Genomic DNA, 57,671 nt, shown 5'->3' with positions numbered 1-57,671 from the left:
CGTCCCTGCGGCCTGATGCTCCACGCCCACAGCGTGTCCTTCACGCATCCCGTAACCGGCGAGCACATCCACATCGAAGCCCCCTGCCCCTGGGAGCCCTAAAACCTGCCGAAAAGGGACAGGTTTATTTTGGCAGGTTTTATCTGGACAAACGTCAAAACCACCACAAAGGTTCCTGCCCCTTCGCGGTGGTTTTGGCCTTACTTCGCCCCGTTGCTAAACCGTGATGACGTTTTTCATCGTCTGGTACTTGGCGGGCACCTCGCCCGCGGTGATAACCGTTGCGTCACGGAAGTCCGCGAATTTTACGGGAGCCACCATGCCAAACTTACTGGCGTCCGAGATTACGAAGCGTTTGGCTGTATGGCGCATCGAGATACGCTTGACCTGCGCTTCCTCGATATCGGGCGTCGTAAAGCCCTGCTCGGCGGCAATGCCGTTAGAACCCCAAAAGCCGCAGTTAAAGTTGTAGCGGTCTAGGGTTGCCAGAGCATCGGGGCCAACGAGCGCCTCGGTCTCGGGTTTAAGCTCGCCGCCCAGCACCACGGTGCGCATGCCGCGCACAGCGAGATGCTGAGCATGGAGCACGGAATCAGTCACATAGGTGACCGATTCGAGATGCGGAAGATGCTCGATGAGTCTGAGCGTTGTCGAACCCGAATCGATGTACACAAAGCTCTCGGGCTCCACGAGCGCCGCCGCACGGGCGCATATACGCTCCTTGTCATCGTTATGGAGGTCGCTGCGCTCATTAAGCGTTAGGTCGCGCGTCACGTGCGCGCGCTCAAGACTCGTCGCCCCACCGTGGACCTTGGCGATACGGTGCGCTCGGTCGAGCGTCTGCAGGTCGCGCCGAATGGTAGATGCCGTCACGCCCAGGGCCTCAGCAAGCTCCAGCACGGTAACCGAGCCGGCTCGCTGCACCATCGACACAATCGCGTTGAGCCTATCTTCCGCAAGCATCGCTTACTCCTCCTCGGGGTACACGACTCCCCAGTCGGCGCGGAGCTTGGTCATAAGCTCCATAACATCAGAAGCATAATCCAGCAGCTCGCGCTTGGAGTCGTCGCCGGCAACGGCCTGCTCAAGATCGGCCATCTCATAGCAAAGGGCGTAAGCCTCGGTGCCGGCGTGGACCTCCTCGCGGTGACCGTCCGCAGTCCACACGATGGTCGCGTGATCGGCACGCGGATACTCGTTGACCTCGATATAGCACTTGTCAAAGCTGATGACCGAGCGCTTGGGCTGCTTGGAGTGGAGCGTAAGGCTCACAACACCCAGCTGCTGCTCGGCATTACGGCAGACGATGCCGCCCGCAACGTCCACGCCGGTCTCACAGGTGTTGCCCAGCGAAACGACCTCGGCGGGCTGGCTTGCCATAAAGAGGCGCATGACGGACAGGGCATACACGCCAATATCGAGCATGGCACCGCCAGCAAGGTTGCGATTGTAGAAACGATTGGTCAAATCGCCGTACTCCTTGTAGCTGCCAAAGTTGAGCTGAGCGAGGTTCATGCGGCCGAACTCGCCAGCATCCATGCGACGACGCAGCTCCTGATACAAGGGCATGTGAAGCACCGTGGTGGCGTCCATGAGGACCACGTTATGCTCGTCGGCAATGGCACAGGCCTCGTCGAGCTCGGCAGAATTTAGGGTAATGGCCTTTTCGCAGAGCACGTGCTTGCCAGCTGCCAGAGCGGCGCGCAGGTAAGTGATATGCGTGTTATGCGGGGTGGTGATATAGACGGCGTCGATATCCGGATCGGCATAGAGGTCCTCGACCGTGTCATAGACCTTCTCGATGCCATACTGCTCGGCAAAAGCCTGAGCCTTAGACAGCGTGCGGTTGGCGACGCCCGCAAGCTTGCGGCCGGCAAGAGCGAGAGACTGGGCCATCTGGTTGGCGATAACGCCACAACCGATCACGGCCCAGCGGAGCTCGGGAGCCGTAAAGATATCATCGGGGAATGGCTTGTCCTGAACCGAAGCGAACGCTGCCTTTGCGGCTGCCGCGGAATCGAGTGGAGCCTGCTTGGAATCTGCCATTATGTGCCTCCTGAGTCATCGGAAGTTCTTCATTTCCAACAGCCTTATATTCGCACAAATGAGCGCGCATTTGCTTGTATTTGCGTGTATATTTGCTTTTCGGTCATTATTTGGCCATGGTTGACAGATGTTTGCGCGGCCATGCGCATCATCGCGCAAGACTCTGCGCGTAAATGCGCATGCGACAATCCTTGTGAAACATATAGGAGCGGAGCACCAAAGCCCTAAAGACAGAGCCAGCTGTATTACTTCACCCCTCCGGGGGCACCAGACATCAAAGGACTGTCCCTAGGTGCCGACACATGGGGACTGTCCCCAACTGCCGGGACTACTCATTTAAGTCTGTCCCCAATGAGCACAATCACTCATGTAAGTCTGTCCCCAATGAGTATCCCCAATGAGTGGGGATAGAAAAAGGCCCGGGTGCCGTGGGGCATCCGGGCCTTTGCTAGCAACTTGATGTTGCGGGCAGCTTAGAACTTGTGGCCGCACTTCTTGCAGACGCGCAGCTTGTTCTTACCGTCCTTCTCGTGACCGACGCGGGTAACCTTACCGCACTCGGGGCAAACGAGATTGACGTTGGAGGCATCGATGGGAGCCTCCTGCGAAACGATGCCGCCCTGCTGGTTGGCAGCGTTGGGCTTGACGGCCTTCTTGACGACCGAAACGCCCTCGACAACGACCTTGTTCTCGGCGGGGAGAGCACGCAGGATAACGCCCTGCTTGCCGCGATCCTTGCCAGAGAGAACCTGGACCTTATCGCCCTTCTTGATATACATATATCTCCCCTAACTACAGGGTCTCGGGAGCGAGCGAGACGATCTTCATGTACTTCTTGTCACGAAGCTCGCGAGCGACGGGCCCGAAGATACGGGTGCCGACGGGCGAACCATCGTTGTTGATGACAACGCAAGCGTTCTCATCAAAGCGAATGTAGGAGCCATCCTTGCGGCGGATCTCCTTAACGGTGCGAACGACGACGCAACGGACAACGTCCTTCTTCTTGACGTTGGCGCCAGGGGTAGCCTCCTGGACAGCACCGATGAACACATCGCCGATGCCTGCATAACGACGCTTGGAACCGCCAAGCACCTTGATGCAGCGAATCTTGCGAGCGCCGGAGTTGTCGGCGACGTTCAGCATGGTTTGCATCTGAATCATGGTAGATGTTCCTCCGAACTAAGAACCGAAGAGAGGTGCGCAGCCTTTATACGGCCTGTGGTATGCAAGCCAGGCATACGCACATCTTCGGAAACGTACAAGTCGTAAGAGCGACTGCTTATTTAGCGCGCTCGACGACCTCGATGAGGCGCCAACGCTTCATCTTGGACATAGGACGGGTCTCCATAACGCGGACGGTATCGCCCACGCCAGCCGTGCACTCCTCGTCGTGAGCGTGCAGCTTCTTGGAGCTGGTCATCATCTTGCCGTACTTGGGGTGACGCTTGCGCTCGGTGATGGTGACAACAATGGTCTTGGCACCGGAGACAGAGGTAACGACACCCGTACGGACCTTACGCGAGTTACGCGAATCAGTCATGTTCTCTCCTTAGGTCCTACTCGGCGACAGCGGACTTCTCCGCTGCGATCTCGCGGGCGCGCTGCTCCGTGAGGACGCGAGCGATGTCCTTCTTCACGGTGTTGACGCGAGCGGTGTTGTCCAGCTGGCTGGTGGCCATCTGGAAACGAAGGTTAAAGAGCTCGGCGCGCATTTCCTTCAGCTTCTCAACGAGCTGAGCGTCCGAGAGCTCACGAATCTCTGCGGGCTTCATTAGTTCTCCTCCTTGGCGGCGGCGGCGTCCTCAGCAGCCCACTTGGCCTCGAGAGCGGCCTCCTCAGCCATCTCCTTCTCGATGCGCTGCTCAGCGTTCTTGGCAGCAACAATCTTGGTCTTGATGGGGAGCTTGTGCTGCGCAAGACGCAGAGCCTCGCGAGCGACCTCCTCGGGAACACCCTTGACCTCGAACATGATGCGGCCGGGCTTGACGACGGCCACCCACTCCTCGGGGTTACCCTTACCAGAACCCATGCGAGTCTCGGCAGGCTTCTTGGTGATGGGCTTATCGGGGAAGATCGTGATGTAGACACGACCGCCACGCTTCATGTAGCGGGTCATGGCAATACGAGCGGCCTCGATCTGACGGTTGGTGATCCAATGGGCCTCGAGAGCCTGGATACCAAACTCGCCGAAATGCAGCTCGGTATTACCCTTGGCCTGGCCCTTCATGGAGCCACGCTGCACCTTGCGGTGAAGAATACGCTTAGGGGCAAGCACTACTGACCCCTCCTCTCGGAGTTACGACGACGAGGACGGGAAGAGCCCTCGAGTGCAGGGTTGGGAACAGGCTGGCCCGGGAGCTTCTCGCCCAGGTAGATCCAGACCTTCACGCCGCAAGCGCCCATGGTGGTGCTGGCGACAGCCGTGCCGTAGTCGATCTTGGCACGGAGGGTGTGCAGAGGCACGCGACCCTCGCGGTACCACTCACGACGGCCCATCTCGGCACCGCCGAGACGACCGGAGCACTGGATACGGATGCCCTTAGCGCCAGCCTTGCGGGCGGACTGGACAGCCTTGCGCATAGCGCGACGGAAGGCAACGCGGCCCTCGAGCTGCTCAGCAATGGACTGAGCAACGAGGTTGGCGTCGAGCTCGGGGCGCTTGATCTCGACAACGTCGACGGAGAGCTGGCCCTTGGAGACGCCAGCAACCTTCTCGAGCTCGGTGCGGAGGGTATCGATCTCGGCACCCTTCTTACCGATGACAACGCCAGGGCGAGCGGTGAGGATGATGACCTTCACCTTGTCGCCAGCGCGCTCGATCTCGACGCGGGAGACAGCTGCGCGGGAAAGACGCTTCTCGAGGTACTTGCGGATCTCGAGATCGTTACCGAGGGTCTTAGCGTAATCCTTCTCTGCGAACCAGCGGGAGCGCCAGTTCTCGGTGATGCCAAGACGGAAGCCGGTGGGGTAGACTTTCTGACCCATACAGCTTTACGCCTCCTTTCGAGGAGCAACGACGACGGTGATGTGGGAAGTACGCTTCAGAATGCGAGAAGCGGAACCCTTGGCGCGGGGACGGATGCGCTTAAGCGTCGGACCCTCGTCAACATAGGCAGCGGCGACAACCAGGTTGTCGGCACGCAGACCGTTGTTGTTCTCGGCGTTCGCAACGGCGGAACGGAGAACCTTCTCGACATCCACGGCGACGGCGCGGTCGCAGAAGTGGAGGATGTCGAAGGCCTGAGCGACAGGCTTGCGGCGGATCAGATCGACCACCAGGCGGGCCTTGCTGGGGGAAACACGCACGTACTTAGCGACGGCGCGAACCTCGGTGGCCTCAGTTTCAATAGACTTAGTTGCCATTTACGGTTAACCCCCTATTTGGCCTTGTGGCCACGGAACGTACGAGTCGGCGCGAACTCGCCGAGCTTGTGACCAACCATGGACTCGGTAACATACACGGGCACATGCTTGCGGCCGTCGTGGACGGCGATGGTGTGACCAACCATCTCGGGGAAGATGGTGGACGCGCGGGACCAGGTCTTCACGACGTCCTTCTTGCCAGCCTCGTTCATCGCGGTGATACGCGAGAGAAGGCGAGTCTCCACGAACGGGCCCTTTTTGAGACTTCTGCTCATAAGTGCTTTCTCCTAAAACTCGGTATCCGAAATTACTTCTTACGGCGACGAATGATGTGCTGGTTCGAGACCTTCTTCTTCTTGCGCGTACGAAGGCCCTTCGTCGGCTTACCCCAGGGGGTAACAGAGGGACGACCAGAGGTGTGGTTCTTGCCCTCGCCACCGCCGTGCGGGTGGTCGACAGGGTTCATGACGGTACCGCGGACGGTCGGGCGCACGTTCATGTGACGCTTACGGCCGGCCTTGCCGATGACGATGTTGGAGTGATCGGCGTTGCCGACCTCACCGACGGTGGCGCGGCAGGTAACGAGGATGCGGCGCATCTCGGAGGAAGGCATACGGACGATAGCGTACTTGCCCTCCTTACCCATCAGCTGGCAGGAGTTACCGGCGGAACGGGCGATAGCAGCGCCCTTGCCCGGCTGGAACTCGACGGCGTGGATGAGCGTACCGACGGGGATGTCGGCGAGGGGCAGAGCGTTGCCCGGCTTGATGTCGGCGTCAGAACCGGACATGATGGTCTGACCGACCTCGAGGCCCTTGGGGGCCAGGATGTAGCGCTTCTCACCGTCAGCGTAGTGCAGCAGAGCAATGCGAGCAGAACGGTTCGGATCGTACTCGATCGTGGCAACCTTGGCGGGCACGCCGTCCTTGTTGCGCTTGAAGTCGATCACACGGTAACGACGCTTCACGCCGCCGCCCTGGTGGCGGGTGGTGATGCGGCCGTTGTTGTTACGACCGGCCTTCTTAGGCAGGGGCTCGAGAAGAGACTTCTCGGGCTTGGTGCAGGTGATCTCGGAGAAATCGGAGATCGTCTGCCAACGCCTACCAGCGGAGGTCGGCTTAAGGTGCTTTACAGCCATTACAATCCCTTTCAATAGGAATCCGTTAGCCATCGCAGACAGGGATTCGAGGTTCTGCCTCGGGTGCGATGACACCGGACGTATACACGGTTCCGGGCGTGTCCATTTTATACGCCCAAAACCTTGAGCTCTCGCCTCCCCTATTTGGGAGGCATGAGCTCACTCAACAGCAGCGAGTCTTAGGCCTGGTTGCCAAAGACCTCGATGGTGTCGCCCTCGGCCAGCGTGACGATGGCCTTCTTCCAAGAACGGGTCTTGCCGGCGACATAGCGCACGCGCTTGGTCTTGGGCTTGACCGTCAGGGTGTTCACGCGAACGACCTTGACGCCGAAGATCTCCTCGACAGCGTCCTTGATCTGATACTTGTTAGCATCCTTGGCGACCTCGAACGTGTACTTGTTCTGCTCCATGCCGGAGAAGGAACGCTCGGACACGATCGGACGGATGATGATCTCGTGGGCGGTCATTTATGCAAGCACCTCCCCGAAGTGAGCGGCGATGTCGGCGGGCATCAGCACGGCGTTGTTGTTGACGAGATCGTAGGTGTTGGCCTCGTCGGCAGTGATGATGAACGTCTTGGGAATGTTGCGGAACGACAGGTAGGCGTTGACGTCCTCATCGCGAACGATGATGGTCAGGCGCTTGCCCTCAAGGCCGAGAGCCTTGAGCATGGCGACGGCAGCCTTGGTGGAAGGCTTCTCGAAGCCGTAGTCGTCGACGAGCACGAGCTCGCCATCGGCCAGCTTGGCGGACAGCGCGGAGCGCATAGCCAGCTTGACCTCCTTGTTGTTCATACGCTTAGCGTAGGAACGGGGCTTGGGGGCGAAGACAACGCCACCGTGACGCCACTGGGCAGCACGGATGGAACCCTGGCGGGCACGGCCGGTGCCCTTCTGACGCCAAGGCTTCTTGCCGCCACCGGAAACCTCAGAGCGGCCCTTAGCGGACTGGGTGCCCTGACGCCAAGAGGCCATCTGGCACTTGACGATGTGGTGCATAACGTGGATGTTCGGCTCGATGCCGTACACCTCAGCGGCGAGCTCGGCCTCGGCGACCTTCTTGCCCTCGCTGTTCTTTACTTCAAACTTTGCCATTTAAGTGTTCTCCTTGGTATGACGCTGGGCTAAATGGGCTGGGCCCTTAGGCCATACGGATGGCGACGAGACCATTCTTGGCACCCGGGACAGCGCCCTTGACCAAGATGAGGTTCTGCTCGGCATCGATGCGGACAACGGAAAGGTTCTTGACGGTAACGCGCTCGTTACCCATGTGACCGGCCATCTTGACGCCCTTGAGGACGCGCGCAGGATAGGCGCACTGACCGATAGAACCGGGGTGACGCTGGAAGTGAGAACCATGCGTCATAGGACCGCGGCGCTGACCCCAGCGCTTGATGCGACCCTGGAAGCCCTTACCCTTGGAGGTACCGATGACGTCGACCTTCTCGACATCAGCGAAATCAGCGACGGTGACGACCTCGCCGACCTTGTGCTCCTCGCCGTTCTCGACGCGGACCTCACGAAGGAAGCGGACAGGCTCGACGCCAGCCTTGGCGAAGTGACCAGCCATGGGCTTGTTCACGTTCTTGGCCTTGATGTCGCCGAAACCGATCTGGACGGCGTCATAGCCGTCGGTTGCCTGAGTTTTAACCTGCGAGACAGCGCAGGGGCCAGCCTGGATGACCGTGACGGGAACGACGTTGTCGTCCTCGTCCCAAACCTGGGTCATGCCAATCTTGCGGCCGAGAATCATGCTGATCAAGATATGATCCCAACTCTCGCGTGGTCTTGGGACAATGCGTACACCACCGAGCGTACGCCCCTAGAGGACCACTACTTACACGACGTGCTCCCCAGCCTTGTATTTCGCCCGGACTACCTGACAACCCTATTAAGCAGGCATTTTGTCCAGCCAGAATACTCCCCTGGTTTCACACAGCTGTTTAGTATACACGGCTGCGGGCGTATCCATCGAGATTCATATTTCACTCACATTGTTTACGCAGGTAAAGCGCGTGGCACGTTCCCAGTGTGCGGCGGAGGGGGCGGCCCTGAGACATATTAAGGTTGCTGCTCTACAGTCCTGCTCACGACGGAGAGCACATTAAGTGCTCTCCTGTTCGTGCGGAACTCGCGACAACCTTAATATGTCTCAGGGCCGCCCCCTCCGCCGCACACTGGGAACGCCACGTTGATGTCTGCTAAACCTTGCTCGCTCAGGCTAATGACTTTGTTGGGGGTCCACTATTTGCTGGAGGGTGAACTTGCATTGCATTGGCTCGCCTTCTGCTTGTGGCTTTGCCTCTTCGAAATCGAAGATCATGATGGCGCAGTTGGGGAGTTTTGCTGGGAGCTCGAAGCCCTCTGGGACTGCAGCCTTGATGAATTGGCGGCTGGCGCTGCCGTGGCTTACTGCTAGGAGGGTTTCTATGCCCTCGGCGCCCATGAGATTGGTGAGGGTGTCTACCATGCGCTCTTGCAGCGCGCGGCTTCCTTCTCCTCCGAAGGGGACCAGATCCTCGCCCGGATCCCAGACGTCGGTGGGAAGGGCGTCGTGCGGGCCTTCTTCGAAGGAGCCGTAGCAGCGCTCGATGATGCCTTCGCAGGACTCGACTGCTGCGTCCGGGCCAAGGAGTTCGGTTGCGACAAGACTTGCCGTGTCCATGGCTCGGCCTAAGGGTGATGAGACCACTTTGTCGGGGACGACGCTGTGGGCTTTGAGCCATGCGGCCGCTGCCCGTGCCTGCTGACGGCCCAGATCGGTGAGCGGTGAATCACAGCGACCCTGGACGAGCTTTTTGACGTTGAATTCCGTCTGGCCGTGGCGGAGTAGGTATAGGCGCTTCATGCTCTCCTCTTCTGTATAACTTGCTTTGCCGGCACAGCCCTACTCGTGGGTATGCCCTACGTAGTCTTCGTCGATCGTAATCTTGGCAATCGACTTGGGATATTCCGATTCGACCCGTTGTGCCAGCGCGTGCTTTACGTCTTCGGCACTCATCTGCAGATCCGAGGGACGCACGCAGTCAAAGATCACGTTGGTGTGCGTGGGGCCCGGCACACAGCGCAAATCATGAATCGAAAGGCGGCTATCGATCTCTTGAGCCATAGCGTTGATGCGCAAGCGCATGCTCGCCACCTTTGGATCGTCGGTCACGATGGGGTCGTAGTGAAGTGTGACAATCATGCCGTCTTCGTTCCTAAACGACTGCTCGATGTTATCGAGCGTGTCGTGACTTTCCAGCGGGCTGGCCTCGGCTGCCATCTCGGCGTGAGCGCTTGCGAACTTCCTGCCCGGGCCGTAGTCGTGAACCATCAAATCGTGAACTCCCAAAACGCCGGGATAGCTCATGATCTTGTCTCGAATGTGCTTGACCAGCTTAGGATCGGGCGACTGACCCAAAAGCGGGCTCACCGTATCTTGAATAAGTTCAAAGCCGCTCCAGCCAATATAGGCGCCAACGGCAAGGCCAACCCATGCGTCAAGATTGATGTGCGTCACCTGCGAAACAATTGCACATGCCAGCACGGCGCCTGTGGCAAGAACATCGTTCTTGGAATCCTGGGCAGTCGCATGCAGTGTCTCGGACTCGATACGGTCGCCGAGCTTTTGGTTGAGCGCCGCCATCCACAGCTTAACAACCATCGAAAGCGCCAGGACTGCCACCAGGGCAAGCGAGAACTCGACAGGTTCGGGGTGGATGATACGCTCAAACGAGGACTTCACCAGTTCAAGGCCAATGAGAAGCACGAGCGCCGCCACGACAAGACCCGAGAGGTACTCGTAGCGACCATGGCCGTATGGATGCTCGGGGTCGGCGGGCTTGCTCGCCAGCTTAAAGCCCAGCACGCTCACGATATTCGAGCTGGCATCGGACAGGTTGTTCATGGCATCCGCCACAATCGAAACCGATCCCGAAACCACACCGATTGCGCCCTTCGCAGCACAAAGCGCCACATTGGCGACAATACACACCATGCCCGCTAACGTGCCCACACGCGCACGATCGCCCTGCGCGCGCTTAACTATCCACTCGACCATCTGCATCCGCCCCCACGGTACTACCTATATATCTATTGCTCAAACGGATTGTAGTGTAGCCACTTTGTCTCCCAGATACAAAGAGGCCGCAGCCCGCACGGGCCACGGCCTTGGAGCATGACAAAAGAATCGTCCTTTTGTCGCACAGGTTTACGCGCTTACTTCAGCAGCGCTCGCCACTGTTTCGGGTGAATCGGCCCCGTCTTCTGCCGCCTGTCCCTGCGCCGGCACCACGCCAAAGCAGTAGCTCAGCGCCGCAGACACCGCAAATGCCACACCGCCGGCAACGCAGCACCACAGCAGGTTCGAGATGCCGCCCGTGGCAAAGCCAATGACCATAAGGACATTCGTCATGCCGATGGTATAGGCCGTAACGTGGCCCACGGCCGCAACAAGGCCTCCGACGGCGCCGCCAATGGCCATGTACGTCAGGCACCTGCCATATTTAAAGCCGCAACCGTACAGCGCCGGCTCGCTTACGCCGCCAAGAATACCCGAGATTGAATAGCCCAGCATGAGTGCCTTCTCGTCCTTATCCGCAACGCGGAGCGACGCGCCAAAGGGCATGCCCCAAACGGCGAACGTCGCCATCGTCGCGGCGATCAGGATGCACGAATCCGTTCCCACACTCATAAACTGAGCATAGGCAAGCGATAGGACAACGTTGCTGACGCCTGCAATCTTAAGAAACTCCCAACCCGCGGCAAGCCCCATGAGCGTGAGCAGCGACACGATGCCACCGGAATTGCCAAGCATAAACATAAGCTGGCCCAACAGCATGCCCAGATAGCTGCCCGCCGGCGCCGTAATACACAGCGAAACCGGAACCATGACAAGCATGGTCGCAAACGGAACGAACGAAAACGCCACGGCCTTAGGGATAACGCGCTGAAAGAAACACTCCACTCGCCATAGCACGGGCACCGAGATGAGAACCGGAATAACAGTCGTCGTGTAATCGTTGACCGGCGCGGGAAGCAGACCATACACGGAAGTCATCGATGCCCCCGTCGTCGATGCGGCATCGACGAGCTTAAGCAGATCGGGCGCAATCAATACGCCGCCCAGCATCATGCCTAGCTGCTCCGAGCAACCGAGCTGGCGGGCGGCCGCCCAACCAAGATAAATGGGCAAAAAGTAGTAGCCGGCGTTATAGAGCCAACTGTAGAACAGGCGATAGATTTCGGAATCGGCAGACCACAGGCCCAGCATACCTTCGCCCATAATGACGGCAACGGTGCGGAACAACGCCGCGCAGACAATAAACGGCAGCGCCGACATCATGCTTTTGGACAGATAGTCCACCACGGCCATGGCGTTTGATGAAACCGTCGTTGTAAACGAGGTGTTAGAAACTTGTAGCATGGAACGCCTTTCCCAATATGACATGCGGGCTGCCCCTTTGTCACATCGTGCGGTACTGACCGATTGCGCGGTACTTTTCGTAGCGGAGGTTTGTGAGGGTCGCGTCGTCGAGCTGCCCAAGCGTATCGAAGACATCAAATGCCGAGGACATGACGGCACCGGCGATCTCCTCATGCGACAGGCCCCTATCGTCAACAATGCCGTCGATGATGCCGAGCGCCAACAGATCGGGGGCCGTGAGCTTAAGCGCCTCGGCGGCCTCATTCGCGCGCTCGGTATCCTTCCACAGGATCGACGCACAGGCCTCGGGGCTCACGACCGAATAGGCCGAGCTCGAGAGCATCAGGATGCGGTCGGCCACGGACAGCGCCAGCGCGCCACCAGAGCCGCCCTCGCCTGTCACCACCGAGACAATCGGCGTCTTGAGGCCGCTCATCTCCATGAGATTCTGGGCAATCGCCTCGCCCTGGCCGCGCTCCTCGGCACCGATGCCGCAAAACGCGCCCGAAGTATCGACCAGACACAGAACCGGTCGACCAAACTTTTCGGCCTGGCGTATAAGGCGACGCGCTTTGCGGTAGCCCTCGGGATGTGCCATACCAAAGTTGCGACGCATGCGCTCTTTGGTCGTGGTACCGCGCTCGACGGCGATAACCGTCACGGGTCGCCCGTCTTTCCAGCCAATGCCAGCCACCACGGCGGCGTCGTCGCCAAAGTAACGGTCGCCATGCAGCTCCACAAATCCATCCAGGCCCAGCGAGATCATCTCGCCCGCCGTGGCGCGATCTGCCGAGCGGGTCTGCTTGACAATCTCGAGCGCGGTTTTTGGTGCGGTCGAGCGCTTGAACAAGTGTCCCAGCTTTTTGCCGCGACGACCCGTATGCACGATCTCATGCGGTGCCCCCAGGCCGGGCGCGTGCCCTTCGTGCAGTGCCAGCAGCTCGCCTACCGTGAGCGCAATCTCGCCACGCGGAACAACGGCATCGCAAAAGCCGTGCTCCAGCAAAAACTCGGAGCGCTGGAATCCCTTGGGCAGGCGCTTGTGCATGTTCTGCTCGATCACGCGCGGGCCGGCAAATGCCGTCAGGGCATCGGGCTCGGCCAGGATAATATCGCCCTCCATGGCAAAGCTCGCGGTTACGCCTCCGGTCGTGGGGTCGGTGAGCACCGTGATATACAGACCGCCCGCCTCGCTGTGGCGCCTAACCGCCGCAGAAATCTTGGCCATCTGCATAAGCGACGTCACGCCCTCTTGCATGCGCGCGCCGCCCGAAACGGTAAAGCCGACAACTGGCAATCCAAGTTCGGTCGCTCGCTCAAATGTGCGACAGATCTTCTCGCCCACCACGGAACCCATCGAGCCCATCATAAAGTTGGCGTCCATAAAGAAGAGCGCGGTATCGCAACCGCAGATTTTGCCCCTGCCGCACACAACGGCGTCGCGCTCGCCCGAACGCTCGCACACGCTCTTAAGCTTGTCGGCATAGCCGGGAAACGAGAGGAAGTCCTCCGACGCCAGATTGGCATCCCATTCCTCAAACGTGCCCTCGTCGACCGTCATGCGCATGCGCGCGCGACCGCTCACGCGAAAGTGTTTGCCGCAACGAGGGCAGACCTCGAGGTTGTCGTGCAGGCGTGCTTCATCGATCACGCGGCGACACTCCGAGCACTTGATAAACACGTGGCGCGCGGGAAACTCGGCGCACGACTCGGTCATCGGCCCCTCGAGGACGTTGACCGTCTTTGCTTTTCTATTCATCAGCATAGAGATGCCCCATCAGATCGGTGTGGTACATGCCCGACAAGAACTCGTCGTTTGCCAGCACGTCGAGCTGAAGCTCGCTGTTTTCGCTCACGCCCTCAATCACGAGCTCGCCCAGGGCCGAGCGCATCTTACGAATGGCGCCGTCACGCGTGGGCGCACACACGATGAGCTTGCCGAGCATGGAGTCGTAGTACGGCGGAACTTTCGCACCGGTAAACATGGCGGAATCCCAGCGCACGCGCGGACCACCCGGCACACGCAACGCGGTGACCGTTCCGCATGACGGCAGAAAGTCCGGCGTTTCGGCATTGATGCGGCACTCCATGGCGTGGTTGCGGACCGGCATGTCCTCCTGCTCAAAGGGCAGAGGCTGGCCGGCTGCCACGCGCAGCTGCCACTTGACCAAGTCGGTATCGGTCACAAACTCTGTAACCGGATGCTCCACCTGCAAGCGCGTGTTCATTTCCATAAAGTAGAAATTGCCGTCGTCCGAATACAGAAACTCGATGGTACCGGCTCCTTCGTAGCCGACGGCACGAGCCAGGTCACGCGCTGCCTTGTGCATGCGAGCACGAATGTCGTTGTGTCCGTCGAGGCACGGCGCGGGACTCTCTTCGATCAGCTTTTGGTTGCGACGCTGCACCGAGCACTCGCGCTCGCCGAGCGAAAATACATGGCCCTGCTTATCGGCCATAATCTGCACCTCAACGTGGTGCGCCGGCGCGACGAACTTCTCCATGTAGCACTCGCCGTCGCCAAAAACGGCCTCGCCCTCGGCACGCGCCTCGATGAACGCCTTTGCCGCATCTTCCACGCGCTCGACCTTGCGAATGCCGCGACCGCCACCGCCCGCGCGCGCCTTAATGAGCACGGGACAGCCAATGCGCTCGGCCTCGGCCGTCGCCTCCTCGGGACTTTTGAGCAAATCGCAGCCCGGCACAATGGGCACGCCCGCCGCGGCAGCCGTTCGGCGTGCGGCGTCCTTGTCGCCCATGCTGTCGATCACCTCGGCCGAAGGACCGACAAAAGCCAGGCCATACTTGTCGCAGTCGCGTACAAAGCTCGCCTTCTCGGAAAAGAAGCCATAGCCGGGATGAATTGCCTTAGCTCCCGACTTTACGGCACAGGTGAGCACAGCATCGTCGTTGAGGTAGCTCTCGGCAAGACGCGGACCGCCGATGCAATACGCCTCGTCGGCAAGCTGCACGTGCAGCGCGTCCGCATCGGCCGTGGAATAAACGGCGACGGTCTTGATGCCCATATCGCGGCACGCGCGGATAACACGGACCGCGACTTCGCCGCGGTTGGCGATGAGCACTTTGTCGAACATGAAGCCTTCCTTAACTTTCGTGCATGAGTGCAAAAGACATGTCGGCGCGGCAACAGACCTCACCGTTGACGCTTGCAGTACCCGTCGCAAAGCGGAACGGCCCGCGCGCACGCGTGATGGAGCACACCAGATCCACCGTATCGCCCGGGCGCACCGGACGCTTAAAGCGCACCTTGTCCAGACTCGTGTAGAACGGCGTCGCGCCGCGCGCCTCCTCATCGCCCATCAGCAACACGCAGCAGTTTTGGGCGAGCATCTCGCACTGGATCACGCCGGGGACCACCGGGTTTCCCGGAAAATGCCCCTGCAAAAAGTATTCGTCGCCCGTAATCGTGATCTTGCCGTGGGCCTCGTCGCCCACCAGCTCGGCTTCGTCGAGCAAAAGCATCGGCTCGCGATGCGGTAACAGCTTCTTGAGCTCTTCTTTGTTCATGGATATCACCTATCCGATCCTCATGAGGCAGCTGCCAAACTCCACGAGGTCGCCGTCGGCCACGCAGATCTCGAGCACCTCGCCGTCTGCCTCGGCCGTCACCTCGTTGAGAACCTTCATGGCCTCGATAATGCAGAGGGTCTCGCCGGCCTTGACCTTAGAGCCCACGTGCACAAACGGCTCGTCGCCCGGCGCCGGGGCAGCATAGAAAACGCCGACCATGGGAGCGGTCACCTCGGTGCCCTTGGGCTCCGGTGCGGCGGCAGGTGTCTGCGCGGCGGGCTCCGGTGCGGCAGGCGCGACTGTGGGAGCTGCAACTGGAGCGGCCATAGCGCTCGGCATGGGCATGGGCACGGCAACCGGCCGTGCGGCGCTCGCGCGCTCGAGTTCGACCGCGGTGCCATCGGGCTCCTCAACGCGCACGCGCGTGAGGCCGCGGTCCTCCATAACATCGGCTATCTCGGCAAGTCTTTTGGAATCCATGCTCTAGCTCCTCGTATATCTACGCAGCGCGATGGCGGCGTTGTGCCCGCCAAAGCCTAGGTTGGTCGAAAGCGCCCAGGTAAGGTCGGCGCGAACTGCGCGATTGGGCGTGTAGTCAAGATCGCAGGCGGGATCGGGCGTGCGGTAGTTAATGGTCGGCGGCACCACGCCCTGCTCGAGCGCCATGGCGCAGGCCATGACCTCGATGGCGCCCGTGGCACCGATCATGTGGCCGGTCATCGACTTAGTCGACGAGACGTGCGCGGCGCGCGCCGCGTCCTCGCCGAGCGCACGCTTAATGCCCGCCGTCTCGGACGAATCGTTGAGCTTGGTCGATGTGCCGTGAGCATTGATGTAGAGACCCTCGGAAGGCCTGACGTCGCCCTCGGTCACCGCCAGCGATATCGCGCGGGCAATGCCGGCAGCCTCGGGATCAGGACTCGTGATGTGATAGGCATCATCGGTGTTGCCGTAGCCCACGACCTCGGCATAAATGTGCGCACCGCGCGCCTGCGCATGTTCCATGCTCTCGAGCACGAGCACGCAGGCGCCCTCGCCCATCACAAAGCCGTCGCGGTCTGCATCGAACGGACGGCAGGCCGTCGCGGGATCGGGGTTGGTGGTCAATGCACGGCAGGACGTAAAGCCCGCAACGGCATCGGGGATAATTGCAGCCTCGGCGCCGCCCGCGAGGATCGCGTCGGCATAGCCGTGCTTGATGGCGCGGAACGCCTCGCCCACCGCATGGGCCGAGGTTGCGCACGCGGTCACCACGGGCAGGGTCGGGCCCTTTGCCTTGTGGCGGATTGCGATATTGCCCGATGCCATGTTGGGGATCATCATCGCGATCATATAGGGCGATGCGCGGCGGGGCCCACGTTCGGCAATCGTATGGACGTTGTCGACGAGCGTCGTCATGCCGCCCACGCCCGAGCCCACGTAGACGCCCAGGCGCTCTCGATCGATGGCGCCTTCGACATCAAAGCCCGCATCGCGCATGGCCTCGTCCGAAGCCGCCATCGCAAACTGAACGCAGGGGTCCAGATGCTTTGCATCACGCTTGCCAAAGTACTCGTTGCCGTCAAAGCCCTTGACCTCGGCCGCTACCTTGACGGCAAACGCATCGGTATCGAAGTGCGTAATCGGGCCGATGCCGCACGTGCCAGCGCACATTGCCGCCCAGGTGGCAAGCGCGGTGTTGCCGAGCGGCGATACGGCACCTATGCCGGTGATTGCAACTCTCTGTTCCATCATGGTCTCCTCATCCAAGCCGTTCTTCGGCCCTGGTTTCTACATCGCCATTCCGCCGTCGACGCGCACGACCTCGCCCGTAATGTAGGCAGCCGCATCGCTCGCCAAAAAGCGCACCACGCCGGCCACTTCCTCGGGGCGCGCCATACGCTTAAGGGGAATCTGCTCCTCGGTTACCGTACACACCTTCTCCGAGAGCTTTGCCGTCATATCTGTCTCGACAAACCCGGGGGCGACCGCGTTCACTCGTACACCGCGGGGCGCAAGCTCGCGCGCCACCGCCTTGGTCAGGCCGATCACGCCCGCCTTGGAGGCAGCGTAGTTGGCCTGCCCGGCATTGCCCATCAGGCCCACAACCGAGCTCATGTTGACGACGCAGCCGCCGCGCTGGCGCATAAAGGTCTTGGTGAGCGCACGCGTCGTGTTAAACGTTCCTTTAAGATTGACATCGAGCACGCGATCGAAGGCGTCATCGCCCATGCGCATGAGCAGGCCATCGCGGGTGATGCCAGCGTTGTTGACGAGCGCCCAAATGGAGCCAAAGTCGTTGAGGACCGCTTCCACGCACGCGTTGACGGCAGCGGGGTCGGCCACGTCACATTGATATGAGCGCGCCGTGGCGCCAGCCGCCTCGCAGGCGTCGCACGTCTCGCGCGCCGCATCGACGCTGCCGGCATAGACGACGGCGATATCGTAGCCATCCTCCGCCAGACCGATAGCGCAGGCGCGGCCGATACCCCGCGAGCCGCCCGTGACCAGTGCCACGCGACGTGAGTCGTTGCGCTCGAGCGCGCCATTGTTCAAGTTGCCCATGTCATTCCTTTCGGGTTACAGCCCTGTGGACTATGCGAGCTCGTCGGCAATAGCTGCGACCTGCTCGGCCGTCTCGCACGAATACACACGAACGTCGCTCAACGTACGCTTGATCAGGCCAGACAGCGTTTTGCCGGGGCCGACCTCAATAAATGTGTCGATGCCTTGATCCTGCAGAGCATGCAGCGTATCGACCCAGCGCACGGCATTGCTCACCTGATTGGCCAAGACATCCGATGCCGTCTGGGGGTCCGCCGGATAGGGCGCCGCTGTCATATTTGCCAAAACAGGAATGAGCAACGGGGACGGCGCGTGACCGGCCTCAATATATGCGGCAAGGCCACAGGTCGCCTCGGCCATATAGGGGCTATGAAATGCACCCGACACCGCGACCTTCATGGCGCGGCCGCCAGCCTCTTTTACTAGGACGTCGAGGGTCTGCAGCGCATCGGGCGCTCCGGCCACAACCGTCTGCTGGGGACTGTTGTAGTTGACCGGCCAGCAGTCCTCGCCGGCCTGCGCAGCCAGGTTCTCGACTTGCGCAGCATCAAGTTTGATGACGGCGCGCATGCCGCCAGGGTGACGCTCGGCCGCCGTGGCCATCAATGCCGCGCGCTCACACACGAGCTCAAAACCCGCTCGCGTATCGAATGCCCCCGCAAAGCTGAGTGCAGCGACCTCGCCCAGCGAGAATCCCGCACAGGCGGCAGGCACCACGTCGCGCTCGCGCAGGGCGACGGCGACAGCCAAGTCGTGCACGAACACGCAAGGCTGCGTGTTCTCGGTCTGCGAGAGCTCCTCCTTGGAGGCGCTCCGGCACTGCTCGCTCGTCCCCGGGCGCACCTCGTCGGCAATGGTGAACACCTCGGCGGCCGCCGGCGATGTCTCGATCAGGTCGACGCCCATCGCGGGGTGTTGGGCACCCTGGCCGGCAAACAGAAACGCTACGCTACCCATGCGGACGCACCCTTCAGGACGCGCTCGGCGCCATCGACCAGATCGTCAACGATTTCGCGTGCGCTCTGGCGCTCGCTAACCATGCCGGCAATCTGTCCACACAAAAACGAACCCTCTTCGTAGTTGCCGTCCTTGGCGGCCTTACGCAGCGCACCGGTTCCCATAGCACCGAGCTCCTCGGCACTCGCGCCGGAACCCTCGCTCTTGGCATAGGCGTTGGTGAAGGGACTCTTGAGGGCGCGCACTGGATGTCCCGTCGAGCGACCGGTCGCACGCGTTGAAGTGTCGTTGGCCTTCAGGACCATCTCTTTGTACTGCTCCGAGACGGTGCACTCGTCTGCGACCAGAAAGCGCGTACCCACTTGCACGCCTTCGGCGCCCAGCATAAAGGCGGCCGCCACGCCGCGGCCGTCGGCAATACCGCCGGCGGCCACGACGGGAATGTCAACCGCATCGACGACCTGCGGCACCAGTGCCATCGTCGAGGTCTCGCCAATATGGCCGCCCGATTCGGTACCCTCGGCAACAACCGCCGTGGCTCCACGACGTGCCACGAGGCGCGCCAGCGCCACCGAGGCAACGACCGGGATGACCTTGATGCCCGCCTCGTTCCACGCCTTCATGTACTTGGCGGGATTGCCGGCGCCCGTCACGACGACCGGCACTCGCTCGTCAATCACAACCTGTGCAACCTCGTCGGCGAACGGGCTCATGAGCATGACGTTGACGCCAAAGGGCTTATCCGTCCTGGCGCGCAGCTCGTGAATCTGGTCGCGCAGCCAGTTGGCGTCGGCGTTCATGGCCGCAATGATGCCTAAGCCACCCGCCTCGGACACTGCGGACGCCAGCGAGGCATCGGCAATCCAGGCCATACCGCCCTGGAACACGGGCTTTTCGATGCCGAGCAGATCGCAGAGAGGAGTCTTGAGCATCTCTACTTCTCCAATGCCGCCTCGACCGTATCGGCGAACTCGCCGACCGTCTTGGGGTTCTCCTCGGTATCGAGCTGGATGCCAAACTCGTCCTCGACGGCGACGAGGATCTCGACGGTGCCCAGGCTGTCGAGACCAATCTCCTCGAGCGTGGACTCGGGCTTCATCTCAACGTCGTCAAGACCAGCGGTCTCGCGGATAACGTCGCAAACGCGCTCGAAGGTCTTCTGATCTGCCATGGTAGTTCTCCTTTGGTTGTGCCCTAGGGCGTTTTTATTTCCTATGTGCGACTACTTCCAACGAAGCAGATAGCCACCTATATCCAGACCGGCGCCAAATCCAACCAAGGCGATGGTGTCGCCTGTGTGAAGTGCACCGGCGTTTGCCAGCCGGTCGAGGGCAAGCGGAATGCATGCGCTCGAAATGTTGCCGGTCTCGCGCAACGTGCGAACCACGCGCTCGTCCGGCACGCCCAGGCGCTTGACCGCCTGGCTCAGGATTCGTTCGTTAGCCTGATGGAATACAAAATGATCGATGTCTTCGACCGAAATGCCCGCATCGATCGCAAGCTTATGGACCGTGTCGCAGATGGCGTTGACGCCGAACTTGAACACGCGGCGGCCATTCATGGACAGCACACTCGCGCTATCTGCGGAGGCCTTAAACGGCGACGTACCGACCAGACCGGGAACGCGCAACGTCACGACGTCGGGCGCCGTCGAAAGCTCAACGGCAAGGGGGTTGTCTCCCCCAGCCTCTATCACAGCGGCGCCTGCCCCATCGCCAAAGAGCACGCAGGTGGCGCGGTCTGTCCAGTCAAGCGCGCGCGTCATCTGCTCGGCCGCAACGACAAGCGCATGCTCGGCTCGTCCTCGGGCGATATAGCCCTCGGCGACATCGAGCGCAAATACGAAGCCGGCGCAGGCCGCCGAGACATCGAAGGCAGGACACGTCGCGCCCAGACGCTCGGCTACGGCACACGCCTCGGCGGGAACAAGATGGTCACCCGTTGTCGTCGAGCAGACGATTAGATCCAGCTTGCTCGCGTCGATTCCGGACACCTGGAGTGCCTGCTCGCTCGCCGCTACGGCAAGGTCGTCGAGTGACTCGGTGGTGCAGACGCGGCGGCTCTTGATGCCTGTGCGGGTAAAAATCCACTCATCCGAGGTATCGAGGAACTCAGACAGCTCGTCATTGGAAACACTGCGCTTAGGAAGCGCCGAGCCTGTTCCCAGAATCGTGAAACCCATCACTAACCTCCTTTGAGTTGTTGACGTGTTTACATCGACCAAGAGAGGATAACGCATTTCAGTCTTTGTTGACGTGTTAACATTATATTGTCCAAATGCGACAAAGGCTTCACATTGTGTCTATCTCTCGACACCATTGCATCATTCACTTATTCAATAAGGAGGTAGCAGCCGCTATGGATGCCCAATTAACGATTGTCGACGTAACCGGATCGACCAACGATGACCTGCTCGAGGCAGGAAAACAGGGTGCGCCGCACGGCACAGGACTTGCCGCCCGGGCTCAGACGGCAGGACGCGGCCGGCGCGGCCACAAGTGGGATTCAACCGCCGGCAACCTATTGCTTTCGATTGTCCTGCGCCCATGCGTTAATCCTGCAAAGTTCTCTGGTCTTGCCGCCGTCAGCGGCCTAGCGGTGCTCGAGGCACTCGAAAAACAGGGTCTTGCAAACGAGATTGGCCTCAAATGGCCCAACGACCTGGTCGCGCGTGGACGCAAACTCGGCGGCATTCTGGTCGAGGCCGCACGCGATAACGAAGGCAACCCTTTTGCGGTCTGTGGCATCGGCGTTAACGTGAACTATGTGCCCGCGGAGGTTCCCGATGGCGGCCTGCCAGCAATCGGTCTCTCGGACCTTAACGAAAACGTTCCTGCCGTCGACATGCTCCTCGATGAGGTCTATCACGCCGTTATAGACGCTGTAGATGCCTGGACAGAACGCCTCAACTCCATGGAAGAAAACACCGGACCGCTCGCGCCCGTCCACGGCGAATATGTCGCTCACCTCAATTGGATCGGGGAGCACGTTATCGCCCGCTCCCCCGCTGGAGACGAGCTGGCACGAGGCATATTTAGAACGGTCGACGATTGCGGCCGCGCATGCATTGAGACCGAGAGCGGCTTGTGCGTCTTCCACTTCGAAGAAGCATCCTTGCGCCCCCTGAGCGAATAGGGCGCCGCAGCCGCCGGCTCGGCAGACGAATTCGCTATCCCAAAATCTAAACTCAAAACAAAAGGGCCCCGCTACCGTAACGGCAGCGGGGCCCTTTAAGCTATGAGCGATATCGCTTAGAGCTTGATGTCGATGTCGACGCCAGCGGGGAGGTCGAGACGCATGAGCGAATCAACGGTGCCCGAGGTGGGGTCGAGGATGTCGATGAGGCGCTTGTGGGTGCGCATCTCGAACTGTTCACGGGAGTCCTTGTTCACGTGCGGCGAGCGGATAACCGTGTACAGGTTGCGCTCGGTGGGCAGGGGGACAGGACCGGAAACGCGAGCGCCGGTCTTCTGAGCGGTCTCGACGATGAGCTTCGCGGACTGATCGACGACCTCGTGATCATAGCCCTTGAGGCGAATGCGGATCTTCTGGGTAGCCAACTTAAACCTCCAAAGAGTGCGAGAGATGTTCTCGCAGGATTACGTAACAGGGAGCTCGAACTTAGGCGTTCTTGCTCATGACCTCGTCCACGATGGACTTGGGCGCGGGCTCATAAGAGTCGAACTGCATCGTGTAGGATGCACGGCCCTGGGTCTGGGAGCGAAGGTCGGTAGCGTAACCGAACATCTCGCCCAGCGGCACCTTGGCACGGATGAGCTTGCTGTTCTTGCGATCCTCCATACCCTCGATCTTGCCGCGGCGACCGGAGAGGTTGCCCATAACGTCGCCCATGTACTGCTCGGGGGTCTCGACCTCGACAGCCATGATCGGCTCGAGCAGCTGCGGATCGGACTTCTTGAGGGCGTCCTTGATAGCCATGGAACCGGCGATCTTGAAGGCGGCCTCGGAGGAGTCGACCTCGTGGTAAGAACCGTCGAACAGGGTGACCTTAACGTCGAGGACCGGGAAGCCGGCGATAACACCGGTGTTCAGGGCCTCCTGGATGCCCTTGTCGATGGACGGGATGTACTCCTTGGGCACGACGCCGCCGACGATAGCGTTGACGAACTCGTAGCCGAAGCCCTCCTCCATCTTCTCGAGCTTGATGACGGCGTGGCCGTACTGACCGCGACCGCCGGACTGGCGGACGAACTTGCCCTCAGCCTTCTCGACGTCGTGACCAGCGGTCTCGCGGTAGGCAACCTGGGGCTTACCAACGTTAGCGTCAACCTTGAACTCGCGGAGCAGACGGTCGACGATGATCTCGAGGTGCAGCTCGCCCATGCCGGCGATGATGGTCTGGCCGGTCTCGTGGTTGGTGGACACCTGGAAGGTCGGGTCCTCCTCGGCGAGCTTGGTCAGAGCCAGGGACATCTTGTCCTGCTCGGCCTTGGTCTTGGGCTCGATGGCAACGTCGATAACGGGCTTAGCGAACTCGATCTTCTCGAGGACGATCTCCTTGCCCTCGGCGCACAGGGTGTCACCGGTGGTGGAGTTCTTGAAGCCGACGCAAGCGACGATGTCGCCGGCGGCAGCGTCGTCACGGTCGATACGCTCGGCGGCGTTCATCTCGAGGATGCGGCCGAGACGCTCGCGCTGACCGTTGGAAGCGTTGACCACGTAGGAGCCGGACTCAGCGCGGCCGGAGTAAACGCGGACATAGGTGAGCTTACCGACGAACGGGTCGGTCATGATCTTAAAGACCAGGCCGGAGAAGGGCTCGTCGAAGGAAGGATGACGCTGAATCTCCTCGCCGGTGTCCGGATCGGTACCGGTGACGGCCTCGACGTCGAGCGGGCTGGGCAGGTAGTCGACGACAGCGTCGAGCAGCTCCTGAACGCCCTTGTTCTTGTAGGCGGAGCCCACGAAGACGAGGTTGAGCTCGTTGGCCAGAACACCCTTGCGCAGAGCAGCCTTGAGCTCCTCGACGGTGAAGTCCTCCTCCATGAGGATCTTCTCCATGAGCTCGTCGTCAAAGCTGGCAGCAGCGTCGAGGAGCTCCTCGCGCTTGGTGGCAGCGATGTCGGCAAACTCAGCCGGGATCTCGTCCATCGGCTCGGGGTAGGTCATACCCTTCTCGTCGGCCTTGAAGTCCCATGCAGTCATGGTGACCAGGTCGATGACGCCCCAGAAGTTGTCCTCGGCGCCCATCGGGACCTGAGCGGCCACGGCGTTGGCGTCGAGACGATCCTTCATGGTCTCGATAGCGTTGAAGAAGTCGGCGCCCACGCGGTCATACTTGTTGATGAAGGCGATGCGGGGGACGTTGAAGGTAGAAGCCTGACGCCAAACGGTCTCAGACTGGGGCTGAACGCCGGCAACAGCGTCGAAGACGGCGACAGCGCCATCGAGGACGCGCAGGCAGCGCTCGACCTCGGCGGTGAAGTCAACGTGGCCCGGGGTGTCGATGATCTGGATGCGGTAGTCCTTACCGTCCTTGTTCCAGAAGCAGGTGGTAGCAGCGGAGGTGATGGTTACGCCGCGCTCCTGCTCCTGAACCATCCAGTCCATGGTGGCAGCGCCCTCATGGACCTCACCGATCTTGTGGGTCTTACCGGTGTAGTAAAGAATACGCTCGGTCGTGGTGGTCTTACCGGCATCGATGTGAGCCATGATGCCGATGTTACGGGTATCGGAAAGCTTGTACTTAGGCTTAGCCATGTTAGTTCCTTACCTTAACTTACCAACGATAGTGAGAGAACGCGCGGTTGGCCTCGGCCATCTTGAAGACGTCCTCACGCTTCTTGACGGAAGCGCCCAGGCCGTTGGAAGCGTCGAGGATCTCGTTGGCGAGACGCTCGGCCATGGTCTTCTCCTTGCGAGCGCGGGAGAAGTTGACGATCCAGCGGATGCCCAGAGCGGTGGAACGACGGGAGTTGACCTCCATCGGGACCTGATAGGTAGCGCCACCGACACGCTTGGGCTTAACCTCGAGCGTGGGCTTGACGTTGTCCATAGCCTTCTTGAAGGTAGCGAGAGCGTCGCCACCCTCGGACTTCTCGGCAACGATCTCGAAAGCGGTATAAACGATGCGCTCAGCGGTGGCCTTCTTGCCGTCAAGAAGGACCTTGTTGATGAGCTGAGTCACCAGGCGGTTGTTGTAAACGGCGTCAGGCTGAACCTCACGACGATTAGCTGCTGCACGACGCGGCATGTGAAATCTCCTTAAGTGTCTACCGTGCGGCCCTTAGGCGGCACACGGCGAAAGTATCAAAACGTTATCTGGCTTATTTAGCCTTGGGGCGCTTAGCACCGTACTTGGAACGGGCCTGCATACGGTTCTGGACCGGAGCAGCGTCGTAGGCGCCACGGATGACGTGATAACGGACACCAGGGAGGTCACGGACACGACCGCCGCGGACGAGCACGATGGAGTGCTCCTGCAGGTTGTGGCCCTCACCCGGGATGTAAGCAGTAACTTCGATGCCGTTGACGAGGCGAACACGGGCAACCTTACGAAGAGCCGAGTTCGGCTTCTTGGGGCTCGTGGTGAAGACGCGGGTGCACACGCCGCGCTTCTGGGAGTTGTGCTGCAGAGCAGCGTTCTTGGACTTCTTGGGCACGGAACGACGGCCCTGGCGAACCAGCTGGTTAATAGTAGGCAAAGCGTACTCCTTCTCGAATGATTCCAGCTTTCTGTAAAGTGCAACGGCTTGAATCGAGGGGTCAGCATCCCCCTACGAAACACGCAGTTCGATAGGATACGTGGCGTTAGCTGTGCCGTCAACAGACCACGCCGCCAGGCGTATCCCAAAATAGCCATATTTCCGCAAAGCCTACACAAAAGGAATCCCCTCCTGTGCGCGGGGGCGGATTCCCGGCCCGGGCGGCCCGCTGTTTAAGTTTGCTGCTCTACAGTCCTGCGCAAGACGGAAAGCACATTAAGTGCTTTCCTTTGCGTGCGGAACTCGCGACAAACTTAAACAGCGGGCCGCCCGGACCGGGAATCCGACGTGCTTGTCGGGGCAACGTTCCCTTCCAAATAGGGACAGGTTTATTTTGGTCGGTTTTATCTGGGGAAACGTCGCGCTCCAGCGGTGATCTGCTCTCATCTGTCGCATGGAAATCGGCGGCGTTTCCATTTAACGCAAAAGAGGCCGCTTCCCCTAGTAGGAAGCGACCCCAAATCTTACGAATAGACGATGGTAAAGGGCTCTTTCGTTTCGGTCTCCCCTGTTGATGTATACCTCACAATTTCAAGGGTTACCGAGACAACTTGATCGACATCAATCAACTTCGTTGGCACCCAGATGTTCTCTCCGCTTTTGCGCCCATAAGAAAAATATAAGTTGAACACCCCTGCGTCGTCATCTTCGATAATCTGCTCCGATCCATCCTTGTAGCTGACGGTCAGCTTATTATCAACTGCTTCATAGCCCAAATCATCGATGTGCGTCTGGATGGAAAACGGGCTAATCTCAAGAGGCGAGTCACCGGAGCGGAGTTCCTTTGTATCGACGTACGCTCCAATATTGAACTCGGGTGTCGACGCCTCAAACCGCCTCGCACTCTCACCTTCACCCTCGGTCCAATGGATATTCCAGGTGACAGCATGTTGCAAATCTCGCTCGCGATCCATAGCGGCAAAGTACATCGTGCCATTAATGACAGTATCGCTTGATGTGTCCTTATCAATTGTGCTGCGTGTGTCAGGCCATTCCTCGCCGAACTTCATATCGGGCGTGCCGATGCCCTGCTCTTCTTCACCATAGAGAACAAGTTCGCCAATCTCTGCTGCTGGCTTGTAGTAGTTAACTCCATTTGGATTGGACAACGTAAACGTCACGGCTCCGCAGCCGTTTTGGTCGATTGCCATCTCATGGATATCAAGCGTATAGCCGTTGCCCTCGACGGACAGATTAACCTCCTGGACTGCGCCTTCCAGGCTTTGGGGCGCGATGCCATCGCCAAACTCTCTGGTGTAGGTATATTTAGTTCCCGATGAGCCGCCGTTGGTCCAGGTAATGGAATCCCCGTTGCCGTGGTTTCCCCAGGCAGAGGCAAAATAGCTGGAATTGACGACGGCGTAGGCGACCCCTCCGGTCGCCAGCACTCCGGCAAGGCATCCGATCGCGGCAACATACAGAGGCTTCGCGTGACCCTTTCGGCGAAGCGGCTCACCAGCAGCGGCATAAAGAACACGGTCAGCAAGATCGCTATCGGCTTGGACGGACTCGAAGGCCTGCTTGATTTGATTGGATTTCACGGTCGCCCTCCTCTAGGATGAACTTGAGCTTCGATCTGCCGCGAGCCAAACGCGTTCGAACAGTCGCGGCTGGCACATGCAATAACTCGGCAATCTCTGAGGTCGAAAAGCCCAGATAGTAATAGAGCACGATGGGAACACGGAATCGTTCCGGAAGTCGCATAACGTCTGACAGGACCGCCTTGGTCTCCTCCTGCGCCGTCGAAAGCGAATCGGCCAGGTTCTCAATATCCTCCACACGCCTCCATGGCTTTCGAAAGAGAGATTTGCATTCATTGATCGTGACCCGGATAAGCCATCGACGAAGATGTTCCCAGCTTTCAAATTGGGCATCGCTTTTGAGTAACTTCAGAAAGACGTCTTGAGCGACATCGTCGGCATCGGCACGATCGCGCAGATACGTCAATGCGATTCGAAACACGACATCACGGTGATCCTCGACCGCCTGTCTAAATGCTTGTTCTTCCATAATCACCTCCCGGTGATGCTGATGTTTCTTGCTGAGGCCCTCACCATAGATACGCTTTGACCGAACGAAATGTTTCAAATTCAAGCAGGAATAACCTACCAAAAAAACCCTGCCCCTTATTGGCAAGGGATCGACGGAACGCAACAGGTTGAGCATACGCAAGCGAGCGGCCCCCAGAGCGTACAAGGTGGCATGAAAAAGGCAGGGCATTGACCTTTTGGTCATGCCCTGCCTTTTGAATGACAGATTGTAGCTCTGGGGGCCGCGCAGCGACGGAGATCGCCGCCGTTCGTTAGAACGGCGGAACTAGTTACTCCTCGTCGTTGTCCTTGGCCTCTTCGGCGTCGTCGGTGTCCACGAGCTGGTTGAGCAGCTCGTCGAGGGAAGCCATGTCCTCGTTGATGGCACCGTTGGCGGGAGCCTTCTTGTCGTCGATCGGAGCGCCCAGGAGCTCCTCGTCGGCGTCGGCGTGATGCGTCGGCGCGGCAGAGGTGCCCAGCAGGATGTCGTCCGGACCGTCGGGGCTAAAGACCATCTGCAGCAGCTGCGAGAGGTCTTCCTCGTCGGCAACGTCGTCGTTGTTCTCGAGGATGTAGAGCAGGTCGTGGGCCTCAAGGCCGTCACGGAGCTCCTCGATCGCCTTGGCACCGATGCCATCGATGCGCAGCAGATCCTCCTCGGACTTACCAACCAGGTCGCCGACCGTCTCGATGCCGACCTCGCTGAACTTGTTGGTCCAGCGCTGCGACACGCCCAGGTCGTCGAACAGGTACAGGCGAGCCTTCTCGGCAGAGATGGTGTGACCGTTGCGGGTGAACGAACCGTCAGCACCGCCAAACTCGTCGTAGCCGGCCCAGTCGAGCTGCTGCGGAAGCTGCTCGTCCAGGTCCTTGAGCTCCACAGGAGCCCACTCGGGCAGCGACTTGGCGTTGGGCGAAGCCGGGCCGTCGATGTCCACGTAGCCGTCGGCCGTGCGATACGTCAGCTTGGCGTTGGCGTAAGGCTTGAGGCCAGTACCAGCCGGGATCTTCTTACCGACGATGACGTTGGACTTAAGGTCGAGCAGGTGGTCGACCTTGCCCTCGATGGCAGCCTCGGTAAGGACGCCGGCGGTACGGATGAACGAAGCGCTCGACAGCCAGGAGTCGATGTTGGACGCGACCTTGAGCGTACCCAGGATGACGGGCTCGGCCACGGGAGCCTGACCGCCCAGACGGGCAACGCGCTCGACCTCGTCGGCGAACTCGTAGCGGTCGACGTACTGACCAAGCAGGTACTTGGAGTCGCCGGGGTTGGTGATCTGAACGCGACGCAGCATCTGACGTGCGAGCACCTCAATGTGCTTGTCGTTCAGGTCAACGCCCTGGCTGGTGTAGACGTCCTTGACGCTCTCGACGAAGGTGTGCATCGTCGACTCGATGTCGGTCAGCTTGCGCAGGTTGCGGAAGTTGACAAAGCCCTTGGTGATCTGGTCGCCGGCGCGAACCTCGCAGCCGTCCTCGATCTCGGGCATAAAGCGCACCGAAGCGGGGACGCGACGCTCGTCGAGGACACGGGTGTGGTCCTCGGAGTCGGTGAGCGTCAGCACGTACTCGGACTTCTCGGGCTTAATCGAGAGGTGACCGGAGTACGGAGCCAGCTCGGCCTCGCGACCCAGGATCTTCTCGTTGACGTTGCCGACGATATCGAACATACGGCTGACCGTAGGCAGACCCTGCGTAATATCGTCGACGCCAGCGACGCCGCCGGAGTGAATGGTACGCATCGTAAGCTGCGTACCGGGCTCGCCGATGGACTGGGCGGCAATAATGCCGACGGCAGTACCGATGGCGACCGGACGACGAGTGGAAAGATCCCAGCCGTAGCACTTCTGGCACACGCCGTACTTGGAGCGGCAGGTGAGCAGCGCGCGAAGCTTGACCTTCTTAAGGCCCGCATCGACCATCTTCTGGATGTCGGCGACCTTCTCGATGTAGCCGTCCTGCTCAAAGAGCACGGTGCCATCGGGAGCCACGACGTCCTCGATGAAGCAACGGCCGACGAGGTCGGTGTTGAGGTCGGTGGTGCCGGGGATGATGAGGTTGTAGGTAACGCCCTCGTGCGTACCGCAGTCCTCCTCGCGGACGATGACGTCCTGGGCCACGTCGACTAGACGACGGGTCAGGTAACCAGAGTCCGAGGTGTGGGATGCGGTATCGACCAGGCCCTTACGGGCGCCGTAGGTCGAAATGAAGTACTCGAGCGGCAGCAGGCCCTCGCGGAAGTTCGCCTTAATGGGAAGGTCGATCGTCTCGCCGGACATGTCCGCCATCAGGCCACGCATGCCGCCGAGCTGACGCAGCTGGGTCTTAGAACCACGGGCGCCGGAGTCGGCCATCATGTAGAGCGGGTTCTCCTCGTCGAACATGTCGAGCATGAGCGCTGCAACCTTATCGGTACAAGCGGTCCACTCGTTAACGACTTCGATGTGGCGCTCCGTCTCGTTGATGAAGCCCTCCTCGAAGTACTCGTTGATCTGGTCGACGTTGGCCTGGGCGCGGTCGAGCAGCTCCTGCTTCTCGGCAGGGATGAGAGCGTCCCACACCGAGATGGTGAGGCCGGCGCGGGTAGCGTAGTGGAAGCCGGAGTACTTGATGGCGTCGAGGATCGGGCCGACCTTGGCCTCGGGGTAACGATCGCAGCAGTCCGCAACCAGCTTGGCCACGTCGCCCTTGACCATCTTGTAGTTCATGAACTCATAGTCTTCGGGCAGGCACTGGCGGTTGAAGATGATGCGGCCGATAGAGGTCTCGAAGCGCGCGGTCTTGTTGCCGGTGACGTCGTAGTCGACAAACTCGTTCTTGCCGTTCTTGACGCGGAAGATACGGGTGCCGTCCTCGTTGATGACATTGGCGTCGGCAGCGGACACGCGGACCTGGATCTTGGCCTGCATGTCGACCTCGGAGCGGCAGTCATAGGCGTGCAGCGCGTCGTCGAAGCTCGAGAACACGTGGTTCTCGCCCGGCAGACCCTCGCGAACCTGGGTGAGGTAGTACACACCGATGATCATGTCCTGCGAAGGGATGTTGACCGGCTTGCCGGATGCCGGCGAGCGCAGGTTGTTCGCAGAGAGCATGAGCACGCGGGCCTCGGCCTGAGCCTGGCTGGACAGCGGCACGTGGACAGACATCTGGTCGCCGTCGAAGTCGGCGTTGAAGGGCGAGCAGACCAGCGGGTGCAGGTGGATAGCCTTGCCCTCGACCAGCACCGGCTCAAAGGCCTGGATGGACAGACGGTGCAGGGTCGGTGCACGGTTGAGCAGCACGACGCGGCCGTCGATGACCTCTTCGAGGATATCCCACACAAAGGTGGCACCGCGGTCGATAGCGCGCTTGGCGCCCTTGATGTTCTCGACCTTGCCAAGCTCGACCAGGCGCTTCATGACGAAGGGCTTGAAGAGCTCCAGCGCCATGGTCTTGGGCAGACCGCACTGGTGCAGCAGCAGCTTGGGGTCGGTAACGATAACCGAACGGCCGGAGTAGTCGACACGCTTGCCCAGCAGGTTCTGACGGAAGCGACCCTGCTTGCCCTTGAGGGCCTCGGCGAGCGACTTGAGCGGGCGACCGCCACGGCCAGAGACCGGGCGACCACGACGGCCGTTGTCGAACAGGGCGTCCACGGACTCCTGGAGCATGCGCTTCTCGTTGTTCACGATGATCGCAGGGGCGTCCAGGTCGAGCAGGCGCTTGAGTCGGTTGTTACGGTTGATCACGCGACGGTACAGGTCGTTGAGGTCGGATGCGGCGAAGCGGCCGCCGTCGAGCTGGACCATCGGGCGCAGATCAGGCGGAATGACCGGGATGACATCCAGGATCATGTTCGCGGGGCTGTTGCCGCCCTTCAGAAAGGCGTCAACGACCTCGAGGCGCTTGACGGCCTTCTCGCGCTTCTGCTTCTGGGAGTCCTCGTCGGCGATGATGGCCTTGAGCTTCTCGGCCTCGGAAGGAAGGTCGATGGCAGCGAGCAGGTCGCGGACGGCCTCAGCACCCATGCCACCCTTGAAGTACATGGAGTAGTAGCGGGTCATCTCGCGGAACAGCGGCTCATCGGAAATGAGGTCGCGCTCGCTGAGCTTCATGAAGGCGTTGAAGGCGTCCGTGCGGAGCTGCTTCTCGTCCTTGCACTCTTCCTCGATGTCGACGATGCCAGAGGCGATCTCCTCGGGGGTCAGCGGCTCCTCGTCGGAGAACTCGTCAAAGTTCTCGGGGTTGCCCTGCTCCTTGAGGGACTCGATCTGGCGGGCGCACTCGGCATCGATCTCTTCCAGATCGGCGGCGAGCTCCTCGCGCAGGTCGTCAGCGTCGGCCTCGCGAGCCTCGTAGTCGACCTCGGTGATGATGTAGCTGGCAAAGTACAGAACCTTCTCGAGGTCCTTGGACTTGATGTCGAGCATACGGCTCATCGGGAAGCTCGTGGGGCTCTTGAAGTACCAGATGTGGGACACGGGAGCGGCGAGCTCGATGTGGCCCATGCGGTCGCGACGCACCTTGGCCGAGGTGACCTCGACGCCGCAGCGCTCGCAGACGATGCCCTTAAAGCGGATGCCCTTGTACTTGCCGCAGGAGCACTCCCAGTCCTTGGCGGGACCGAAGATCTTCTCGCAGAACAGGCCGTCCTTCTCGGGCTTGAGGGTACGGTAATTGATGGTCTCCGGCTTCTTGACCTCACCGTGCGACCAGGAACGGATCTGGTCGGCGGAGGCAAGGGAGATCTTTACCGAGTCAAAATCAGTAGCTTCGAAATCTGCCACAGTCAACTACTCCTTATCAGTGGTCGTGGCGGCGACAGCCTCGGGCGCCTCGGCGGTCTCGGCATCCTCGGCCTCGACGTCGGCGTCAACGCCGGCGAGCGCAGCCAGGTCGTCGAGAGCGGAGGTCTCCTCGGCGGTCACAGGGGCGGAGGCGTCCTCGTCGGCATCGTGCATGGGCTCGATGTCCAGTGCGAGGGAGCGAATCTCCTTGACGAGAACCTTGAAGGACTCGGGGATACCCGGGACAGGAACGTTCTCGCCCTTGACGATGGACTCGTAGGTCTTGACGCGGCCCACGGTATCGTCGGACTTGACGGTCAGGATCTCCTGCAGGACGTTGGAAGCACCGTAAGCGTACAGTGCCCAAACTTCCATCTCGCCGAAGCGCTGGCCGCCGAACTGAGCCTTGCCGCCCAGAGGCTGCTGGGTAACCAGGCTGTAAGGGCCGGTCGAACGGGCGTGGATCTTGTCGTCGACCATGTGGCCGAGCTTGAGGATGTAGGACGTACCCACGGTAATGGGCTCGCGGAACTCCTCGCCGGTGCGGCCGTCGAACAGACGGGTCTTGCCGCGCTCGTCAAGCTGGGTGACGAACTCGGGGCGCATGTGATCGCCAAAGGCAGCGGTGGCCTTGTTGAGCATGTTCTTGTTGGCACGACGGATGACCTCGGCGATCTCGTCCTCCTTGGCGCCGTCGAAGACGGGCGTCGCGGTGAAGAACGGACCGGGGACGTACTTGTCGGAGTCGGCCTGCTCGGTATCCCAACCGCACGCAGCAGCCCAGCCAAGGTGGCACTCGAGCAGCTGGCCGACGTTCATACGCGAAGGAACGCCCAGCGGGTTGAGGATAACGTCGATCGGGGTACCGTCAGCCATGTAGGGCATGTCCTCGACCGGCAGAACGTTACAAATAACACCCTTGTTGCCGTGGCGGCCGGCGATCTTATCGCCCTGCTGGATCTTACGACGCTGGGCGACGTAGACGCGCACCTGCTCGTTGACGCCGGGAGCCAGGTCGTCGCCGTTCTCGCGGCTAAAGCGGACGATGTCGATGACGCGGCCATAAGCGCCGTGAGGCATCTTAAGGGAGGTGTCGCGGACGTCGTGGGCCTTGGCACCGAAGATGGCGCGCAGCAGGCGCTCCTCGGCAGTCAGAGCGCTCTCGCCCTTAGGCGTGACCTTGCCGACCAGGATGTCGCCAGGGCCGACCTCGGCGCCGATGCGGATGATGCCGTCCTCGTCGAGGTTGGCAAGCATGTCCTCGGAGAGGTTCGGGATCTCGCGGGTGATCTCCTCGGGACCGAGCTTGGTGTCGCGGGCGTCGATCTCGTGACGGGTGATGTTGATGGTCGTCAGCAGGTCCTCGGCCACCAGGCGCTCGGACACGACGATACCGTCCTCGTAGTTAAAGCCTTCCCACGGCATGTAGGCCACGGTGAGGTTCTGGCCCAGTGCGAGCTCGCCGTGATCGGTCGAAGGACCGTCGGCCAGAGGCTCGCCCTGCTCAACGGTGTCACCGACGCGCACGAGCGGACGGTGGTTGATGCAGGTGGACTGGTTGGAGCGCTGGTACTTGGCCAGGTGATACTCGTCCATGCCGCCGGCATGCTTGACGATAATCTTGGCGGCGTCGGCAAAGATGACCTCGCCGGCGTTCTTGGCCAGGGTGACCTCGCCGGAGTCCAGAGCGGCGCGACGCTCCATGCCGGTACCGACATAGGGAGCGGCGGGGTGAACCAGCGGCACGGCCTGACGCTGCATGTTAGCGCCCATCAGCGTACGCTTGGCGTCGTCGTGCTCCAGGAACGGAATCAGCGTGGCTGCGACGGAGAGCATCTGACGCGGCGAGACGTCCATGTAGTCGACGTCCTCGACGGGCACGTCGGCGGGGGCGCCGAAGGAGCCGTCGAAGTCGCGGGTACGGGCGATCACGGTGTGCGGACGGACGATCTTGCCCTCGGCATCGGTCGTGATGAACTCGTTGGTCTTGGGATCGAGCGGCGTGTTGGCCGGCGCGATGACGTGCTTCTCTTCCTCGTCAGCGGTCATCCAGTCGATCTGGTCGGTGGCAACGCCGTTCTCGACGCGGCGGAACGGGGCCTCGATGAAGCCATACTCGTTGACGCGGGCGTAGAGGGCGAGCGAGCCGATCAGGCCGATGTTGGGGCCTTCGGGGGTCTCGATCGGGCACATGCGGCTGTAGTGCGAATTGTGAACGTCGCGGACGGCCGTCGGCACGTTGGTGCGGCGGCTGGAGCCAGACTTGTGGCCGGCAAGACCGCCAGGGCCGAGTGCGGACAGACGGCGCTTGTGGGTCAGACCGGTCAGGGGGTTCGCCTGGTCCATGAACTGCGAGAGCTGCGAGGAACCGAAGAACTCCTTGATGGAGGCCACGATCGGGCGGATGTTGATGAGCGACTGCGGGGTGATCTCGTCGATGTCCTGGGAGCTCATGCGCTCACGGACGACGCGCTCCATACGGCTCATGCCGATACGGAACTGGTTGGCGACGAGCTCGCCGACGGTACGGATGCGGCGGTTGCCAAAGTGGTCGATGTCGTCGACCTTGAAGCCCTGCTCGCCGGCAGCGAGGGACAGCAGGTAGCGCAGCGTCGCGACGATATCCTCGTCGGTGAGCACCGTGACCTCTTCCTCGGTGGTGAGGTTGAGCTTCTTGTTGACCTTGTAACGACCGACGCGGGCCAGATCGTAGCGCTGCGGGTTGAAGAGCAGGCCCTCGAGCAGGCTGCGGGAAGCGTCCACGGTGGGAGGCTCTCCCGGGCGCAGGCGACGGTAGATCTCGATAAGGGCATCCTCGCGGGTGAGGGCGGTATCGCGCTCGAGGGTGCGCTTGATCACATCGGAGTTGCCGAGCAGCTCGATGATGTCGTCGTTGGTGACAGCGATGCCAAGGGCGCGCAGGAACATCGTGGCGCTCTGCTTGCGCTTACGGTCAATGGAGACCATGAGCTGGTCGCGCTTGTCGACCTCAAACTCAAGCCAGGCACCGCGGGACGGGATGATCTGGGCCTTGTAGATCTGCTTGCCCGAATCCATCTCGGAGCTGTAGTACACGCCCGGGGAGCGGACGAGCTGCGAGACGACGATACGCTCGGTACCGTTGATGATGAAGGTGCCCTGATCGGTCATCATGGGGAAGTCGCCCATAAAGACGAGCTGCTCCTTGATCTCGCCGGTCTCCTTGTTGGTGAGACGGACGTCGGTCAGAAGCGGAGCCTGATAGGTCATATCCTTCTCGCGGCACTCCTCGACGGTGTGCGCGGGGTCGCCGAACTGATGCTCGCCGAAGGTAACCTCGAGAACATGGTTCTGGCTCTGGATGGGGCTGGATTCCTTGAACGCCTCACGAAGGCCCTCGTCCTTAAAACGCTCAAAGGATTCCCTTTGAACAGAGATAAGGTTGGGGAGCTCCATGGCCTCCGGGATTTTCCCGAAGCTGACGCGCTTGCGCTCAGTGGCAGTGTATGCGTAGGTCACCAGGTTTTTCCTCCTTCACGGAAATGCTCGGTGGGTTGGCGAGGCATAGCTTCGCCAGTTATCGCAACCTAATAGTTTATCAGGTACCGACCGTTGGGCAAGAAAAGCCTTGACGCGATTGAGTTTTTGGAGTAGCAAAGTTTTTCGACAGAAAACACACAGGTAGATAGTGGTATACCGAACATCTGTTCATATATTTTCTGTGAACAGAGAGCCGGCAATCGCAGCTCTTATAAAAAACGGGCGCGAACCGAGGTCCGCGCCCGTAAATGTCGATGTCCGAAGGCTTACTTGCGCATCAAGCCGCCGCGCTCGTCGATGGCGTCCCAGAAGGCGCTTGCAAAGCGAGGATCGCTTGCAGCCATGAGAGCGTTGGTGGCCATCCAGCCAGAGGGAGTGCCGGTGTCGTAGCCCGACAGCGGGTCGATGACGACCGCGTACATGGCCTCGCGGTCGAGCGAGCGGGCCATGGCGTCGGTAAGCTGAATCTCGCCGCCCTTGCCGGCCTGCTGATCAGCGAGCAGGTCCATGACCAGCGGGCTCAGCAGATAACGGCCGACAATGTACAGGTTGGACGGAGCCGCCTCGGGAGCGGGCTTCTCGACCAGACCGCCGATGCGCCAGACAGCGCCCGGCTCTGCATCGGCAACGTCCTCGGCGCCCTCGAGCGAACCGACGCGCTCGCCGGCGATAACGCCGTAGCGGCTGACTTCCTCGGGCGAGCAAGCAGCGACGGCGATAACCGAAGCTCCACCGTGCTCCTTGGAAACGGCGAGCATCTTGTCGCAGATGTCGCGATTAGGCACAACGTAGTCGCCCAGAAGAACCAGGAAGTTCTCCCCTGCCACGGCGTCGGCAGCAGAGCGGATAGCATGGCCGAGGCCCTTGGGCTCGTACTGATAACGGAAGTCGACCGGCATACCGCCAGCGTGGGCGACGGCATCGGCATAGGCGTTCTTGCCGCGCTCGCGCAGCAGGTTCTCGAGCGAGCGATCGGGCTGGAAGTAGTTCAGTAGCTCGGGCTTACCGGGAGATGTAACGATGATGGCGTCGTCGACTTCCTCGGGGTCGAGCGCCTCCTCGACGACGTACTGAATGACGGGCTTGTCGAGCACCGGCAGCATCTCTTTGGGCGTGCACTTGGTGCCAGGCAGAAAACGCGTGCCAAGACCGGCGGCGGGGATGATTGCCTTCATGTTATTCAAAGATCCTTTCGCAGGCGCAAAAGCGCCCCATGCGTGCGGCGCACGGCCGCAGACCAAATTGCGATACCCAAGCATCTTACCGCTGGAACTATATGTCGCTACAAGGCAGAGACAATTCTTCAGCAGGTCAACGCAAATTATTGCTCGAATGGTGCAATTTTATTGCCCAACGGCAAGGCACCCGATACGACGCAAATCACAGAACATGGCAGTTTGAGCTACCGATGCCGAGGGACCGAAAAACAAAAAAGACGGGGCTCGCAATGCGAACCCCGTCTGCAAAGAAATCTGGCGAGAAAGCCTGATTACTTGAGGGTGACAGCAGCGCCAGCAGCCTCGAGCTTCTCCTTGGCAGCCTCGGCGTCCTCCTTCTTGGCACCCTCGAGAACAGCCTTGGGAGCGCCCTCGACGACCTCCTTGGCCTCCTTCAGGCCAAGGTTGGTGAGCTCACGGACGGCCTTGATGACCTGGATCTTGTTGTCGCCGAAGCCCTCGAGCACGACGTCAAACTCGGTCTTCTCCTCGGCCTCAGCAGCGCCAGCAGCGGGAGCGGCGACAACAGCGGCAGGAGCAGCGGCGGAAACGCCGAAGGTGTCCTCGATAGCCTTAACGAGCTCGGAAGCCTCGAGAAGGGTCATTTCCTTAAGAGCATCGATGATCTCATCGGTGGTAAGCTTAGCCATTTCTAAGTCCTTTCGGTTTCCGTGTCAGTGCACGGAGATCAGTTAAAACACGGCGCGAATGCGCCAGGGGTGCGGCGTTGCCGCCGCGGGTGAAAACAGCGACTAGGCTGCCTTCTGCTCGGAGACCTGCTGGATCGAACGAGCGAGACCAGAGGAAACGCCGTTGACGCAGACAGCGATGTCGCGAGCGAAACCGGAGATGAGACCGGCGATCTGGCCGAGAAGCTGATCCTTGGTGGGCAGCTCGGCGATAGCCTTAACATCATCAGCGGAAACGGCCTTGCCGTCGGAGATACCGCCCTTGATCTCAAGGACGCCCTTGGACTTAGCGGAGAAGTCCTTAAGGGCCTTAGCGGCCTCGACCGGCTCGGACTCGTAGAACACATAAGCGACGGGGCCGGCGAGAATCTCGTCGAGCTCGGGCTGCTCCTGGTTCTTGAGGGCGATCTTGACCAGGTTGTTCTTGTAGACCTTCATCTCGGCGCCGCACTCGCGAAGCTGATGACGCAGCTCCTGAGCCTGCTTAACCGTCAGACCGTTGTAGTTGACGACGAACAGACCGGCGTTCTCGGCGATACGGGACTCGATCTCTGCAACCTTGTCGATTTTGTACTGCTGGGGCATGAATTACACCTCCTCGAATTCTTTCCGGGCACGGTCCGCCACAAGGACGTGACGGGGGCATGTCCAAAAAGAAAGCCCCCGCGCTGCATGAGCGACGGGGGCGAGAAGACATATCTACTCGACCACCTCGGCTGGCGGGATATCCCATTAAGCTCGCGGGCAATGCCCGTTTGCGCCGGCTGTCTCTGGCAGCGGATTCGTGCGTGAACCGAAAGTATTATGGCGGGGACCCCGGCGTCGGTCAACGGAAAACCGGGCTGTACACAATTCCACCATCCGGCCGCGCCGCCGAAGGCCAGGCGCAAGGTTTTCGCTCGGTCAAGTCCTGGCTCGCACGAAGAGCACATTAAGTGCTCTTCGGCTCGTGCGGAATCTACGAAAACCTTGCGCCTGGCCTTCGGCGGCGCGGCCTGCGTCAACTATGGGGCAGCCCGGTTTTCCGTTGGCCGGCGCGCCCCACTCATAATGCTTGGGTCGGTGGGCTGATGTGTTGCATCCCTTAGGGCTACAAAGTTGAAATGAAGGCGGACAGGCGGCGGAGGCCTTCGTCCAGATTTTCATCGCTTACGCAGTAGCTTAAGCGGATGTGGCCTTCGGTGCCGAAGCAGTCGCCCGGGACTAGGGCTACGTTTGCTTCTTTGATGGCTTTGATACAGAAGGCTTCGCTGGTTAGGCCGTACTGTTTGATGCTGGGGAAGGCGTAGAAGGCTCCCGCCGGTTCAACTACGTCGAGGCCCATGGCGTTTAAGGCTGCGAGCACGCGTTCGCGGCGGGCTCGGTAGACTTCGAGCATGGGGGTGGGGTCGACGGTCAGGGCTCGCGCTGCGGCGTCCATTTCGAAGGAGACGGCACTCGATACTAAGTATTGGTGAGCCTTGGCGATCTCGGCGATGACGGGTGCCGCTGCCGCGAGCCAGCCCAGGCGCCAGCCGGTCATGGACCAGGGCTTGGAGAAGCTCTCGATGATGACCGTCTGTTCACGCAGCTCCGGGTGACGCTGGGCAAAGCGCTCGTAGCCATCCACATAAACCAGGCGGTTGTATACGTCGTCGCAGACCACGTAGATGCCCGCCTGCTCTGCCACGCGCGCCACGGCGTCGAGCGAAGCCGCGTTGAGGATGCAACCCGTAGGATTGTTGGGCGTGCAGATGACGATGGCCTTGGTCGCCGGCGTCACGCAAGCACGAAGTGCGTCCTCGTCAATCTGGAATTGCGCAGGCTCCGTATCCAAAAAGACCGCCTTGGCGTGGTTGGCCACGACGATGCTCTCGTACAGGCCAAAGGCCGGCGTGGGGATAATGACCTCGTCGCCGGGGTTGAGCATAGCCATGAATGCTGCCGACAGGGCCTCGGTCGCACCGTCGGTTAGGATGACCTCGTCGGCCGAAAACGTAAGGCCCGCATCCCCCATGTAGGCAGATAACGCCTCACGCAGGGCGGGGCGACCGTTGTTGGGCGGATAGTGCGTGTCACCGCGGTCCAGTGCGGCGGTCACCTCGGCGCTAATCACATCGGGCGTGGGAAAATCGGGCTCGCCAAGCGCAAGCGCGATGCACCCCGGGTGCTGGGCGGCGAGCGCATTGATCCGACGGATGCCGGAGGGCTTGAGCGTGGCAAGCGAGGTATTCATGGGCAGTCGCATGGCGTTCCTTTCGTAAGGGTTGCACTAGGATAGCGCGGCGGGGCGCCGCCGGACGGTGTAACCTAAACGGAAACCAACCGGAAAGGAGGCAGCATGGAGCCGACCGCGCGCAGCGATGTACCAAAAACGCTGCAAACCATTGCGTATATCAGCATTCCCAATAGTGCCGATCTTGAGTTTTTGCTCTGGGACCTGCAGGATGCCATCGCCGCCTATGCACAGCTTTCCGGCACCGCACTCCCCCGCCCGGTCGACTTGAAGGCAAATGACGCCGGCAGCGTTGCCGATGGCATCGTGCTGGCCATTGAAGATGTGGCTGACGATGAGACGTTGACAGCTATCGAGCAGGCGCTTGAGCGCTTTGGCGGTACGGGAACGCGCGTCTATGCCGCAATTCGAGCCGCACGAGAGGGCACTGAGCAGGCGCGTGGGACCGCCGTTCGCCTGCACAAGGCATGTGAGCGCCATGACCAATTGTGGTGTGGAGGCGTTGTCATCTGTGCCGGCAGCGGCTTCGCGGCGCTTCGTCATTCTCCGCGCATGGGACTTTTGCGCCGACCGTTTTCGGAAGCGATAGATAAGCTTGTGGGCGCTGTGCGCATGGGCTGCTCCGTCGAGCATGCACAGCGACTTGGCGGCGGCAATGCCGCCAACGTCGACACCGACGGCATGGTTTGCGCCGAGCCAGCCGTGCCCGCGCCGATCTGGCGAGGCGTTCTGAAACGTCTGGGCGCCCACGCTCAAACAAAAATCTAAATTAAATAACAGCCCAGTCAACGGCTTCGTGCCAACGCTCAACAAGACGCTCCAGGCGCCAGGCGGCATTGGCGGGACTTGTCGAGGGCAGGACGATGGCAGGCAGCCCCGTCCGATCTTGCAAGTAGCGTTTGTAGAGTCGCCCTGCCGTGCCGCCGTTACAGACAACGACCTCAATCGGCGCGGCATCGGTAATGCGCTCGATATGTGCCGGCACAACGTTGCGAATGCTCGCGTCGCTCGAGCCCTTAATGTCACAACTCTCGATCACATCCCACAGGGCTACGCCGCCGTTAAGCAGCATGACCCGCTTGACGGCAATGGAGGCATCGAGCGTCGCGGGCTCACCGCTTGCCAAAGAATCGCCCTCGTTGGGCGGAACAGGCACACCGAGGCACGCGGCCACCACACGCCAAAAGCGATTCTGAGGGTTGCCGTAATAAAAGGCATTGGCGCGCGAAAGCACCGAGGGAAACGACCCGAGCACCAAAACGCGCGAGTGCTGGTCGAACACGGGCTCAAACCCATGCTCAATATGTTGGTAGCCCTTGTCAGATGCGGCCATGGGCTAGGCTCTCAACAGATAGCGCACCTCGTAGGGTGCAAGTTCAAGGGTGCCCGTCAGCTCGACCGTGGGCGCATCGTCGGCAAGCAGGTCGACGAAGGACCCGTTGAGCTCGCCGGCGCCAAAGGTGTAAGGCTCGCCCACGGCGTTCACCGCCACGAGCACCGTCGCGTCGTCACAGGCGCGCTCGAACAGCAGCTGCTTGTTCTGGATCACCACGTTGCGATAGGCACCGTAGTTGAGAGCACGGGCCGCCGCGTCATCGGCCGAGCGAAGGTGTGCGAGTTGCGTGATGAACGCCGTCAGCTCATTGGGCGCAGGCTCATCGAGCGCAGGGCGCAGCGCCCAGTCGCCATCGGGGCCGCCCTTTTCGCCAGCAATTCCCCACTCGCTGCCATAGTAGACGCACGGGATGCCCGGCATGCCAAAGAGCATGCCGTAGGCGGGACGCAGACAGGACTTGTCGGTGAGGATGCTTGCCAGGCGCGGCACATCGTGGTTGTCGACAAACGACAGCAGATGTTTGCCGCGGTAGATGCACCAGGGGTCGCCGCCAAACTGACGGTGCAGCGAATGGGCGATCTCGAACATGTTGACCGAGTTAAAGCTGGAGTACAGGCCCTTGTAGCACTCGTAGTTGGTGCAGGAGTCGAGCATCTCGTCGTTGACGATCTGGTTGTAGTCGCCGTGAAGCGTCTCGCCGATGAGCACAAAGCCGGGCTTGAGCTCACGGGTAAAGGAGTGTAGGCGGCGCATAAAGTCGCGGTCAAGCATATAGGCAACGTCCAGGCGCAGGCCGTCGACGCCAAAGACGTCGGCCCAACGGCGCACGGACTCGAGCAGGTAATCGACCACAGCGGGATTTTGCAGGTTGAGCTTCACAAGCTCAAAATGGCCTTCCCAGCCCTCGTACCAAAAGCCGTCGCCATAGCAAGAATCGCCGTCAAAGCTGATGTGGAACCAGTCCTTGTAGGGCGAGTCCCACTTGCGCTCCTGCACATCGCGGAAGGCCCAAAAGCCGCGACCGACGTGGTTGAAGACGGCATCGAGCACCACGCGGATGCCATGGGCGTGCAGCGTCTCGCACACGGCGGCAAAGTCGGCATCCCCACCCAGGCGGCGGTCGATATGGCGCAGACTGCGCGTGTCGTAGCCATGGCTATCGGACTCAAGCGGCGGGTTGATGAGCACGGCGCCAACGCCGAGTTCCTGCAGGTAGTCGGCCCACTGGGCGATCTTCATGATGGGCGCATCGGGGTTAGGAGCAACGTTGGCGGCCTGGGTAAGCTCATCCTCGGCAACGGGCGCGGCGTTTTCGCGCGGAGCTCCGCAGAAGCCCAGCGGATAGATCTGATAGAACGTCGTCTCGTATGCCCACATAGCAACCTCCCGGTAAGCTCAACACAACGACATCCATTGTATGCCCGGCTTGTATCCTCTTCCCCAAAATAAGTTGCGGTGGAATAGTTCCTGCTTGGGCCTTCAGAGGCCTTAAACAGGAACTATTCCACCGCAACTGATGAGGGAACGTGATTAGGCGATAGGCTTTGCGCGACGGATGGCTGGGAACATCACCGTGATGGCGAGGATAACGCCCACGACCGCAATTGACCCGCCCGCGAAGCCGATCCAGGCGATACCGGGGCCCGAAACCACGGCTCCGCCGATCGCGGTACCTGTGCCAATACCCAGATTAAACAGGCCCGAGAAGATCGACATGGCGACGGCCGACGAGTCCGCCGGCGTGTACTTGATGAGCTCGGCCTGAAACGCCACGTTAAAGGCTGTGGCGCAGCAGCCCCACAGCGCGCAGACGGCAAGCACTGCCACGAGCGACGATGTGGCCGGACCCATGAGCAGCAGGGCCGCCGGCACGCCGGAGAGCGTAATAGCCAAGAACGGGAACCGGTGCCCATCGAACAGGCGGCCGAACAGCCAGCTGCCCACCAGACCAGAGCAGCCAAACGCCGTCAGCGTCATGGTGATGGCGCCCGCGTCGACGTGCGCGACCTGCGCCAGAAAGGGCTCGATATAGCTGTAGCTTGCGTAATAGCCGGTCGCCATAAAGACCGTGACTGCGTAGAGCGCGATCAGGAACGGGTTCTTGAGCAGCTCGGGCAGTTGTTTGACGGTAAAGCGCTCGCTCGCCGGCATGGCCGGGAACACCGCGGCCTGGTACACCACCGCGGCGGCGGAGAAGGCCCCGACCACGGCGAATGTCATGCGCCAGCCCACAGCCAGCCCGATGGCGCGGCCGATCGGCAGGCCAAAGATCTGCGCGATGGACGAGCCCGTGGCGATCATGCTGATGGCGAGCGCCCCGTGGCGGGTGTCGACCAGGCGCGAGGCCATAATCGAGGCGACTGACCAGAACACGGCATGCGCGCAGGCGACCACCAGGCGTGCGCAAACCAGGATAGGATATGTCGGTGCCACAGCGGACAGGAACTGACCCAGAGAAAACACGGCGAGCACGCCGAGCAGCATACGCTTGAACTCAAAGCGCGAGGCAAACACCATAAGCGGCAGTGACAGCAGCATGACGCCCCAGGCGTAGACCGAGATCATGATGCCTGCCTGGGCCTCGGTGAGCGAGAACGATGCGGCGATATCAGTCAGAAGGCCGATGGGCATAAACTCCGACGTATTGAACACGAACGCGCAACAGGCGAGCCCGATAAGCGGGAGCCACTGCCTGAGCGAGATGCCATCTTGTCTTGCCTGAGTCATGTAGGAAACCTCTCCGATTGTCTTGGGCGGTGGGCGATTATATAGCAACGGCCCCGCATCCGTCAGTACAGATGCAGGGCCGCAATCAACTCAATACACAGAGGTTGCGCCGTCAATAAATAGCTAAGCCAACCCCAGCAACATGCCCGCCGAATGCACGACAAACGCCACGACCCAGGCGACCGTCACCTGAAACGCGAATACGGCCACGGCATAGCGTGCGCCCAACTCGCTCTTGACGGCGCCGATGGACGCCACGCAAGGCGGGTACAGCAGCGTAAAGACCAAGAACACGTAGGCGGTAAACGGCGAAAACATGGCTGACAGTGCCGCGGGAGAGGTTGCGCCCAAAAGCACCGTGAGCGTCGAGATGACGCTCTCTTTGGCAATAAGTCCGGTGACGAGCGCCGTCGATGCACGCCAGTCGCCAAAACCGAGCGGCGCCAGCACCGGCGCGATGATGCTGCCGAGGCCCGCAAGCAGGCTTTGCGACTGGTCGGCGACCACGTTAAAGCGGATATCGAACGTCTGCAGGAACCAGATGACCACCGTAGCGGCAAAGATAATGGTAAAGGCCTTGGTGATGAAGTCCTTGGCCTTATCCCATGCCAGCATCACCGTCGTCTTGACGCTCGGCAGGCGGTAATTGGGAAGCTCCATGATAAACGGCACCGGGTCGCCCTTAAATGCCGTGCGGTTGAGCACCAAAGCCGCGATGCAGCCGACCACGATACCGATCAGATAGAGCGAGACCATGGCGGGAACTGTCGCCTGTGGGAAAAACGCCCCGCACAGCAGGCCGTAGACCGGCAGCTTGGCCGAGCAGCTCATGAACGGCGTGAGCATGACGGTCATCTTGCGGTCGTGCTCAGATGGGAGCGTACGGGTTGACATGATAGCCGGCACGGTGCAGCCAAAACCGACGAGCATGGGCACAAAGCTACGGCCCGACAGGCCAAAGCGACGCAGCACCTTATCCATGACAAAGGCCACGCGCGCCATGTAGCCCGAGTCTTCCAGAATGGAGAGGAACAAGAAGAGCACGACGATAATCGGCAGAAAGGTCAACACACTGCCCACACCCGTAAGCACGCCGTCGACGGCCAACGAACGCACCACGTCGTTGGTTCCGAACGCCTTGAGGCCCGCATCGGCCGAGGCGATGATGACAGCGATACCGTCCTCCATGAGTCCCTGCAACGCCGCGCCGATCACGCCAAATGTCAGCCAAAAAACGAGGCCCATGATCACCAGGAACGCCGGAATGGCCGTGTAGCGACCCGTCAGGATGCGGTCGATCTTGACGGAGCGCACGTGCTCGCGGCTCTCGTGCGGTTTGACGACGCAGCGCCCACACACGTCGCCGATAAAGCTAAAGCGCATATCGGCCAGCGCGGACAGGCGGTCGGTGCCGGCCTCGCCCTCCATCTGGGTAATGATGTGCTCGATAGCGTCGAGCTCGTTGCGATCCAGGTGAAGCGCCTCGGTCACCAGCTCGTCGCCCTCAACCAGCTTGGTCGCCGCAAAACGCACCGGAATGTGCGCCGTTGTGGCGTGATCCTCAATCAGATTGGCGATGCCGTGGATGCAGCGATGCAGTGCACCGCCGTCCGAGCCATCGGGCGCACAGAAGTCCAGGCGACCGGGGCGCTCGCGGAACCGCGCCACGTGCAAGGCATGATCCACCAGCTCGCCGATACCCTCGTTGCGGGCAGCGCTAATGGGGACAACTGGCACGCCCAACAGGCTCTCGAGCAGATTGACGTCCACGGCGCCGCCGTTGGCCGTCACCTCGTCCATCATGTTGAGCGCGATGACCATGGGGCGGTCGAGCTCCATAAGCTGCAGCGTCAGGTACAGGTTACGTTCAATATTAGTAGCGTCGATGATGTCGATGATGGCGTCGGGGTTTTCGTCCAAGATGAATTGGCGGCTGACGATCTCTTCGCCCGTGTACGGAGACAGCGAATAAATGCCGGGCAGGTCGGTAACGCTCGCCTCGGGGTGGTTACGAATAGTGCCGTCCTTGCGATCGACCGTCACGCCGGGAAAGTTACCGACGTGCCGGTTGGAACCCGTCAGCTGGTTGAACAGCGTGGTCTTGCCGCAGTTTTGGTTGCCGGCGAGGGCAAAATGCAGTGGCGCGCCCTCGGGCACGGCCGTCTTCGCGGCGCGGGGCGAATACGTTCCCTCGCCCAGGGCCGGATGCTCCGTCGTGCCGATTGCGGCGTTAGCGCGCGGACCCGTATCGGTGTCGTGAATACCCACAAGCTCGATGCGAGCGGCATCGTCCTTGCGCAGTGTCAATTCGTAGCCGCGCAGGCGGATCTCGAGCGGGTCGCCCATGGGGGCGTACTTCATCATGGTGACTTCGGTGCCCGGCGTTAGGCCCATGTCCAAAATATGCTGTCGGAGTGCCTGATCGTCCGATGCCACCGATGCGACAACGGCGTCCTTTCCAATCTCGAGTGTATCGAGCTTCACGTCCGTGTTCCTCCCCCGGCGCCCACAGGGCGTTGCATTTATGTTCACCTTGGCTAACCGTTTGCCACGGCTAACCAATTTAACCATGCATGATAGCGCGAACACACAACGATGTTCAATCAGCAAATTGGCGCAATGGGGACAGGCAGGAGAGTTCAGGGCCATAGTTTCCCGATGAGGCCTCTCGGGGAAACTACATCCCAGAATTCCGGCTCGAAACGGGATATGGTTTCCCAAACAGGCCTCTTACGGAAAATGCATCCCGGAATCCCCGCTCGAAACGGGACGCGCTTTCCCAGTCGAGGCCCTATGGGAAACTGCGTCCCACCTTGAAAGGCAAAACTGGGGCGCAGTTTCCGGACGGGGCATCAAAAACGAAGTTGCGGTGGAATAGTTCCTGGATGGGCTGGTTGATGCCCCAGATAGGAACTATTTCACCGCAAGTTATTGAAGAGCTTGGATGCCGGGACTCTTACAGATGGCGCTCGAGGAAGCGGAAGGCCAGGCGGATCCAGGGACGGACGGAAACCTGCTTGTCCTCGTTGTCGACCGCGGTGTTGGCGTTGCCGAGCGAAAGGCCATGACCACCCTGGTCGAAGACGTGCATCTCGCATGCAACGCCCTCCTCGGCCATGCGCTGCGCAAACGGGTAGACCTGCGCGATCGGCGCCGTCTTGTCGTCGGACACGCCCCACACAAAGGTCGGCGGCATCTGACGCGAAACATGTGTGGTGGGGCAGATATCGGCCAAATGCTCGTCAGTTGCCTCGCCACCCGTCACCATCGACAGGTAGTCGTTGAGCAAATCGCGCCCCGTCTTGCCGCCCGTCTTGGGCACACGCAAGTCAATGCGCGGATCGCGCGTCTGCATGTCGCGCACATAGGCAAAGTCGAGCAATGGATAGCCCAGCACCACGGCATCGGGACGAATGTCGTCCGGACGCGCCCCTGCCAAGCCCGCGAAGGGACCAGTCTTCCATTGCGTTGCCAGCGAAGCACAGATCATGCCGCCCGCCGAGAATCCCACGACGCACACACGCTTAGGATCGACATGCCACTCGTCTGCGTTGGCGCGCACCGTGGCGACCATCTTGGCAAGATCTGCCTGGGGGTGCGGAAAGCTCACGTCACCCGTAGAACTCGTGACATAGTTGAGCACAAAGGTCTGGTAACCGTGATCCAAAAACGCAAACGCCACCGGGTCCTGCTCGTGCGGAGCGATATGCGTAAACCCGCCTCCGCCGCAGATAATCACCGCGGGGCGGCGGCCATTGGGCTTGTCGGGCAGCGGCTCGGCACCCAAATACGTAAACGTCGCCGGATATTCCTCGGTCGGCTCCTCGCCCCACAGTGCATGGTTCTCGACAATCATATGTGCTCCCTTCGCGCAAATTATGCGCCCTTGTTTTTCGCCTTCAAGCGTACCCCACTTGAACCCGTGGCGCAGAAACACTCCGGCAATAAGTTTCCCTTCAACTGATATATCACATAATCCCAGTTCAGAGGTATCGTTGAGCAGCGTAAAATAGGGGCGTTGACCAAGCCGCGAAACACATGCGAAACGTTTCCGGCAAACCAAACGCGCGATATGCGCCTATTTAAGTTGGAGGCAACTATGGGTCTGCTCGATTCGCTTAAGTCCACCTTCACCTCGACCGGCGAGGCGTCCGTTCCGCCCGCAGCAAGCTTCGCTACCCGCGAAGGCGTCATCTACGCCCCCGTCAACGGCGTGCTCGTCAACCTGGACGAAGTTCCCGACGAGACGATCGCCTCGGGCATGCTTGGCCAGGGCTATGGCATCGAGCCCATTACCGGCACCATCTATGCGCCCGCCAACGGCCGCATCGGCGCCACCACTGTCACCAACCACTCCATTGGCATAATCACCGAGGACGGTCTTCGCGTGTTCATCCATGTTGGCCTGGGCACCGTAGAAATGAACGGCAAGGGTTTTGCCCGCTTTGTCGAGATGGGCGATGTGGTCAAGGCAGGCCAGCCGCTCATCAGCTTCGACCGCGAGGCCATTAAGGCCGCTGGTCACGAGGACATCGTGACCGTCATCGTCTCCGAGCTCGATCGTCTTAAGAGCATCGACCATGTCGGCGAGTCTGGAACGCTTATCGGCGGCAACCCGCTCGTCAAGCTTGGCGACCCGCTGCTGGTTGCCAAGACCAAGTAGCCAGGCCCCGCGCCACACAGCCAAAAGGCACCTCGTCAAGCGCCCACGACCATTAGGCCGCGGGCGCTTTTCGTTTGAAAAACCATCCCGCCAATGCCTTATCTGTATAGCCCAAATGAGCCGAGCTGCTAAAATATCGAACTGTATGGATAACTATCATTCAACCGTTATGGGAGGATACGTGAACCGCACCAAAATCGCGCAGCTCTATGCCGATGCCGAGTCGCTCGGCGGCCAGACCGTCACCGTCGCCGGCTGGGTCAAGTCCGTCCGCGACATGAAGAACTTTGGCTTTGTTACGCTCAACGACGGCAGCTGCTTCCGCGACCTGCAGGTCGTCATGAACCGCGAGGCACTCGACAACTACGACGAGATCGCCCATCAAAACGTCTCGGCCGCACTCATTTGCACCGGCACCGTCAAGCTGACCCCCGATGCGCCCCAGCCTTTCGAGCTTTCTGCCACCTCCATCGAGGTCGAGGGCACGAGCGCCCCGGATTACCCGCTGCAGAAGAAGCGCGCAACCGTCGAGTTCCTGCGCACCCAGCAGCACCTGCGTCCGCGCACCAACCTGTTCCGCGCCGTGTTCCGCATCCGCTCTGTCGCGGCTGCCGCCATCCACCGCTTCTTCCAGGAGCAGGGCTTTGTCTACGTCAACACCCCCATCATCACCACGAGTGACTGCGAGGGCGCCGGCGAGATGTTCCGCGTGACCACGCTCGACCCCAAAAATCCGCCCCTCACCGAGTCCGGCGAGGTCGACTGGAGCCAGGACTTCTTTGGCAAGCATGCAAGCCTCACCGTGTCCGGCCAGCTCAATGCCGAGAACTTTGCCATGGCCTTTGGCGACGTGTACACCTTTGGCCCCACCTTCCGTGCCGAGAACTCCAACACCACGCGCCACGCCGCCGAGTTTTGGATGATCGAGCCCGAGATGGCCTTTGCCGACCTTAACGACTACATGGATAACGCCGAGGCCATGCTCAAGTACGTCCTTAAGGACGTCATGGCAACCTGCCCCGACGAGCTCAATATGCTCAACAAGTTTGTGGACAAGGGTCTGCTCGAGCGCCTGGACCATGTCGCCAACTCCGACTTTGCCCGCGTTACCTACACCGAGGCCGTCGAGATCCTGGAGCAGGCCGTCGCCGCCGGTCACAAGTTTGACTATCCCGTGAGCTGGGGCATCGACCTGCAAACCGAGCACGAGCGTTTCCTGACCGAGGAGCACTTTAAGCGCCCGACCTTCGTGACCGACTACCCGGCCGAGATCAAGGCGTTCTACATGCGCATGAACGAGGACGGCAAGACCGTCGCCGCCGCCGACTGCCTGGTGCCGGGCATCGGCGAGATCATCGGTGGCTCCCAGCGCGAGGAGCGCCTGGATCTGCTCGAGGCCCGCATCAAGGACCTGGGTATGAATCCCGAGCAGTACAAGTACTACCTTGACCTGCGCCGCTACGGTTCCTGCAAGCACGCCGGCTACGGTCTGGGCTTCGAGCGCTTGGTCATGTATCTGACCGGCGTGGGCAACATCCGCGACGTCCTGCCGCACCCGCGCACCGTGGGCAACGCCGACTTCTAATCGTCGAACGCTAGCTCGCGTCGCCACACGCCAACGCTCATCGCACAAGCGTCTCTCGACATCGGTCGAGAGACGCTTTTTTCAACAGCATCCGTCAAGCTTTTGGCAAGTTTTTGGTCAGTTGAGCAGGGCTGTTGAAAACTCGACCCGCCGTTTGCCGACGACTACCGACCGCCCAGAGCGCCCTGCGCCCCTGGGAAAGCCCCGCGTCCTAGGCTCCATACCGTCGCCACCCAAAACGGAAAGGACGTGGGCACCATGACCGAAGCCGCTGTTGAAACCTACGACACCACGACGAGGGGCGCCGCCTCGATGGCAGCCTATCGCGCCGTTCGTATCCTGCAGCTCTTGAGCGAAAACACCGGCGAAGACAAGGCCATGCTTTCCGATGAGCTGATCCGGCGCCTCGCCCATCCCGACGACCCCGCCCGCATGCCCATCTCGGCGGCGCGGCGCAGCATCTACACCGCCATCTCCGCGCTTCGCCATGCCGGATACGAAATTGAATACAAACGCGGCGTGGGCTACAAACTTCTTACCCGCCCGCTCACCGATGAAGAGATCATCCGGCTCCACGGTATGGTCATGCGCAACCGCTCCACGCCTATCGCTATCCGCAAGAGCATGGCGCAGCACTTAGTTGCCATGGCGAGCGCCGACGTTCGCGGCTACCTCGATACACCCGAACCCGCTCCAAGCGCAGGCAGCAAGGCTACCAAGGCAACACGCACGCCCATCAAGCGCATCGACACGTGCGAGCTCGTCGAGCAGGCCATCGACCACGGAACCACGGTGAGTTTTGATATTTCGAGCGTCACGACACGCGGCGAAACCGAAGCAGCACGGATGACACTCCGTCCCTTTGCCATCAGGCAGCGCGATGGCATCTCGTATCTGCTGGGAACGGTCTACGACGCCCGAGGCACCGACGATACGCTGCGCACCGTCGAGATCGCCCGTATGAGAAACGTCAGCACGCGCCTGCTCGACGGCAAGAAGCTCTTCGCCGCCCTGGACGAGGACGACGCCTCCTCCGCCGCATAAGACCCTCCGCCGCCCATTCGACTACCCGTACCGCCCATCCGATTCTGTATTAAAAAACCCGCCAGGCTGTTGTAAAAATGGACATCAGCGCTACTATAGTCCCACTTGCACTTTGTCCCAGTGCAGTGTTTCCAGCCATTTTTATACTGGGGGTAATGATATGAAGGACATCACCATCAGCCGCAGGAGCCTTCTGGTCTCCGCCGGCCTGCTCGCGCTCGCCCCGCTCGCCGGATGCGGCGGCAGCTCTGGTTCCGGCTCCGCTGCCGCCGGTTCCGACTACACCATCGGCGTTCTGCAGCTCACCGAGCACTCCGCGCTCGATGCCGCCAACGACGGCTTCGTCAAGGCCATCAAGAAGAGCGGCCTTAAGGTCAAGATCGACCAGAAGAACGCCCAGAACGACCAGTCCACGTGTAAGTCCATTGCCGACAAGTTTGTGGGCGACAACGTCAACCTGATTTATGCCATCGCCACGCCCGCCGCGCAGGCTGCCGCCGGCGCCACGGCCGATATCCCCATCGTGGGCTGCGCCATCACCGACTACGCCGCCTCCGGCCTGGTCCAGGACAACGACAAGCCCAGCACCAACGTCACGGGCGCTTCCGACCTCACCCCGGTCGCCGAGCAGCTCGAGATGATGCAGAAGGTCCTGCCCGACGTAAAGAAGGTCGGCCTGCTCTACTGCACCGCCGAGTCCAACTCCGACGTCCAAATCAAGGCCGCCAAGAAGGAGCTCGACAAGCTTGGCCTCGAGTACACTGACTTCACCGTCTCGAGCTCCAACGAGATTCAGTCCGTCGTCGAGTCTGCCGTGGGCAAGGTCGACGCACTGTACTCCCCCACCGACAACACCATCGCCGCGGGTGCCTCGCAGGTCGGCCAGATCTGCAAGGAAAACAAGCTTCCCTTCGTGACTGGCGAGGAGGGTATGTGCATGGCTGGCGGCCTGTTCACCCTCTCCATCAATTACGAGGACCTGGGCTACGCCGCGGGCGAGATGGCCGTTAAGATCCTGAAGGGCGAGGCCAAGCCCGAAGACATGCCGATCAAGCACCTCTCGAGCAAGGACCTGGTCGTCGTCAAGAACGACGAAATGGCCGAGGCCCTGGGCATCGACCTTTCCGCTCTGGACGCGTAATGCCATACGCGGCATGCGTCTAGAGCCCGTGCTCGCGCTTTAGCCGCGTTATTCAATATCTGAGCCACAGGGGCGGGCGCTGTAGACCGGCGTCCGCCCTGCTTGTTTCAGGTAAAACAAAACGTCTGTCCGCAGCTCTTCTATGCATTGTTACCGCTATTATGGTGAATCACGTGTCCACCCTATCCTAGGAGGTATGAAGCATGCTCATTGCATTGCAGGGCGCCGTTTCGCAGGGCGTCCTCTGGGGCATTATGGTGCTTGGCGTGTTTATCACGTTCCGCCTGCTCGACATTCCCGATATGACCTGCGACGGCAGCTTTGCCCTCGGCGGCTGCGTCTGCGCTGTGCTCATCGTCAATAACAACGTCGACCCGCTGCTCGCCGTGCTGGCCGGTATGTGCGCCGGCGCCATCGCGGGCGCCGTCACGGGCATTTTGACCACCGTCTTTGAGATTCCTGCGATCCTCGCCGGAATCCTCACCCAGATCAGCCTGTGGTCCATCAACCTGCGCATCATGGGCAAGTCCAATACGCCCATTCTTGCCAAGGGCACCGTGTTCTCCGCCGTCAGCAATATGACCGGTCTGCCGCAGTCCACCGTTGCCATCATCTTGGGCATCCTGCTCGCCGTGGCTATCGTTGCCATCCTGTATTGGTTCTTTGGCACCGAGATCGGCTCGGCGCTGCGAGCCACCGGCAACAACGAGTACATGATCCGCGCTCTGGGCGTCAACACCAACTCCACCAAGATGATCGCCCTCGTGCTCTCCAACGCCCTCATCGGCCTTTCGGGCGCGCTCATCTGCCAGAGCCAAAAGTATGCCGACATTGGTATGGGCACCGGTGCCATCGTTATCGGTCTTGCCGCCATTGTTATCGGCGAGGTGCTCGGCCGTCTGCTGCCCGGCGGCCTCACGCAGTTTAGCGTCCGTCTTGCCTCCGCCGTCTTTGGCTCCGTGGTGTACTTCCTCATCCGCGCCATCGTGCTGCAGTTGGGCATGGACGCCAACGACATGAAGCTGCTCTCCGCCGTAATTGTCGCTGTGGCCCTGTGCGTGCCCGTGGTTTGGGAGCGCTATAAGCTCCGCAGCTCCTACACGAAGGGAGATGAGGCAGATGCTTAAGCTCTCGCATGTCAAGAAGACCTTTAACAAGGGCACCGTCACCGAGAAGCGCGCGCTCACCGGCGTCGACCTCACCCTGAATGACGGCGACTTTGTAACCGTGATCGGCGGCAACGGCGCCGGCAAGTCCACGCTGCTCAACATGATCGCCGGCGTGTACCCGCTCGATTCGGGCGTTATCGAGCTCGACGGCACCGACATCTCGCGCCTGAGCGAGTCGCAGCGCGCCAAGTACCTGGGCCGCGTGTTTCAGGACCCCATGCGCGGTACCGCTGCCGACATGCAGATTGCCGAGAACTTGGCCCTCGCCAAGCGTCGCGGCCAGCGTCGCGGCCTTTCGTGGGGCGTCACCAAGGCCGAGAAAGATGAGTACGTTGAGCTGCTCAAGCGCCTGGACCTTGGTCTGGACACGCGTCTCAACGCCAAGGTCGGCCTGCTCTCGGGTGGCCAGCGCCAGGCACTCACCCTGCTGATGGCCACGCTCACCAGGCCGCGCCTGCTGCTGCTCGACGAGCACACTGCGGCCCTCGACCCCAAGACGGCCTCTAAGGTGCTCAACCTGACCGAGGAGATCGTCGACGAGAACCACCTGACCACGCTCATGGTCACGCACAACATGAACGACGCTATCCGTCTGGGCAACCGTCTGATCATGATGCACGAGGGCCATGTGATCTACGACGTGGCCGGCGACGAGAAGAAGTCGCTCACCGTGGCCGACCTGCTGCAGAAGTTCGAGGAGGTCTCGGGCGGCGAGCTCGCCAACGACCGCATGCTGCTAAGCTAAAACCTGCCAAAAAGGGACAGGTTTATTTTGGTAGGTTTTATCTGCGCAAACGCCAAAACCGCCGCAAAGGGACAGAGGCCCTTGCGGCGGTTTTCGCATATTATGTCGATAATCCGATATTCAACCAGACATTCTGGCTAAGGACTAAGGAAACTGCCATGAAAAGACTCCCCCGCTTTGCGTTGGCCGCCGCGTTGTTTGCCGGCGCGCTCGCAGGCATCCCAAGCCTCGCTTTCGCGGGAAACCTGCCCGCCGCTATTGACGGCTCCGTGGCCGTCATGCACACCAACGATATCCACGGCAGCTACAAGTACAGCTACAACGCAAGCAAGGGCACCGGCACTGTGGGCTTTGACGGACTGGCGGTTTTCTATAGCGCCCAAAGCAGCGCCCCCGATCTTTTACTCGATGCGGGCGACACCTTCCACGGACAGCCCTTCGCCACCATGAGCGAGGGCAAGAGCATCGCCGAGCTCATGGACACCTTCTACGCCGACGGCTACGACGCAACCACGCCAGGCAACCACGACTGGAGCTACGGCGCGGACAAACTCCGCACCATGACCGGCTACAGCACCACCGGCACGCCCTTCGCCATGCTCTGCGCGAATGCAACGTCCTCGAACGGCGTATGGAGCTCGAGCATCACGAAGACGCTCGATCGCACCTGGGAGGATAGCGAGGATCACTCCACATTCGCCTACAAAATCAAGGTCGGCGTCGTCGGAGCCATGGATGAGTCGCTAGGTTCCTCGCTGCGCGCGGACCTGGTCGCGGGCACCAGCTTCTCGAGTGCCGCGAACGCCATCAATGCCGAGGCGGAGCAGCTGCGCAAGGAGGGCTGCGATGTTGTTGTGTGTATCGCGCACACGCTCGACGCAAAGACCTTTGCCACGCGGCTCCGTGGCGTCGATGCCCTTATCGCAGGCCACGAGCACATCAACCTTAACGAGAAGGTGACGGGAGCCGACGGCAAGACGATCCACGTTGTCGAGGCAGGCAGCGCCTTTGCCGAGGTGGGGCTGCTTTCCATTCCGTACAAGTACGACACGAATGGCACCGAGACGACCGACGATGACACGGTCACAGTCCCTGCAGGCGGCACTGACGAGAAGCTCTACACCGCCAAGAACGTCAATGACCTTTTGGCAGACCCCGACAAGGGCTCCGACTACCAAAACCGCCTTGAAGCCGTCCGCAACAAGATCAAGCCGCTCGACGTGGCCTTTGAAAACGAATCGAACAAGGTGCTCGGCACATCCACCACCAACTATTTCTACGGCGAGGACGCCGCAGGCACGCATGGTTGGGAAATGGTGCGCACCACCGATTTCCGCCCCAGCAAGGAGGGCGATACCACCAAGGCCCAGACCATCGGCCATGTGATTTGCGGCTCCTATCTTGCCTTGACGGGCGCGGACCTCGCTATCGAAAACGCTGGCGGCATCCGCGGTGGCATCGCTGCGGGCGATGTGACCGCCGGCAACGTCATCGCTATCTCGCCTTACGGCAACACCGTGGAGACCTGGACCATGACCGGCGCGGACTTCCTGGCAGCGCTCGAGCACTCACTGCAGATCAGCGACGAGTGCAATCACAGCTACGAGCTTCAGCAAGCCTACGTGGCAGCCGGCCATACCGAGCAGGAGGCGCAAGACAAGTACAAGTGGCGCGATGACTCTGGCAGCGTTCTCTCCTTTGGCGGCATCAACGTTACGATTGATTGGACGCAGCCCGAAGGCAAGCGCATTGTGAGTGCCACACTCACCAAGGACGGCAGCACGCTCGACCCCGCCAAGGCCTATACCGTCGCCACCAACAACTACATCATCACCAACACGACCGACTTTCCCACCTTTGCACACGCCACCAAGTACACCGAGTGGGGCACGTGCGAGGCGGCGCTGAGGGCGCTGATCGGGCAGAACGGCTGGGAGAGCAAGATGGCCTCGCTCGCGGGCACCATCAGCTTTGGCTCCGCTGCCGTGGACCCCACGCCCACACCGGCCCCGACGCCTAAGCCCTCGCCCAAGACGGACACGACGACCACGAAGGTCATCACCAAGAAGACGACCGGTAAGCTCGCCGCAACGGGAGACCACACGCTGGCAGTAGTTGGCGCGTGCCTTATCGGCGGCATCATCGTCATCATCCTCGGCATTATCTGGAAGCGTCGACGCTAAGCTACACCGCCGGGCCTTGCAGCCCCGCCGCGTAAACCTTATATCGAGCACAGAAGCCCGTCCGAATTTGATCGGACGGGCTTCTTGGTGGGTATCATGGTTGGACGATCATTAGGAGGTTTTCCCCACATGGAATTGTTTGAGCCGATTCTTCATTTCTTTGAGCAACGGTGGGTCCACAACATCATCTGGGCCGTCATCTTGGCGATAGGCACCGCCGTCGCCGCCAAGGTCGTATCCAAGACCCTGAACCATCTGCTTAACCGAGACGATAACCCGCTTCCGGCATCGAGTATCTTCATCAACATCGCGCGCGCCGTCATCTGGATGATTGGCGGCAGCTTTATCCTCGACAACTGTTTTGGCATTAATGCAAACGCCCTCGTCGCCGCTCTTGGCGTCGGCGGCATCGCCATCTCGCTCGGCTTTCAGGACACGCTATCAAACCTTATCGGCGGCATGCAGGTGACCTTTATGGGCATCATCAAACCCGGCGACAATATCGAGGTCGGCGGCGTATCCGGCGTTGTCCAAGACATCACTTGGCGCCATACGACGATTGAGGATGCCTGTGGACAGACCATCATTGTGCCCAATTCCAACATCTCCAAGAACACGCTCGTGCATTTGATGCCCTTTGGGCGCGTGGCCGTGCCCGTTGCCGTAAAGGACACGTCTAAGTGGGCCTCCCTTGACGTGCTGGCAGACGAGCTCACGAGCGCAACCAAAACGGCCGTCTCGCCCATCTCGGGCTTTGACAAGGAGCCCTACGTACTCTTTAGCGAAATCGGCGACTTTGGCATCAAAGGAAAGATCATCTTTATCGTCAGCGACGACAGCACTACTTTCACGGCAGCCGACGCCTGCATCCGCGCCATCGCCCCCATCATCGCCTAAACCACCGCAAAGGGGACAGGCATCTTTGTAGT

General features: G+C 60.7%; 54 protein-coding genes and 1 pseudogene (1 of these 55 cut by a window edge). 11 read left to right on the top strand and 44 right to left on the bottom strand.

Features of this window, described 5'->3' with window-relative positions; all coding sequences use genetic code 11:
* Positions 1 to 102 carry the end of an RluA family pseudouridine synthase gene (locus GPK39_RS04585; protein WP_271739719.1) on the top strand. The gene continues 558 nt to the left of window position 1, outside the view, so 102 of the gene's 660 nt are visible here — the last part of the coding sequence; its start codon lies beyond the left edge, outside the window; the stop codon is at positions 100 to 102.
* Positions 103 to 216: 114 nt separating this feature from the next.
* On the opposite strand, the gene GPK39_RS04580 is transcribed toward GPK39_RS04585, so the two are convergent.
* From GPK39_RS04580 to GPK39_RS04450, 27 genes and pseudogenes are all read right to left on the bottom strand, one after another.
* On the bottom strand, positions 217 to 963 hold the full coding sequence (locus tag GPK39_RS04580) for a DeoR/GlpR family DNA-binding transcription regulator (protein ID WP_215674049.1): 747 nt from the start codon (positions 961 to 963) through the stop codon (positions 217 to 219).
* Between the two features lie 3 nt (positions 964 to 966).
* Entirely contained in the window at positions 967 to 2,046 is a 1,080-nt protein-coding gene (locus GPK39_RS04575) for a Gfo/Idh/MocA family protein (protein ID WP_215674046.1), read from the bottom strand.
* 473 nt (positions 2,047 to 2,519) lie between these two features.
* Positions 2,520 to 2,825 carry a 50S ribosomal protein L24 gene (rplX, locus tag GPK39_RS04570; protein WP_099432059.1) on the bottom strand — a complete coding sequence of 102 codons (306 nt, stop codon included), beginning with the start codon at positions 2,823 to 2,825 and terminating at the stop codon, positions 2,520 to 2,522.
* A gap of 13 nt (positions 2,826 to 2,838) precedes the next feature.
* Positions 2,839 to 3,207: a 50S ribosomal protein L14 gene (gene rplN / locus GPK39_RS04565; protein ID WP_006235041.1), complete on the bottom strand. Its 369-nt coding sequence runs from the start codon at positions 3,205 to 3,207 to the stop codon at positions 2,839 to 2,841.
* Between the two features lie 118 nt (positions 3,208 to 3,325).
* Entirely contained in the window at positions 3,326 to 3,586 is a 261-nt protein-coding gene (gene rpsQ / locus GPK39_RS04560) for a 30S ribosomal protein S17 (protein WP_006235040.1), read from the bottom strand.
* 16 nt (positions 3,587 to 3,602) lie between these two features.
* Entirely contained in the window at positions 3,603 to 3,818 is a 216-nt protein-coding gene (rpmC, locus tag GPK39_RS04555; RefSeq protein ID WP_006235039.1) for a 50S ribosomal protein L29, read from the bottom strand.
* A gap of 86 nt (positions 3,819 to 3,904) precedes the next feature.
* Positions 3,905 to 4,321: pseudogene (gene rplP, locus GPK39_RS04550) on the bottom strand (50S ribosomal protein L16); the annotation flags it as partial.
* Positions 4,321 to 5,031 (bottom strand): 30S ribosomal protein S3, encoded by a 711-nt coding sequence (rpsC, locus tag GPK39_RS04545; RefSeq protein WP_006235037.1) that lies wholly within the window; start codon positions 5,029 to 5,031, stop codon positions 4,321 to 4,323. The gene rpsC and the pseudogene rplP, both read right to left, overlap by 1 nt.
* 6 nt (positions 5,032 to 5,037) lie before the next feature.
* Entirely contained in the window at positions 5,038 to 5,409 is a 372-nt protein-coding gene (rplV, locus tag GPK39_RS04540) for a 50S ribosomal protein L22 (protein ID WP_006235036.1), read from the bottom strand.
* Positions 5,410 to 5,423: 14 nt separating this feature from the next.
* Positions 5,424 to 5,684, bottom strand: a complete 261-nt coding sequence (gene rpsS / locus GPK39_RS04535; protein ID WP_006235035.1) for a 30S ribosomal protein S19 — start codon at positions 5,682 to 5,684, stop codon at positions 5,424 to 5,426.
* Between the two features lie 32 nt (positions 5,685 to 5,716).
* The gene (rplB, locus tag GPK39_RS04530; protein ID WP_022094198.1) at positions 5,717 to 6,547 is read right to left on the bottom strand and encodes a 50S ribosomal protein L2; all 831 of its coding nucleotides are present in this window, start codon (positions 6,545 to 6,547) and stop codon (positions 5,717 to 5,719) included.
* Positions 6,548 to 6,726: 179 nt separating this feature from the next.
* Complete coding sequence (gene rplW / locus GPK39_RS04525; RefSeq protein ID WP_006235033.1) at positions 6,727 to 7,014, bottom strand: 50S ribosomal protein L23; 288 nt, start codon at positions 7,012 to 7,014, stop codon at positions 6,727 to 6,729.
* Entirely contained in the window at positions 7,015 to 7,641 is a 627-nt protein-coding gene (gene rplD, locus GPK39_RS04520) for a 50S ribosomal protein L4 (RefSeq protein ID WP_006235032.1), read from the bottom strand. It abuts the gene before it with no gap.
* Between the two features lie 46 nt (positions 7,642 to 7,687).
* Positions 7,688 to 8,308: a 50S ribosomal protein L3 gene (rplC, locus tag GPK39_RS04515; RefSeq protein WP_035137484.1), complete on the bottom strand. Its 621-nt coding sequence runs from the start codon at positions 8,306 to 8,308 to the stop codon at positions 7,688 to 7,690.
* A gap of 459 nt (positions 8,309 to 8,767) precedes the next feature.
* A complete protein-coding gene (locus GPK39_RS04510) occupies positions 8,768 to 9,394 on the bottom strand; it encodes a histidine phosphatase family protein (protein WP_215674044.1) in 627 nt (208 codons plus the stop codon).
* A 39-nt stretch (positions 9,395 to 9,433) separates the two neighbouring features.
* On the bottom strand, positions 9,434 to 10,588 hold the full coding sequence (locus GPK39_RS04505) for a cation diffusion facilitator family transporter (protein WP_252204674.1): 1,155 nt from the start codon (positions 10,586 to 10,588) through the stop codon (positions 9,434 to 9,436).
* A 150-nt stretch (positions 10,589 to 10,738) separates the two neighbouring features.
* On the bottom strand, positions 10,739 to 11,953 hold the full coding sequence (locus tag GPK39_RS04500; protein WP_215674041.1) for a PTS sugar transporter subunit IIC: 1,215 nt from the start codon (positions 11,951 to 11,953) through the stop codon (positions 10,739 to 10,741).
* Between the two features lie 40 nt (positions 11,954 to 11,993).
* Positions 11,994 to 13,712, bottom strand: a complete 1,719-nt coding sequence (gene accD / locus GPK39_RS04495; RefSeq protein WP_252204672.1) for an acetyl-CoA carboxylase, carboxyltransferase subunit beta — start codon at positions 13,710 to 13,712, stop codon at positions 11,994 to 11,996.
* Positions 13,705 to 15,048 carry an acetyl-CoA carboxylase biotin carboxylase subunit gene (locus GPK39_RS04490; RefSeq protein ID WP_152067433.1) on the bottom strand — a complete coding sequence of 448 codons (1,344 nt, stop codon included), beginning with the start codon at positions 15,046 to 15,048 and terminating at the stop codon, positions 13,705 to 13,707. The genes accD and GPK39_RS04490 overlap by 8 nt, the downstream gene beginning before the upstream one ends.
* A 10-nt stretch (positions 15,049 to 15,058) precedes the next feature.
* Positions 15,059 to 15,481 carry a 3-hydroxyacyl-ACP dehydratase FabZ gene (gene fabZ, locus GPK39_RS04485; protein WP_099432064.1) on the bottom strand — a complete coding sequence of 141 codons (423 nt, stop codon included), beginning with the start codon at positions 15,479 to 15,481 and terminating at the stop codon, positions 15,059 to 15,061.
* A 9-nt stretch (positions 15,482 to 15,490) separates the two neighbouring features.
* A complete protein-coding gene (accB, locus tag GPK39_RS04480) occupies positions 15,491 to 15,964 on the bottom strand; it encodes an acetyl-CoA carboxylase biotin carboxyl carrier protein (RefSeq protein ID WP_196025293.1) in 474 nt (157 codons plus the stop codon).
* 3 nt (positions 15,965 to 15,967) lie between these two features.
* Positions 15,968 to 17,215: a beta-ketoacyl-ACP synthase II gene (gene fabF / locus GPK39_RS04475; protein WP_196025294.1), complete on the bottom strand. Its 1,248-nt coding sequence runs from the start codon at positions 17,213 to 17,215 to the stop codon at positions 15,968 to 15,970.
* 39 nt (positions 17,216 to 17,254) lie between these two features.
* Positions 17,255 to 18,028: a 3-oxoacyl-[acyl-carrier-protein] reductase gene (gene fabG / locus GPK39_RS04470; RefSeq protein ID WP_196025295.1), complete on the bottom strand. Its 774-nt coding sequence runs from the start codon at positions 18,026 to 18,028 to the stop codon at positions 17,255 to 17,257.
* 30 nt (positions 18,029 to 18,058) lie between these two features.
* Positions 18,059 to 18,985 (bottom strand): ACP S-malonyltransferase, encoded by a 927-nt coding sequence (locus GPK39_RS04465; RefSeq protein ID WP_215674039.1) that lies wholly within the window; start codon positions 18,983 to 18,985, stop codon positions 18,059 to 18,061.
* Positions 18,973 to 19,917 carry an enoyl-[acyl-carrier-protein] reductase FabK gene (gene fabK, locus GPK39_RS04460; protein WP_195520903.1) on the bottom strand — a complete coding sequence of 315 codons (945 nt, stop codon included), beginning with the start codon at positions 19,915 to 19,917 and terminating at the stop codon, positions 18,973 to 18,975. The genes GPK39_RS04465 and fabK overlap by 13 nt, the downstream gene beginning before the upstream one ends.
* 2 nt (positions 19,918 to 19,919) lie before the next feature.
* Complete coding sequence (locus GPK39_RS04455; RefSeq protein WP_006235019.1) at positions 19,920 to 20,156, bottom strand: acyl carrier protein; 237 nt, start codon at positions 20,154 to 20,156, stop codon at positions 19,920 to 19,922.
* Between the two features lie 51 nt (positions 20,157 to 20,207).
* Positions 20,208 to 21,167, bottom strand: a complete 960-nt coding sequence (locus GPK39_RS04450) for a 3-oxoacyl-ACP synthase III family protein (RefSeq protein WP_196025296.1) — start codon at positions 21,165 to 21,167, stop codon at positions 20,208 to 20,210.
* A gap of 176 nt (positions 21,168 to 21,343) precedes the next feature.
* Here GPK39_RS04450 and GPK39_RS04445 point away from each other — a divergent pair, with 176 nt between their 5' ends.
* On the top strand, positions 21,344 to 22,120 hold the full coding sequence (locus GPK39_RS04445; RefSeq protein ID WP_215674038.1) for a biotin--[acetyl-CoA-carboxylase] ligase: 777 nt from the start codon (positions 21,344 to 21,346) through the stop codon (positions 22,118 to 22,120).
* A gap of 116 nt (positions 22,121 to 22,236) precedes the next feature.
* Here the strand turns inward: GPK39_RS04445 and rpsJ are convergent, their stop codons facing one another.
* The 12 genes from rpsJ to GPK39_RS04385 form a co-directional block, all read right to left on the bottom strand.
* Positions 22,237 to 22,545: a 30S ribosomal protein S10 gene (gene rpsJ / locus GPK39_RS04440; protein WP_022094184.1), complete on the bottom strand. Its 309-nt coding sequence runs from the start codon at positions 22,543 to 22,545 to the stop codon at positions 22,237 to 22,239.
* Positions 22,546 to 22,606: 61 nt separating this feature from the next.
* Positions 22,607 to 24,706, bottom strand: a complete 2,100-nt coding sequence (gene fusA / locus GPK39_RS04435) for an elongation factor G (protein ID WP_022094183.1) — start codon at positions 24,704 to 24,706, stop codon at positions 22,607 to 22,609.
* Positions 24,707 to 24,725: 19 nt separating this feature from the next.
* Positions 24,726 to 25,199 carry a 30S ribosomal protein S7 gene (gene rpsG / locus GPK39_RS04430; RefSeq protein ID WP_006235013.1) on the bottom strand — a complete coding sequence of 158 codons (474 nt, stop codon included), beginning with the start codon at positions 25,197 to 25,199 and terminating at the stop codon, positions 24,726 to 24,728.
* A 73-nt stretch (positions 25,200 to 25,272) separates the two neighbouring features.
* A complete protein-coding gene (gene rpsL, locus GPK39_RS04425) occupies positions 25,273 to 25,650 on the bottom strand; it encodes a 30S ribosomal protein S12 (protein ID WP_006235012.1) in 378 nt (125 codons plus the stop codon).
* A 524-nt stretch (positions 25,651 to 26,174) separates the two neighbouring features.
* A complete protein-coding gene (locus GPK39_RS04420) occupies positions 26,175 to 27,251 on the bottom strand; it encodes a DUF4179 domain-containing protein (RefSeq protein WP_215674036.1) in 1,077 nt (358 codons plus the stop codon).
* Positions 27,202 to 27,720 carry an RNA polymerase sigma factor gene (locus tag GPK39_RS04415; protein ID WP_252204670.1) on the bottom strand — a complete coding sequence of 173 codons (519 nt, stop codon included), beginning with the start codon at positions 27,718 to 27,720 and terminating at the stop codon, positions 27,202 to 27,204. The genes GPK39_RS04420 and GPK39_RS04415 overlap by 50 nt, the downstream gene beginning before the upstream one ends.
* A 310-nt stretch (positions 27,721 to 28,030) precedes the next feature.
* Complete coding sequence (locus GPK39_RS04410; protein ID WP_175406066.1) at positions 28,031 to 32,509, bottom strand: DNA-directed RNA polymerase subunit beta'; 4,479 nt, start codon at positions 32,507 to 32,509, stop codon at positions 28,031 to 28,033.
* 6 nt (positions 32,510 to 32,515) lie between these two features.
* A complete protein-coding gene (gene rpoB, locus GPK39_RS04405) occupies positions 32,516 to 36,007 on the bottom strand; it encodes a DNA-directed RNA polymerase subunit beta (RefSeq protein WP_338404392.1) in 3,492 nt (1,163 codons plus the stop codon).
* A gap of 287 nt (positions 36,008 to 36,294) precedes the next feature.
* Positions 36,295 to 37,203 (bottom strand): UTP--glucose-1-phosphate uridylyltransferase, encoded by a 909-nt coding sequence (locus GPK39_RS04400; RefSeq protein ID WP_117745808.1) that lies wholly within the window; start codon positions 37,201 to 37,203, stop codon positions 36,295 to 36,297.
* 314 nt (positions 37,204 to 37,517) lie between these two features.
* Positions 37,518 to 37,895, bottom strand: a complete 378-nt coding sequence (gene rplL / locus GPK39_RS04395) for a 50S ribosomal protein L7/L12 (protein WP_006235005.1) — start codon at positions 37,893 to 37,895, stop codon at positions 37,518 to 37,520.
* A 102-nt stretch (positions 37,896 to 37,997) separates the two neighbouring features.
* Positions 37,998 to 38,519, bottom strand: a complete 522-nt coding sequence (gene rplJ, locus GPK39_RS04390; RefSeq protein WP_006235004.1) for a 50S ribosomal protein L10 — start codon at positions 38,517 to 38,519, stop codon at positions 37,998 to 38,000.
* Positions 38,520 to 39,024: 505 nt separating this feature from the next.
* Entirely contained in the window at positions 39,025 to 40,161 is a 1,137-nt protein-coding gene (locus tag GPK39_RS04385) for a pyridoxal phosphate-dependent aminotransferase (RefSeq protein WP_215674034.1), read from the bottom strand.
* A 93-nt stretch (positions 40,162 to 40,254) separates the two neighbouring features.
* Here GPK39_RS04385 and GPK39_RS04380 point away from each other — a divergent pair, with 93 nt between their 5' ends.
* Positions 40,255 to 40,917: a hypothetical protein gene (locus GPK39_RS04380; RefSeq protein WP_195503396.1), complete on the top strand. Its 663-nt coding sequence runs from the start codon at positions 40,255 to 40,257 to the stop codon at positions 40,915 to 40,917.
* Position 40,918: 1 nt separating this feature from the next.
* Here the strand turns inward: GPK39_RS04380 and GPK39_RS04375 are convergent, their stop codons facing one another.
* From GPK39_RS04375 to GPK39_RS04355, 5 genes are all read right to left on the bottom strand, one after another.
* Positions 40,919 to 41,482, bottom strand: a complete 564-nt coding sequence (locus tag GPK39_RS04375; RefSeq protein ID WP_195503397.1) for a uracil-DNA glycosylase family protein — start codon at positions 41,480 to 41,482, stop codon at positions 40,919 to 40,921.
* Positions 41,483 to 41,485: 3 nt separating this feature from the next.
* Positions 41,486 to 42,862: an alpha-amylase family glycosyl hydrolase gene (locus GPK39_RS04370; protein WP_195503398.1), complete on the bottom strand. Its 1,377-nt coding sequence runs from the start codon at positions 42,860 to 42,862 to the stop codon at positions 41,486 to 41,488.
* Positions 42,863 to 43,015: 153 nt separating this feature from the next.
* On the bottom strand, positions 43,016 to 44,212 hold the full coding sequence (locus GPK39_RS04365) for an MFS transporter (RefSeq protein ID WP_215674032.1): 1,197 nt from the start codon (positions 44,210 to 44,212) through the stop codon (positions 43,016 to 43,018).
* A 123-nt stretch (positions 44,213 to 44,335) separates the two neighbouring features.
* Positions 44,336 to 46,696: a ferrous iron transport protein B gene (gene feoB / locus GPK39_RS04360; RefSeq protein ID WP_215674029.1), complete on the bottom strand. Its 2,361-nt coding sequence runs from the start codon at positions 46,694 to 46,696 to the stop codon at positions 44,336 to 44,338.
* Positions 46,697 to 47,168: 472 nt separating this feature from the next.
* On the bottom strand, positions 47,169 to 48,068 hold the full coding sequence (locus GPK39_RS04355) for an alpha/beta hydrolase (protein ID WP_215674027.1): 900 nt from the start codon (positions 48,066 to 48,068) through the stop codon (positions 47,169 to 47,171).
* A 243-nt stretch (positions 48,069 to 48,311) separates the two neighbouring features.
* Here GPK39_RS04355 and GPK39_RS04350 point away from each other — a divergent pair, with 243 nt between their 5' ends.
* The 8 genes from GPK39_RS04350 to GPK39_RS04315 all read left to right on the top strand — a co-directional run bounded on the left by GPK39_RS04350 (position 48,312) and on the right by GPK39_RS04315 (position 57,639).
* Complete coding sequence (locus GPK39_RS04350) at positions 48,312 to 48,875, top strand: PTS sugar transporter subunit IIA (protein ID WP_252204666.1); 564 nt, start codon at positions 48,312 to 48,314, stop codon at positions 48,873 to 48,875.
* A 181-nt stretch (positions 48,876 to 49,056) separates the two neighbouring features.
* Positions 49,057 to 50,460 (top strand): asparagine--tRNA ligase, encoded by a 1,404-nt coding sequence (asnS, locus tag GPK39_RS04345; protein WP_055285210.1) that lies wholly within the window; start codon positions 49,057 to 49,059, stop codon positions 50,458 to 50,460.
* Positions 50,461 to 50,718: 258 nt separating this feature from the next.
* Positions 50,719 to 51,504 carry a hypothetical protein gene (locus GPK39_RS04340; RefSeq protein WP_117745796.1) on the top strand — a complete coding sequence of 262 codons (786 nt, stop codon included), beginning with the start codon at positions 50,719 to 50,721 and terminating at the stop codon, positions 51,502 to 51,504.
* Positions 51,505 to 51,664: 160 nt separating this feature from the next.
* Positions 51,665 to 52,645 (top strand): ABC transporter substrate-binding protein, encoded by a 981-nt coding sequence (locus GPK39_RS04335; RefSeq protein ID WP_215674023.1) that lies wholly within the window; start codon positions 51,665 to 51,667, stop codon positions 52,643 to 52,645.
* Between the two features lie 203 nt (positions 52,646 to 52,848).
* The gene (locus GPK39_RS04330; RefSeq protein ID WP_006234992.1) at positions 52,849 to 53,772 is read left to right on the top strand and encodes an ABC transporter permease; all 924 of its coding nucleotides are present in this window, start codon (positions 52,849 to 52,851) and stop codon (positions 53,770 to 53,772) included.
* Positions 53,765 to 54,559: an ABC transporter ATP-binding protein gene (locus GPK39_RS04325; RefSeq protein ID WP_055250279.1), complete on the top strand. Its 795-nt coding sequence runs from the start codon at positions 53,765 to 53,767 to the stop codon at positions 54,557 to 54,559. The genes GPK39_RS04330 and GPK39_RS04325 overlap by 8 nt, the downstream gene beginning before the upstream one ends.
* Before the next feature lie 158 nt (positions 54,560 to 54,717).
* A complete protein-coding gene (locus GPK39_RS04320) occupies positions 54,718 to 56,742 on the top strand; it encodes a bifunctional metallophosphatase/5'-nucleotidase (protein WP_215674021.1) in 2,025 nt (674 codons plus the stop codon).
* A 129-nt stretch (positions 56,743 to 56,871) separates the two neighbouring features.
* Positions 56,872 to 57,639, top strand: a complete 768-nt coding sequence (locus tag GPK39_RS04315; RefSeq protein WP_195239368.1) for a mechanosensitive ion channel family protein — start codon at positions 56,872 to 56,874, stop codon at positions 57,637 to 57,639.
* Positions 57,640 to 57,671 lie beyond the last annotated feature (32 nt).

This window comes from Collinsella aerofaciens, from assembly GCF_018785245.1.
In the GTDB taxonomy this organism is placed as follows: Bacteria; Actinomycetota; Coriobacteriia; order Coriobacteriales; family Coriobacteriaceae; genus Collinsella; species Collinsella aerofaciens_AD.
This window is presented reverse-complemented; position numbering and strand designations above follow the sequence as displayed.

Bases quoted from the DNA above. Each gene is read 5' to 3' on its own strand.
- GPK39_RS04455 (WP_006235019.1), bottom strand. From the start codon at position 20,156: ATGGCAGATCAGAAGACCTTCGAGCGCGTTTGCGACGTTATCCGCGAG.
- rplW (WP_006235033.1), bottom strand. From the start codon at position 7,014: ATGACCGCCCACGAGATCATCATCCGTCCGATCGTGTCCGAGCGTTCC.
- fabF (WP_196025294.1), bottom strand. From the start codon at position 17,215: ATGGAACAGAGAGTTGCAATCACCGGCATAGGTGCCGTATCGCCGCTC.
- GPK39_RS04385 (WP_215674034.1), bottom strand. From the start codon at position 40,161: ATGCGACTGCCCATGAATACCTCGCTTGCCACGCTCAAGCCCTCCGGC.
- GPK39_RS04450 (WP_196025296.1), bottom strand. From the start codon at position 21,167: ATGGGTTTCACGATTCTGGGAACAGGCTCGGCGCTTCCTAAGCGCAGT.
- rpsQ (WP_006235040.1), bottom strand. From the start codon at position 3,586: ATGACTGATTCGCGTAACTCGCGTAAGGTCCGTACGGGTGTCGTTACC.
- GPK39_RS04355 (WP_215674027.1), bottom strand. From the start codon at position 48,068: ATGATTGTCGAGAACCATGCACTGTGGGGCGAGGAGCCGACCGAGGAA.
- rplV (WP_006235036.1), bottom strand. From the start codon at position 5,409: ATGGCAACTAAGTCTATTGAAACTGAGGCCACCGAGGTTCGCGCCGTC.
- accB (WP_196025293.1), bottom strand. From the start codon at position 15,964: ATGGATTCCAAAAGACTTGCCGAGATAGCCGATGTTATGGAGGACCGC.
- GPK39_RS04335 (WP_215674023.1), top strand. From the start codon at position 51,665: ATGAAGGACATCACCATCAGCCGCAGGAGCCTTCTGGTCTCCGCCGGC.
- GPK39_RS04445 (WP_215674038.1), top strand. From the start codon at position 21,344: ATGGATGCCCAATTAACGATTGTCGACGTAACCGGATCGACCAACGAT.
- GPK39_RS04380 (WP_195503396.1), top strand. From the start codon at position 40,255: ATGGAGCCGACCGCGCGCAGCGATGTACCAAAAACGCTGCAAACCATT.
- GPK39_RS04320 (WP_215674021.1), top strand. From the start codon at position 54,718: ATGAAAAGACTCCCCCGCTTTGCGTTGGCCGCCGCGTTGTTTGCCGGC.
- GPK39_RS04315 (WP_195239368.1), top strand. From the start codon at position 56,872: ATGGAATTGTTTGAGCCGATTCTTCATTTCTTTGAGCAACGGTGGGTC.
- GPK39_RS04375 (WP_195503397.1), bottom strand. From the start codon at position 41,482: ATGGCCGCATCTGACAAGGGCTACCAACATATTGAGCATGGGTTTGAG.
- GPK39_RS04505 (WP_252204674.1), bottom strand. From the start codon at position 10,588: ATGGTCGAGTGGATAGTTAAGCGCGCGCAGGGCGATCGTGCGCGTGTG.
- GPK39_RS04465 (WP_215674039.1), bottom strand. From the start codon at position 18,985: ATGGGTAGCGTAGCGTTTCTGTTTGCCGGCCAGGGTGCCCAACACCCC.
- rplN (WP_006235041.1), bottom strand. From the start codon at position 3,207: ATGATTCAGATGCAAACCATGCTGAACGTCGCCGACAACTCCGGCGCT.
- GPK39_RS04325 (WP_055250279.1), top strand. From the start codon at position 53,765: ATGCTTAAGCTCTCGCATGTCAAGAAGACCTTTAACAAGGGCACCGTC.
- fabZ (WP_099432064.1), bottom strand. From the start codon at position 15,481: ATGAACAAAGAAGAGCTCAAGAAGCTGTTACCGCATCGCGAGCCGATG.
- rplJ (WP_006235004.1), bottom strand. From the start codon at position 38,519: ATGCCCCAGCAGTACAAAATCGACAAGGTTGCAGAGATCGAGTCCCGT.
- fabK (WP_195520903.1), bottom strand. From the start codon at position 19,917: ATGCTCAAGACTCCTCTCTGCGATCTGCTCGGCATCGAAAAGCCCGTG.
- GPK39_RS04490 (WP_152067433.1), bottom strand. From the start codon at position 15,048: ATGTTCGACAAAGTGCTCATCGCCAACCGCGGCGAAGTCGCGGTCCGT.
- GPK39_RS04580 (WP_215674049.1), bottom strand. From the start codon at position 963: ATGCTTGCGGAAGATAGGCTCAACGCGATTGTGTCGATGGTGCAGCGA.
- accD (WP_252204672.1), bottom strand. From the start codon at position 13,712: ATGAATAGAAAAGCAAAGACGGTCAACGTCCTCGAGGGGCCGATGACC.
- GPK39_RS04330 (WP_006234992.1), top strand. From the start codon at position 52,849: ATGCTCATTGCATTGCAGGGCGCCGTTTCGCAGGGCGTCCTCTGGGGC.
- fusA (WP_022094183.1), bottom strand. From the start codon at position 24,706: ATGGCTAAGCCTAAGTACAAGCTTTCCGATACCCGTAACATCGGCATC.
- GPK39_RS04370 (WP_195503398.1), bottom strand. From the start codon at position 42,862: ATGTGGGCATACGAGACGACGTTCTATCAGATCTATCCGCTGGGCTTC.
- rplL (WP_006235005.1), bottom strand. From the start codon at position 37,895: ATGGCTAAGCTTACCACCGATGAGATCATCGATGCTCTTAAGGAAATG.
- GPK39_RS04400 (WP_117745808.1), bottom strand. From the start codon at position 37,203: ATGAAGGCAATCATCCCCGCCGCCGGTCTTGGCACGCGTTTTCTGCCT.
- GPK39_RS04365 (WP_215674032.1), bottom strand. From the start codon at position 44,212: ATGACTCAGGCAAGACAAGATGGCATCTCGCTCAGGCAGTGGCTCCCG.
- GPK39_RS04340 (WP_117745796.1), top strand. From the start codon at position 50,719: ATGACCGAAGCCGCTGTTGAAACCTACGACACCACGACGAGGGGCGCC.
- GPK39_RS04415 (WP_252204670.1), bottom strand. From the start codon at position 27,720: ATGGAAGAACAAGCATTTAGACAGGCGGTCGAGGATCACCGTGATGTC.
- GPK39_RS04500 (WP_215674041.1), bottom strand. From the start codon at position 11,953: ATGCTACAAGTTTCTAACACCTCGTTTACAACGACGGTTTCATCAAAC.
- GPK39_RS04510 (WP_215674044.1), bottom strand. From the start codon at position 9,394: ATGAAGCGCCTATACCTACTCCGCCACGGCCAGACGGAATTCAACGTC.
- rplB (WP_022094198.1), bottom strand. From the start codon at position 6,547: ATGGCTGTAAAGCACCTTAAGCCGACCTCCGCTGGTAGGCGTTGGCAG.
- GPK39_RS04575 (WP_215674046.1), bottom strand. From the start codon at position 2,046: ATGGCAGATTCCAAGCAGGCTCCACTCGATTCCGCGGCAGCCGCAAAG.
- rpmC (WP_006235039.1), bottom strand. From the start codon at position 3,818: ATGAAGCCCGCAGAGATTCGTGAGCTCTCGGACGCTCAGCTCGTTGAG.
- fabG (WP_196025295.1), bottom strand. From the start codon at position 18,028: ATGGGCAACTTGAACAATGGCGCGCTCGAGCGCAACGACTCACGTCGC.
- rplD (WP_006235032.1), bottom strand. From the start codon at position 7,641: ATGGCAAAGTTTGAAGTAAAGAACAGCGAGGGCAAGAAGGTCGCCGAG.
- rpsC (WP_006235037.1), bottom strand. From the start codon at position 5,031: ATGGGTCAGAAAGTCTACCCCACCGGCTTCCGTCTTGGCATCACCGAG.
- rpsG (WP_006235013.1), bottom strand. From the start codon at position 25,199: ATGCCGCGTCGTGCAGCAGCTAATCGTCGTGAGGTTCAGCCTGACGCC.
- rplX (WP_099432059.1), bottom strand. From the start codon at position 2,825: ATGTATATCAAGAAGGGCGATAAGGTCCAGGTTCTCTCTGGCAAGGAT.
- rpsS (WP_006235035.1), bottom strand. From the start codon at position 5,684: ATGAGCAGAAGTCTCAAAAAGGGCCCGTTCGTGGAGACTCGCCTTCTC.
- GPK39_RS04350 (WP_252204666.1), top strand. From the start codon at position 48,312: ATGGGTCTGCTCGATTCGCTTAAGTCCACCTTCACCTCGACCGGCGAG.